Annotated in this window: 39 protein-coding genes and 2 pseudogenes; 19 read left to right on the forward strand and 22 right to left on the reverse strand. The window is 59.9% G+C overall.

The window, feature by feature from the left end; genetic code table 11:
- Positions 1-150: 150 nt before the first annotated feature.
- The 6 genes from ACNA0I_RS17545 to ACNA0I_RS17570 form a co-directional block, all read right to left on the reverse strand.
- Positions 151-1881, reverse strand: a complete 1731-nt coding sequence (locus ACNA0I_RS17545; RefSeq protein WP_415807292.1) for an ABC transporter substrate-binding protein — start codon at positions 1879-1881, stop codon at positions 151-153.
- Positions 1882-1970: 89 nt separating this feature from the next.
- Complete coding sequence (locus tag ACNA0I_RS17550) at positions 1971-2279, reverse strand: DUF2160 domain-containing protein (protein ID WP_415807293.1); 309 nt, start codon at positions 2277-2279, stop codon at positions 1971-1973.
- A gap of 13 nt (positions 2280-2292) precedes the next feature.
- Positions 2293-3105 (reverse strand): carbohydrate ABC transporter permease, encoded by an 813-nt coding sequence (locus ACNA0I_RS17555; RefSeq protein ID WP_415807294.1) that lies wholly within the window; start codon positions 3103-3105, stop codon positions 2293-2295.
- Positions 3098-3979 (reverse strand): carbohydrate ABC transporter permease, encoded by an 882-nt coding sequence (locus tag ACNA0I_RS17560; RefSeq protein WP_415807295.1) that lies wholly within the window; start codon positions 3977-3979, stop codon positions 3098-3100. Before ACNA0I_RS17560 ends, ACNA0I_RS17555 begins: the two co-directional genes overlap by 8 nt.
- Positions 3976-5073 (reverse strand): ABC transporter ATP-binding protein, encoded by a 1098-nt coding sequence (locus ACNA0I_RS17565; protein ID WP_415807296.1) that lies wholly within the window; start codon positions 5071-5073, stop codon positions 3976-3978. Before ACNA0I_RS17565 ends, ACNA0I_RS17560 begins: the two co-directional genes overlap by 4 nt.
- Complete coding sequence (locus ACNA0I_RS17570; protein WP_415807297.1) at positions 5073-6272, reverse strand: ABC transporter ATP-binding protein; 1200 nt, start codon at positions 6270-6272, stop codon at positions 5073-5075. Before ACNA0I_RS17570 ends, ACNA0I_RS17565 begins: the two co-directional genes overlap by 1 nt.
- Before the next feature lie 134 nt (positions 6273-6406).
- Here ACNA0I_RS17570 and ACNA0I_RS17575 point away from each other — a divergent pair.
- Both ACNA0I_RS17575 and ACNA0I_RS17580 read left to right on the forward strand, forming a co-directional pair.
- Positions 6407-7192, forward strand: a pseudogene (locus tag ACNA0I_RS17575) (DeoR/GlpR family DNA-binding transcription regulator); the annotation flags it as partial.
- A 236-nt stretch (positions 7193-7428) separates the two neighbouring features.
- Complete coding sequence (locus ACNA0I_RS17580; protein ID WP_415807299.1) at positions 7429-9147, forward strand: glycerol-3-phosphate dehydrogenase/oxidase; 1719 nt, start codon at positions 7429-7431, stop codon at positions 9145-9147.
- 168 nt (positions 9148-9315) lie between these two features.
- On the opposite strand, the gene ACNA0I_RS17585 is transcribed toward ACNA0I_RS17580, so the two are convergent.
- A partial coding sequence (locus ACNA0I_RS17585) for an isocitrate lyase/PEP mutase family protein (protein WP_415807300.1) occupies positions 9316-10043 on the reverse strand: 728 nt, incomplete at its 5' end.
- A gap of 1 nt (position 10044) precedes the next feature.
- Positions 10045-10167: pseudogene (locus ACNA0I_RS17590) on the reverse strand (isocitrate lyase); the annotation flags it as partial.
- A 149-nt stretch (positions 10168-10316) separates the two neighbouring features.
- Here ACNA0I_RS17590 and ACNA0I_RS17595 point away from each other — a divergent pair.
- The 3 genes from ACNA0I_RS17595 to ACNA0I_RS17605 are packed head-to-tail and all read left to right on the forward strand — an operon-like array spanning position 10317 to position 12574.
- Positions 10317-11237, forward strand: a complete 921-nt coding sequence (locus ACNA0I_RS17595) for a LysR family transcriptional regulator (protein WP_415807301.1) — start codon at positions 10317-10319, stop codon at positions 11235-11237.
- Positions 11238-11282: 45 nt separating this feature from the next.
- Positions 11283-11765 carry a YbaK/prolyl-tRNA synthetase associated domain-containing protein gene (locus ACNA0I_RS17600; protein ID WP_415807302.1) on the forward strand — a complete coding sequence of 161 codons (483 nt, stop codon included), beginning with the start codon at positions 11283-11285 and terminating at the stop codon, positions 11763-11765.
- A gap of 38 nt (positions 11766-11803) precedes the next feature.
- A complete protein-coding gene (locus ACNA0I_RS17605) occupies positions 11804-12574 on the forward strand; it encodes an NRDE family protein (RefSeq protein WP_415807303.1) in 771 nt (256 codons plus the stop codon).
- A 14-nt stretch (positions 12575-12588) separates the two neighbouring features.
- Here the strand turns inward: ACNA0I_RS17605 and arfB are convergent, their stop codons facing one another.
- The 4 genes from arfB to ACNA0I_RS17625 form a co-directional block, all read right to left on the reverse strand.
- Positions 12589-13005: an alternative ribosome rescue aminoacyl-tRNA hydrolase ArfB gene (gene arfB, locus ACNA0I_RS17610; RefSeq protein WP_415807304.1), complete on the reverse strand. Its 417-nt coding sequence runs from the start codon at positions 13003-13005 to the stop codon at positions 12589-12591.
- Between the two features lie 150 nt (positions 13006-13155).
- Entirely contained in the window at positions 13156-14916 is a 1761-nt protein-coding gene (locus ACNA0I_RS17615) for an IlvD/Edd family dehydratase (RefSeq protein WP_415807305.1), read from the reverse strand.
- Between the two features lie 31 nt (positions 14917-14947).
- A complete protein-coding gene (locus tag ACNA0I_RS17620; protein WP_415807306.1) occupies positions 14948-15748 on the reverse strand; it encodes an HpcH/HpaI aldolase family protein in 801 nt (266 codons plus the stop codon).
- Between the two features lie 15 nt (positions 15749-15763).
- Positions 15764-16738 carry a Bug family tripartite tricarboxylate transporter substrate binding protein gene (locus ACNA0I_RS17625; RefSeq protein WP_415807307.1) on the reverse strand — a complete coding sequence of 325 codons (975 nt, stop codon included), beginning with the start codon at positions 16736-16738 and terminating at the stop codon, positions 15764-15766.
- Positions 16739-16864: 126 nt separating this feature from the next.
- Between ACNA0I_RS17625 and ACNA0I_RS17630 the strand changes: the two genes are divergently transcribed.
- The 3 genes from ACNA0I_RS17630 to queD are packed head-to-tail and all read left to right on the forward strand — an operon-like array spanning position 16865 to position 19129.
- Positions 16865-17983, forward strand: coding sequence for a LacI family DNA-binding transcriptional regulator (locus ACNA0I_RS17630; RefSeq protein WP_415807308.1), 1119 nt, complete (start codon positions 16865-16867; stop codon positions 17981-17983).
- A gap of 38 nt (positions 17984-18021) precedes the next feature.
- The gene (gene queE / locus ACNA0I_RS17635; RefSeq protein ID WP_415807309.1) at positions 18022-18654 is read left to right on the forward strand and encodes a 7-carboxy-7-deazaguanine synthase; all 633 of its coding nucleotides are present in this window, start codon (positions 18022-18024) and stop codon (positions 18652-18654) included.
- 31 nt (positions 18655-18685) lie between these two features.
- The gene (gene queD, locus ACNA0I_RS17640) at positions 18686-19129 is read left to right on the forward strand and encodes a 6-carboxytetrahydropterin synthase QueD (RefSeq protein WP_415807310.1); all 444 of its coding nucleotides are present in this window, start codon (positions 18686-18688) and stop codon (positions 19127-19129) included.
- Positions 19130-19139: 10 nt separating this feature from the next.
- Here queD and ACNA0I_RS17645 read toward each other — a convergent pair whose 3' ends face one another.
- Together ACNA0I_RS17645 and ACNA0I_RS17650 are read right to left on the reverse strand one after the other, a co-directional pair.
- Entirely contained in the window at positions 19140-20225 is a 1086-nt protein-coding gene (locus tag ACNA0I_RS17645) for a TRAP transporter substrate-binding protein (protein ID WP_415807311.1), read from the reverse strand.
- A gap of 13 nt (positions 20226-20238) precedes the next feature.
- On the reverse strand, positions 20239-21027 hold the full coding sequence (locus tag ACNA0I_RS17650; RefSeq protein WP_415807312.1) for an aldolase: 789 nt from the start codon (positions 21025-21027) through the stop codon (positions 20239-20241).
- 195 nt (positions 21028-21222) lie between these two features.
- On the opposite strand from ACNA0I_RS17650, the gene ACNA0I_RS17655 reads away from it, so the two are divergent.
- Positions 21223-21819 (forward strand): helix-turn-helix domain-containing protein, encoded by a 597-nt coding sequence (locus tag ACNA0I_RS17655; protein ID WP_415807313.1) that lies wholly within the window; start codon positions 21223-21225, stop codon positions 21817-21819.
- Positions 21820-21911: 92 nt separating this feature from the next.
- Here ACNA0I_RS17655 and ACNA0I_RS17660 read toward each other — a convergent pair whose 3' ends face one another.
- Positions 21912-22232, reverse strand: coding sequence for a 4a-hydroxytetrahydrobiopterin dehydratase (locus ACNA0I_RS17660; protein WP_415807314.1), 321 nt, complete (start codon positions 22230-22232; stop codon positions 21912-21914).
- Positions 22233-22340: 108 nt separating this feature from the next.
- Between ACNA0I_RS17660 and ACNA0I_RS17665 the strand changes: the two genes are divergently transcribed.
- The 5 genes from ACNA0I_RS17665 to ACNA0I_RS17685 are packed head-to-tail and all read left to right on the forward strand — an operon-like array spanning position 22341 to position 27372.
- Positions 22341-22790: a MarR family winged helix-turn-helix transcriptional regulator gene (locus tag ACNA0I_RS17665; RefSeq protein WP_415807315.1), complete on the forward strand. Its 450-nt coding sequence runs from the start codon at positions 22341-22343 to the stop codon at positions 22788-22790.
- Complete coding sequence (locus ACNA0I_RS17670) at positions 22787-24841, forward strand: FUSC family protein (protein WP_415807316.1); 2055 nt, start codon at positions 22787-22789, stop codon at positions 24839-24841. The genes ACNA0I_RS17665 and ACNA0I_RS17670 overlap by 4 nt, the downstream gene beginning before the upstream one ends.
- Positions 24838-25050: a DUF1656 domain-containing protein gene (locus ACNA0I_RS17675; protein WP_415807317.1), complete on the forward strand. Its 213-nt coding sequence runs from the start codon at positions 24838-24840 to the stop codon at positions 25048-25050. Before ACNA0I_RS17670 ends, ACNA0I_RS17675 begins: the two co-directional genes overlap by 4 nt.
- Positions 25051-25054: 4 nt before the next feature.
- Positions 25055-25933, forward strand: coding sequence for an efflux RND transporter periplasmic adaptor subunit (locus ACNA0I_RS17680; protein WP_415807318.1), 879 nt, complete (start codon positions 25055-25057; stop codon positions 25931-25933).
- Positions 25933-27372, forward strand: a complete 1440-nt coding sequence (locus ACNA0I_RS17685) for an efflux transporter outer membrane subunit (protein ID WP_415807335.1) — start codon at positions 25933-25935, stop codon at positions 27370-27372. The genes ACNA0I_RS17680 and ACNA0I_RS17685 overlap by 1 nt, the downstream gene beginning before the upstream one ends.
- Positions 27373-27377: 5 nt before the next feature.
- On the opposite strand, the gene ACNA0I_RS17690 is transcribed toward ACNA0I_RS17685, so the two are convergent.
- Genes ACNA0I_RS17690 through ACNA0I_RS17700 form a run of 3 tightly spaced genes read right to left on the reverse strand, consistent with a single transcriptional unit; the run spans position 27378 to position 30042 of the window.
- Entirely contained in the window at positions 27378-28229 is an 852-nt protein-coding gene (locus ACNA0I_RS17690; protein WP_415807319.1) for an amidohydrolase family protein, read from the reverse strand.
- 23 nt (positions 28230-28252) lie between these two features.
- Positions 28253-29077, reverse strand: a complete 825-nt coding sequence (locus tag ACNA0I_RS17695; protein ID WP_415807320.1) for an alpha/beta fold hydrolase — start codon at positions 29075-29077, stop codon at positions 28253-28255.
- Positions 29074-30042: a Bug family tripartite tricarboxylate transporter substrate binding protein gene (locus tag ACNA0I_RS17700; RefSeq protein WP_415807321.1), complete on the reverse strand. Its 969-nt coding sequence runs from the start codon at positions 30040-30042 to the stop codon at positions 29074-29076. The genes ACNA0I_RS17695 and ACNA0I_RS17700 overlap by 4 nt, the downstream gene beginning before the upstream one ends.
- Positions 30043-30191: 149 nt before the next feature.
- Between ACNA0I_RS17700 and ACNA0I_RS17705 the strand changes: the two genes are divergently transcribed.
- Both ACNA0I_RS17705 and ACNA0I_RS17710 read left to right on the forward strand, forming a co-directional pair.
- On the forward strand, positions 30192-30908 hold the full coding sequence (locus tag ACNA0I_RS17705; RefSeq protein WP_415807322.1) for a GntR family transcriptional regulator: 717 nt from the start codon (positions 30192-30194) through the stop codon (positions 30906-30908).
- A 76-nt stretch (positions 30909-30984) separates the two neighbouring features.
- Positions 30985-32223 (forward strand): PrpF domain-containing protein, encoded by a 1239-nt coding sequence (locus tag ACNA0I_RS17710; RefSeq protein WP_415807323.1) that lies wholly within the window; start codon positions 30985-30987, stop codon positions 32221-32223.
- Positions 32224-32490: 267 nt separating this feature from the next.
- Here ACNA0I_RS17710 and ypfH read toward each other — a convergent pair whose 3' ends face one another.
- Positions 32491-33195, reverse strand: coding sequence for an esterase (ypfH, locus tag ACNA0I_RS17715; RefSeq protein ID WP_415807325.1), 705 nt, complete (start codon positions 33193-33195; stop codon positions 32491-32493).
- Between the two features lie 94 nt (positions 33196-33289).
- Between ypfH and imuA the strand changes: the two genes are divergently transcribed.
- From imuA to ACNA0I_RS17730, 3 genes are read left to right on the forward strand one after another with little or no spacing between them, the layout of a single operon-like run.
- The gene (gene imuA / locus ACNA0I_RS17720) at positions 33290-34111 is read left to right on the forward strand and encodes a translesion DNA synthesis-associated protein ImuA (RefSeq protein WP_415807326.1); all 822 of its coding nucleotides are present in this window, start codon (positions 33290-33292) and stop codon (positions 34109-34111) included.
- The gene (locus tag ACNA0I_RS17725) at positions 34041-35549 is read left to right on the forward strand and encodes a Y-family DNA polymerase (RefSeq protein WP_415807327.1); all 1509 of its coding nucleotides are present in this window, start codon (positions 34041-34043) and stop codon (positions 35547-35549) included. Before imuA ends, ACNA0I_RS17725 begins: the two co-directional genes overlap by 71 nt.
- The gene (locus tag ACNA0I_RS17730) at positions 35533-38880 is read left to right on the forward strand and encodes an error-prone DNA polymerase (RefSeq protein ID WP_415807328.1); all 3348 of its coding nucleotides are present in this window, start codon (positions 35533-35535) and stop codon (positions 38878-38880) included. Before ACNA0I_RS17725 ends, ACNA0I_RS17730 begins: the two co-directional genes overlap by 17 nt.
- Before the next feature lie 87 nt (positions 38881-38967).
- Here ACNA0I_RS17730 and ACNA0I_RS17735 read toward each other — a convergent pair whose 3' ends face one another.
- The 3 genes from ACNA0I_RS17735 to hmpA form a co-directional block, all read right to left on the reverse strand.
- Positions 38968-40215, reverse strand: coding sequence for a D-amino acid dehydrogenase (locus tag ACNA0I_RS17735; RefSeq protein ID WP_415807329.1), 1248 nt, complete (start codon positions 40213-40215; stop codon positions 38968-38970).
- 115 nt (positions 40216-40330) lie between these two features.
- Positions 40331-40768, reverse strand: coding sequence for an RrF2 family transcriptional regulator (locus tag ACNA0I_RS17740; RefSeq protein ID WP_415807330.1), 438 nt, complete (start codon positions 40766-40768; stop codon positions 40331-40333).
- A gap of 18 nt (positions 40769-40786) precedes the next feature.
- Positions 40787-42007: an NO-inducible flavohemoprotein gene (hmpA, locus tag ACNA0I_RS17745; RefSeq protein WP_415807331.1), complete on the reverse strand. Its 1221-nt coding sequence runs from the start codon at positions 42005-42007 to the stop codon at positions 40787-40789.
- Positions 42008-42155 lie beyond the last annotated feature (148 nt).

Genomic DNA, 42155 nt, shown 5'->3' on the forward strand with positions numbered 1-42155 from the left:
GCCCCTGGTCATGGGCCGAGTCNNTGCGATAGGCCCGGCGGGGCTTTTACACGCCGANCTCCTGCGTCAAAAGAACGCCACACTACGCATGCCACAGCCAGCAACCGCGGCGGAAAAAATGTCCCACCGCGGCTTCCTGCCTCAGTCAACTCAACGTACCTTGCCTTCTTTCCAGGCTTGCAGCAGTTGATCGTACGGAATGGTCTGGCCTTGTGGTTTTTCGTTGGCCAGCTTCTTCCAAGGCGCATGTTCGTCCGACAGCCACTTGGACGGATCGCTCTTCTTGTTGAGTTTCGGTGCGCACTGCGCCATCCCCGCGCGTTCCAGACGCGCCATCACCTTGTCCATCTCGTCTGCCAGGTTGTCCATGGCTTTTTGCGGTGTCTGCTCGCCCGTGACGGCCGTGGCGACGTTCTTCCACCACAGTTGAGCCAGCTTGGGATAGTCGGGTACGTTGTTGCCGGTAGGCGTCCATGCCACCCGTGCCGGGCTGCGATAGAACTCGATCAGACCGCCATAGTTGGCCGCATTTTTCGTGAAGTAATCGCTGTGTATATCGCTGTCACGCGTAAAGGTCAGCCCGGTGATGGACTTTTTCAACGATACGGTCTTGGCGTTCACGAACTGCGCATAGAGCCATGCGGCAGCCAGGCGATTCGGATCGGTGGACTTGAAGAACGTCCACGAGCCCACGTCCTGATAGCCGTTTTGCATGCCATCTTTCCAATACGGGCCATACGGCGATGGCGCCATGCGCCATTTCGGCGTGCCATCCTCGTTCACCACAGGCAGGCCCTTCTTGGTCATATCCGCGGTAAAGGCCGTGTACCAGAAGATCTGCTGTGCAATATGTCCCTGCGCCGGGACGGGCCCCGATTCAGAGAACGTCATGCCCATCGCCTGCGGCGGCGCGTATTTTTTCATCCAATCGATGTATTTGGTCAGCGCATAGACCGCGGCCGGGCTATTAGTCGCCCCGCCCCGCTCGACCGACGCGCCCACCGGCGTGCATTTATCGTCAGCGACGCGAATGCCCCACTCATCTACCGGCATTCCGTTTGGCAGCCCCTTGTCAGCGGCGCCCGCCATCGACAGCCACGCATCGGTAAAGCGCCAGCCCAGCGACGGGTCTTTTTTACCGTAGTCCATGTGGCCATAGACCTTCTTGCCGTCGAGTTCTTTCACATCATTGGTAAAGAAATCGGCTATATCCTCATAGGCCGACCAGTTTGTGGGCACGCCCAAGTCGTAGCCGTATTTGGCTTTGAATTTCTCGCGCAGGTCTGGCCGCGCAAACCAATCCGCACGGAACCAATACACGTTGGCAAACTGCTGATCGGGCAATTGATAGAGTTTGCCGTCAGGCGCAGTCGTAAAACTCGTGCCGATAAAATCCTTGATATCCAGATCGGGATTGGTCCATTCCTTGCCGTCCCCGCTCATATAGTCGGACAGCGGCAGAATCGCACCATAGCGATAATGCGTGCCGATCAAATCGGAATCGGAAATCCAGCCGTCGTAAATAGACTTGCCCGACTGCATCGAGGTCTGCAGTTTCTCGACCACGTCGCCTTCCTGGATCAGATCGTGATTGACCTTGATGCCGGTGATTTCCGTAAAGGCGCGCGCCAGCGTTTTCGACTCATATTCGTGGGTCGTGATCGTCTCGGACACCACGTTGATTTCGTTGACGCCCTTGGCCTTGAGTTTGGCTGCCGCGTCGATGAACCACTGCATTTCAGCCATTTGCTTGTCCTTGGACAAGGTCGATGGCTGGAATTCTGAATTCACCCACTTTTCTGCCTCGGGAGCGCCGGCCCAGGCCGTCGTGCTCCCGATCAACGCGATGGCCACGGCCATCGTCCGCATACGCAATTTCATGCCCCATCTCCTCGAAATAACTTCCCGTTATGCTGCGGACCTGGGCCTGGGAAGAATTCGGCCGACGGTCGGTTCCCTGCTGTTTTTATTCAACCCTTGCGCATGATCCAGGCCAGCGCCACAAGCGAGATTGCGAAACTGATCCACAATGTCGGCGGATCATCCAACTCGAACCATTCCATGAAATGTTCGCCAAAACCGACATAGGCCAGATTGATCCAGGCCATCACCATCAGACCGATAAAAAGCCGATCGCCGCGCGTCGTGGCCATAGGCAAAAAGCCTTTACGCAATCGCGTCGGCGATTTCAATTCCCATACCGTCATACCGGCCAGCATGAGCACGATGCAAATGAAGAACACCGCAACCGGCGTAGTCCATACCATCCACTGAAACATGGTGCGCGCTCCTTTAGACCCGGCCCATCGCAAAGCCCTTTGCGATGTAATGCCGCACGAACCAGATCACAATGCCGCCGGGCACGATGGTCAACACGCCTGCGGCGGCCAACACCCCCCAGTCCATGCCGGATGCCGACACCGTCCGCGTCATCGTCGCCACAATGGGTTTGGCATTGACCGACGTCAGCGTGCGCGCCAGCAGCAGCTCTACCCAGCTGAACATAAAGCAGAAGAACGCGGCCACCCCGACGCCCGATTTGATCAGCGGCAAGAAAATCGTCAGGAAAAACCGAGGGAACGAATAACCGTCGACATAGGCCGTTTCATCGATCTCGCGCGGCACGCCGGACATGAAGCCCTCCAGGATCCACACGGCCAGCGGGACGTTGAACACCAGATGCGCCAACGCGACCGCCAGATGCGTGTCCATCAACCCCAGCGAGCTATACAGTTGAAAGAACGGCAACAGAAACACCGCCGGCGGCGTCATGCGATTGGTCAGCAGCCAGAAAAACACATGCTTGTCGCCGATGAAGCGATAACGAGAAAACGCGTAGGCGGCGGGCAACGCCACTGCCAACGAGATCAAGGTATTGATCACCACATAAATCAGGGAATTGATATAGCCTGAATACCAGGCCGAGTCCGTGAAAATGGTGAGATAGTGTTCAAAGGTGAAATCACGCGGCCATAGGGTCAGGGCCCCGACGATTTCGGTATTGGTCTTGAACGACATGTTCAACATCCAATACAGCGGCAGGATGGCGAACACCAGATACAGCAACAGAAAGCCTGTACGCCAGGCTCGGCCTCGGTTATCCATGAACGTCCTCCTGCGTGGCCGTGCCAGCGCGCTGCATCCAGTTATACAGGACGAAGCACAGCAGCAAAATAATCAGGAAATACACGATAGAAAATGCCGCCGCCGGCCCCAGGTCAAATTGGCCCACCGCTTTCTGTGTCAGGTATTGCGACAGGAACGTCGTGGCGTTGCCTGGCCCGCCACCGGTCAAGACAAAGGGCTCGGTGTAAATCATGAAGCTATCCATGAAACGCAACAGCACCGCGATCATCAGCACGCCGCGCAGTTTGGGCAACTGGATATAGCGAAACACCGCCCACCGCGTGGCGCCGTCGATGCGGGCAGCCTGGTAGTACGCCTCGGGAATCGCACGCAGCCCGGCATAGCACAGCAACGCCACCAACGGCGTCCAATGCCACACATCCATGACCAGCACCGTCAGCCAGGCATCCAGCGGATCACCCGTGTATTGATACTGCACGCCCAACCACGTCAGCGCGGCGCCCATCAGGCCGATATCGGTGCGCCCGAATACCTGCCAGATCGTGCCGACCACGTTCCATGGGATCAACAACGACAGTGCAATGATCACCAGCACCGCAGATGCGCGCCACCCCGTGGCTGGCATGCATAGGGCCAACAGAATGCCCAACGGAATTTCGATGGCCAGCACCGCCAGGGAAAAACCGATCTGCCGCAGCAAGGCACTGTGCAACTCCTCGTCCTGCAGCACCGCCGCATACCACTCCGTGCCGACAAACACGCGCCGGTCCGGCGACAGAATGTCTTGCACCGAATAATTGACGATCGTCATCAGCGGCAGAATCGCCGAGAACGCCACGCATATCACCACCGGCAACACCAATAGCCAGGCACGCTGATTAATCGGTTTCATGTCAGCAGCTCCTCGTTCCGGTAGAAGCACGTGTGCGTATTCAGCAAAGGCAGCCACACCGTATCGCCCACCGCGACCGCACTGCCGGCACGCGCACGAGCGCGCAACAGGGTGCCCTCGAACTCGCCGCTCAGCAGCAGATAGGTCCCCAGGTCCTGCACTCGCGAGACCCGTACAGGCACGGCCCCGGGTGTACTGGCCGCGCAAGGGTGCAAATATTCTGGCCGCACGCCCAATCGGACCTCGCCAGCGTCTGCCAGTCGTGCTGCCCTGTCTGGTGCCCAACCGACATGGCCGTCCCATAGGCGACTGGTCCCGACCGTCAAGACACCGTCTCGCCATTGCGCCGGCAAAAAATTCATTCCCGGTGAGCCAATAAAATTCCCCACAAACGTATGCGCGGGACGCTCGAACAGATCCTCAGGTGTGCCGATCTGCACGGCCTTGCCGCGCGACATGACAACGACCTGTTCAGCAAACGTCAGCGCCTCGGTCTGATCGTGCGTGACGTAGATCAGCGTCAGATTCAGTTCTTGATGAATCTCTTTGAGCTTGCGCCGCAGTTGCCATTTCAGATGCGGGTCGATGACGGTCAAGGGCTCGTCGAACAACACCGCGGATACATCGCTACGCACGAGTCCCCTGCCCAGGGAGATTTTTTGCTTGGCATCGGCGCTCAGTCCACTCGCGCGACGATTCAATTGCGCGGACATGTCCAGCATCTCGGCAATGCGGCCGACGCGTTCCCGGATATGGGCCTCGGGCATACCGCGATTGCGCAGCGGAAAAGCCAGATTGTCCGCTACGGTCATCGTGTCGTACACCACTGGAAACTGAAACACCTGAGCGATATTCCGCTGCTGCGGCGTCATCCCCGTCACGTCGCGGCCGTCGAACAAAATGCGGCCCTGCGACGGTTTCAACAGACCGGAAATGCAATTGAGCAGCGTCGTCTTGCCGCAACCCGATGGCCCGAGCAAGGCATAGGCGCCGCCGTCGCGAAACGTAAAACGCAAGGGCAATAACGCGTAATCGTCATCCGATTGGGGATGACTGACATACGCATGAGCCAAATCCAGTTCGATCGCGGCCATCAGGCAGCCCCCGCCGGATTACCGGCCGCCAGCAACCGGCCCGCCGCGTCGAAGGTGTACAAACTCGCAGGATCGAAATACAGGGTCAACGAATCCTCCAACTGATAGCGGTGTACGCCTGCCAACTGCGCGACCACGGGCCCCGCCGCCGTCTGGGCATGCACATAGGTATCCGACCCGGAAATCTCCGCGAGCTTTACTGTGCCCTGCAACGCCACCCGGCCCGCGACCGGCTCGACACTGAAGGCGCCTGCCCGCAGTCCTGCCGTCATTTCGGATTGGCCCGTGCCGGCATGCGGCTGCGCGGCTGTCGCAGGTCGGCCAGCACCGGGGTTCTGGCCCGGCACGAAATCACGCGCGCCGGCGCCTGCGTCAGCCGGCGAGCCTGCGGCAAGCGCAGCCTGCCCCCTGCTGTCCGGCACACGCTCCGCCACCACTATGCCCCCCTGCAACACGATGCCGCCGTCCTGCCGCTGTGCAGCAAATAAATTCATTGGCGGGTCGCTGAACACCTGCGCCACCCGCAAAGACGCCGGCTTGTGAAACACCTCTGCCGCAGGGCCGTATTGCAGCAACTCGCCCGCATCCATCACCGCCGTATAGCCGCCCAGCAACAAGGCCTCGGCCGGCTCGGTCGTGGCGTACACCACGGTCGACTCCCCTTCGGCAAAGAGACTGCCGAGCTCGTCGCGCAACTCTTCGCGCAGCTTGTAGTCCAGGTTGACCAGCGGCTCGTCCAGCAAAATCAGCGGCGCCTGCTTGGCCAGCGCCCGCGCCAACGCCACACGCTGCTGTTGACCACCCGACAATTCGGCCGGATAGCGTTGCAGCAAATGTTCGATATGCAAGCGCTCGGCCATCGCATGAACCCGGGCCCGGATGTCTGCCGCGCCTCGCAGCTTCAGCGGCGAGGCGATGTTGTCGTACACCGACATCGACGGATAGTTGATGAATTGCTGGTACACCATGGCCACGTTGCGGCGGCGTACCGGCACCCCGGTGACATCCACCCCGTCGACCAGCACCCGCCCCGAGGTCGGCCGGTCCAGCCCGGCCATGAGGCGCATCAGCGAGGTCTTGCCGGCCAGGGTCACCCCCAGCAATACGGTCATTGCCCCGGGAATTGGCGCCAAACTCATCGGATACAGATGCGTTTGCGCCCCCTCCTGCAGAGCGACCTGGTCCAGCGTCAACTGCATTGCTCTCCTCCGGATCACGGATTCGCTGCGTTTTCGTTGTATTTTTGCTTTTTTGCGTTTTACCTAACAAACGAAAGAAAAACAATCTTGCAGTGCGTCATTATTTTTCGCTTTTGTTGTTTTAATATACAGAAATGATCCTGAATCCTCGCCAAAGCGCACTGGTAGAACTCGTCCGTTCCCACGGGTCGGCCAGCATCGAGTCCCTGGCTCGGCATTTTGACGTCACACTGCAGACCGTGCGGCGCGATGTCAATCTGCTGGCTGAGGCCGGCCTCCTGTCACGTTTTCATGGTGGCGTACGCATCGAGTCGTCCACCATCGAAAACATCGCCTACCGCAAGCGCCAGGGCCTGCATGCCGAGGCCAAGCAGCGCATCGCCCAGGCCGTCGCGAAAGCCGTCCCGGATGGCTGTTCGCTGATTCTGAACATAGGCACCACGACCGAGGCCATCGCCCGCGCGCTGTTGCATCACCGGGGCCTGCGCGTCATCACCAACAACCTGCACGTGGCCGATATCCTGTCCGACAACCCCGACTGCGAAATCATCATCGCGGGCGGCGTTGTGCGTCCGCGCGACCGGGGCATTGTCGGTGAAGCCACCATCGACTTCATCCGCCAGTTCAAGGTCGATATCGGCCTCATCGGCATTTCCGGCATCGAGGCCGACGGTACGCTGCGCGATTACGATTTTCGCGAAGTGCGCGTTGCGCGCAGCATCATCGATCAGTCGCGCGAGGTCTGGCTGGCGGCCGACAGCAGCAAATTCCAACGGCAAGCCATGGTCGAGCTGGCGCATATTTCGCAGATCGACAGGTTCTTTACAGACGCCTATCCCCAGCCACCCCTGGCACAGGTACTGCAGGAATCCGGCGTGCGCTGCGTGATCGCCGAAGCGGACGCAAATGCTTTGGACGCAGATCCCTCGAATACGGGCAGCATGAGCGCTGCTGAGGCGAGCCCCTCAGGCAGGGACACTGACGTCCGCGACTCAGGCACGAACGCACATGACGGCGTCCAGATGGCGACGGGATTTTCTGAGCCCTCTCAACATCGTGCAGCCGCCGATGCCCCCACAGCCCCTCGCTCCCACCGCGGGCGGCCATAGCGCTTTATGCACCATTTCCCCTCTTTGCCCAAACCGATAAAAACACCATGAACACCGCCCCCGTTCCCAAAGCCATTCCCCGTCGCGATGCCCTATTGGGCGCCCTGAATGACAACGCGACCTGGGATGTGGTCGTGATCGGCGGGGGTGCCACCGGGCTGGGGACTGCGGTTGATGCCGCATCACGCGGCTACCGCACGTTACTGGTCGAAGGTCAGGATTTCGCCAAAGGGACATCCAGCAAGGCCACCAAACTCGTACACGGCGGTGTGCGTTACCTGGCACAAGGCAATATCAGCCTGGTGCGCGAGGCCCTGCACGAACGCGGGCTGCTTAATCGCAACGCACCGCACTTGGTGTGGCCCCTGGGGTTTGTCGTGCCGGCCTACGGTTTATTCGATCAGCCATTCTATGGCGTCGGGCTCAAGATGTATGACATGCTGGCCGGCAAACTCAATTTGGCGCCCAGCCGTTGGCTCTCAAAAAAAGAGACCCTGGCCGCGGCCAGCACCATTGCCCCGGACGTGAGCGGCCGCAGTCTGCGAGGCGGCGTGCTGTATTACGACGGCCAATTCGATGACGCTCGATTGGCGATAGCGTTAATGCGCACCTTGTTCGATCTGGGTGGCACCGCGATCAATTACGTACGTGCCGCGGGCCTGCTGCGCGGCAGCGATGTCCGTGAGAGTAAAGGCGCCATCGAAGGCGTGATCGTGCAGGACGTTTTCAGCGGTACGGAATACACCGTGCGTGCGCGCTGTGTGGTGAACGCTACCGGCGTATGGGTCGATAGCGTACGCCGCATGGATGACCCGCAGGCTCAGACCATGGTGGCGCCCAGCCAAGGCGTGCATCTGACGCTGCCGCGCGACTTTCTGCCGGGAGACAAAGCCATCCTCATTCCCAAGACCGACGATGGCCGCGTGCTTTTTGTCGTTCCATGGAATGGCCATACCATCGTCGGCACCACCGATGCGCCGCGCGACGATCTGCCGTTGGACCCCGTCGCGTCGAACGCCGACATCGATTTCATTCTGCAAACGGCGGCCCGTTATCTCAGCCGCAAACCCACGCGCGCGGATGTGACGAGCGTGTGGGCAGGCCTGCGTCCGCTGGTCAAGGCGACCGGCGAGACCGCGACAAAAACGCTGTCGCGCGAACACACGATCCTGGTGTCGCGCAACGGCCTGGTCACCGTCACTGGCGGCAAATGGACGACGTACCGCCGGATGGCTCAGGACGTCATCGACACCGCCATTCAACATCAGCTGTTGCCTCAGGCGCATTGCCGAACCGCGGATTTACCCCTGCATGGCGCAAACCCGGTGGGAGCACAACCTGGCCGGGCCAGTACGGGGGCAACATTGTCTGCGGGCTCGAGCACCGGCTCCCATGCCGACGCAACGCGCAACACCACGGCCTCGCCGTCCGCGCATCAACCGGCCCATGGCACGCCCGACAGCTACTACGGCACGGATCTGCCGCTGCTGCGTGCCCTGCCCGGCATCGATCATGTGCTGGTCGGCGCCAGCGGCCTGACAGAGGCTCACGTGCGCTTTGCTGCGCGACACGAGCTGGCGCGCACCGCCGAAGACGTCCTCGCTCGGCGCAACCGCGCCTTGTTCCTCGATAGCGAAGCCGCCGTCCTCGCAGCCCCCGAAGTCGCGCGCATTCTGGCGGAAGAACTGGGCCATGACGCCGCCTGGCAACGCGCGACATTAGAGGCTTTCATGCACACGGCGGCGCATTATCGTCTCGACAAATAACACCTACTCGTAGATCCTCCGCGTACGAGCGGTGAAATACGGAAGATGAGATACGACGATGACAAACGGCGCCGTTTCCCGCGCCGTTTGTCAGTACATCTCAATGTAGCCGAGGCCAGCCTCCCGCATGAGCGATGCTCATCGTGAACTCGCCCTCGGGTCTACAACTTACAGCTTGTCCAGATCGAGATACCGGCTGGTTTGAACGATCTGCTCGCGCTCCTTGAAACTGGTCAGTTGCGCAGCCAACGCGCTGCTATCACCACTGCGCTTGATTTCCTGCAAGGTGGTCTGCATGGCGTAGATGGCAGCACGCTGCAAATCGGATGGAATGATGGCGATCTGATAGCCCAGGGCCGACAATTCATCGACAGGCACCAACGGCGTCTTGCCGCCGTAAAACATATTGATCAGCTTGGGGCCCGGAATCCGGCGCGCGATCTCGCGGATCTGCTCGATGGTCTCTGGGGCCTCGACAAACAACATGTCTGCGCCAGCAGCAGCGTACTGCTCGGCGCGCACCAGTGCGGATTCAAAGCCTTCGACGGCGATGGCGTCAGTGCGTGCGATCACCAGGCAATCCGGATCAGTGAGAGTCTGCCGGGCGATCTTGATCTTGCGCACCATTTCGTCTGTGTCGACCAGACTCTTGTCGTCCAGATGGCCGCAACGTTTGGGAAATGACTGATCCTCCAGATGGAAAGCCGCCACGCCGGCACGTTCCATGACGCGCACAGTACGCTCGACGTTGGCCGATCCGCCAAAACCCGTATCGGCATCGGCGATCACCGGTAAGCCGCTGGCCTCGACGATTTTCTCGACCCTGTCCATCACCTCGGTAAAACTCAGCAGCCCGAGATCGGGCACCCCGGCGGCGCGGGCGATCGCCCCGCCGCNGGCATAGACAGCATCAAAACCCGCCATCGCGACCAAACGCGCCGAAAGCCCGTCAAACGCGCCCGGCGCTACCAAGGTCTTGCCCGTCGTCAATGCCTGCCGCAACTGCTGCGTCGCTTTCATTTTCTATTCCTCGTCATTTAAGTCTGAATGGCCAACCCGACGCTATCCCGCACAACGGGCCATCTCGATCACGGCGCAAATTATGGCGCGGCCGAATCATTACGTCTAATATATTGAAAACTGATAATTCATACTTTATAAGTACCAATATGGAACTACGCCATCTGCGTTACTTCGTTGCCACCGCGCAGGCGGAACATTTCACCCGCGCCGCGCAGCAACTGGGTATTGCTCAACCTCCCCTGAGCCAGCAGATACGCGAGCTGGAAAAGGAAATAGGCGCCCCACTGTTCGACCGCGTCGGGCGTGGCGTAGTGCTCAACAGCGTCGGCAAAGTGTTCCTGGAACGCGCCCTCGATATCTTGTCGCGCGTGGATGATGCTCTGCACACGGCACAGCGTGCCGCGCGTGGCGAGGCCGGCGTGCTGCGCATCGGTTTCACCGAGTCCGCGTCCTTTAACGATCTGGTGACGCACACCATCAGTCTGTACCAACATCGGCATCCCGAGGTCGAAGTCAGCCTGGAGGAAAGCGATAGCGAGTCACTGATCGCCTCTCTCGGTGACAAGACGATCGACGCCGTGTTTGTACGGCCGCCTTTTTCCGTGGCCCGCGGCATTCATTTTGTAAAGCTTGCCGAGGAATCGCTCGTGGTTGTTCTGCCAGACAACCATCCCCTCGCCGCCCACACCAGCCTGCAACTGCGGGATCTGCACGCAGAACGCTTCATCATCTATGCCCGCAAATCGGGCTATGGCCTGAGCGCCGACATCATTTCCGCCTGCCGCCAAAACGGGTTCAACCCCAGCATCGGACAGCGCGCACCGCAGTTGTCGTCCGCTGTCAATCTGGTCGCCGCCGGCATGGGCATCGCCGTTATTCCAGCCTCCATGCGCTGCATGCAACCAACGGGTGTCACCTATCGCCCTCTGGACTCATCCTGGCCCAGAGCCGTACTTGGTTTAGCCACGCGCCGCGACGAAACGTCCCGTGTGGTATCGAATCTGCTGCAACTGATGAGCGAGATCAACGCTGCCCTACCCGGCCCGCTCGATAGCCCGCCCCATTGAGAGGGCGTATTATCTCGGGGTCGACTATCGCACCGCTCACCTGCCATGGATGTATTTCAGCAACTGCAAACTCTGCTGACCGATCACCAGATTTCCTATCGCCTCTTGCGCCATGAGCCCGCAGGCAAATCCGAAGAGGTCGCCGTCATCCGCGGCACGGCCGTCAGCCAAGGCGCCAAGGCGCTGGTGTGCCGCGTCAAGATCACGTCTAACCAGCGCAAAAATGTCCTGGCGGTTTTTCCGGCCGATAAACAGGCCGATCTGGCCGCGATTGCGTTAGCCGCTGGCGGTAAAAAGGCCTCGCTGGCCTCGCAAGACCTCGCGCGCGAACTCACGGGCTGCGAGATCGGCGCCATTCCTCCGTTCTCGTTCAACGAGGAACTATCGCTATTGGTAGACCCTTCGCTGCGCGAACGGCATGACGAAATTGTCTTCAATGCGGGGCGATTGGACGCATCCATCGTCATGCGCACAGAAGATTATTTTCTTCTGGCTCAGCCGGTACAGGCGACTTTTGTGCATGCTTGACGTGGCATGCTGACTCCTTCATCTCACTGAATCATTCCATGTGTCTCGCTGTCCTCGCCCTGCATCATCTCACCGGCATTCCCGTCCTCATTGCCGCCAATCGCGATGAGTTTCACGAACGCCCGACGCAAGCGGCATCAATGTGGCCGGGCGAGCCTCGCATCTATGCGGGTCGCGATCTGCGCGCAGGAGGCACCTGGATGGGCGTGAACGAACACGGCCGCTACGCCATCGTCACCAATTTTCGCGACCCGCAACACCTGCTGAACGACGCCCCGTCCCGTGGCGCATTGGTCGAAGACTTTCTACGCAGCGATGCGCGTCCGGCAGACTATCTCGCCGCGGTGCATGAGCGCGATGCCCACTACAACGGATTCAACCTGATCGTAGGCGATATCGCCGGCGCCTGTTATCTCAGCAATCGCGACGGCGCACCGCGTGCGCTGCCACCGGGGATCTACGCCCTCTCGAATCATCTGCTGGATACGCCCTGGCCTAAACTCACGCGCACCAGGATCGGCTTTGAACGCATATTGCAGGCCACGCCGCAACCCGACGTCGCCGCACTCTACGCCAATCTCTTTGACCGCACGCCCGCTGACGACGCGGACCTGCCTGCGACCGGTATTCCGTTGGACCGCGAACGCCTGCTCAGCAGCCCCTTTATCGTCAGTCCCAACTACGGCACCCGCGCCTCGACTGTGCTGGCCCTGCACGCGGATGGCCGCGGTGAACTGCACGAACGCCGCTACAGTCCGGACGGCGAGCCGGTCGGCGATAGCGATTTGACGTTCAGTTGGCAGGCATAAACCGCAGCTGCAGCTTAGTCTCCCGCCACTCTTCCGCGCAGGCGCTTGATTTCGCCGTGTAATACCTTGCGCTGCACCCTGCGCTGCTGCGACGCGCGTGTCGGTCGCGTTGGCCGCCGGGCTTTTACTGGCCGAGCCACCGCACGCACCATCTCTGCCAGACGCTCCAGCGCCTCGGCGCGGTTCTTTTCCTGGCTGCGATAAGCCTGCGCCTTGATGACGATGATGCCTTCTTTCGACACGCGCCGATCCGGCAATTCGCACAGCGCATCCTTGATGTGATCGGGCAGACTCGATGCCCGCACATCAAACCGCAGATGCACTGCGCTGGAGACCTTGTTGACGTTCTGGCCGCCCGCTCCCTGAGCGCGGATCATGCCGAACTCGATATCGCGCTCGTCGAGGTATAGGTCGTCTTGAATGTGATACATGAATAGAAAATCGGCGCGGCGCTAGAGGAATCCATCGCCGCTCTCGATCAAAATGAGAACTACAGATCACATTTCATCGTTATTTTCTGTTTTTGTGAAGTATCGATCACATTCTGATGCTTATCGGATCAAGTGCAATACCTGAACGCATCAATGGATGGGGGGCTCCGGCGTGGGGTCATTACCTGACAGACTGACGAAGTCGCAACCCAGATGGGCCTGCGTCACCTCGTTTTGATAGATACGCGTAAAGCCACGCGTATATGGTTGAGTCGGCGGCGACCATTGGCGACGGCGTTCAGCCAGCTCCTCATCGGACACCAGCATATCCAGGCTGCGTGCGCCGATGTCCAATCGGACCATATCGCCTGTACGCAACAACGCCAGCGGCCCGCCGATGGCCGATTCGGGCGACACATGCAATACGCATGTGCCATAGTGCGTGCCGCTCATGCGGGAATCGGAAATGCGCAGCATGTCGCGCACGCCCTTTTGCAGCAGCTTTTTAGGAATCGGCAGATTGCCCCATTCCGGCATCCCAGGCCCGCCAATAGGTCCGCCGTTACGTAGCACCAAGACCGTGTTTTCGTCCACATCCAGATCAGGGTCTGCCATGGCCTCGAACATTTCCGCGTTCGAATCGAATACCAGCGCAGGGCCTGTATGGCGCAGCAGATGCGGGCTCGCCGCCGATGGCTTGATGACGGCGCCGTTGGGCGCCAGGTTGCCGCGCACCACCGCCATCGCGAGACCGGCCTCGGCACAATCTCCCACGCCCTGTTTCAGCGGAGCGGCCGGATCCAGGATCGTGCCGTCCTCCTCGACCTCCGGCCAGTCCGCCAGGTTTTCTCCCAAGGTACGGCCCGTACAGGTCAGCGTGGACAGATCCAGATGAGCCGCGACCTTGCGCAATACCGTCGGCAAACCGCCCGCGTAGAAAAAATCCTCCATCAAACGCGTACCCGATGGGTAAAGATTGGCGATCACCGGAACGTCTCGCGCAATCGCATCAATCTCGTCCAGACTCAACGCAATCCCAGCCCTGCCCGCCATGGCGGGTAAATGCACTGCGGCGTTGGTAGAACCGCCCAGCGCGACATACGTCACCACGGCATTGCGAAATGCCGCAGCCGTGCAAATCCGCGAGGGTTTCAAGTCCTCCCACACCATTTCAACCGCGCGATGGCCGCACTGCCATGCCATGCGCGTATGTGCAGCATCCACCGCCGGAATCGCCATCGAGCCCGGCAGCGATAGTCCCAGGGCCTCGACGATGGCGGTCATGGTGCTGGCCGTCCCCATGGTGTTGCAGGTCCCCACGCTGCGCGTCATACGCGATTCCATGGCTACCCATTGCGATTTGTCGATGGCGCCAATGGTGTACTCGGCAAAGAACTTTTTAGTATGCGTGCCGGCCCCAACGGCTTCGCCGCGATAGCGGTCATTCAGCATCGGACCCGCCGGCATGAAAATGACGGGCAAGTCCATCGACAACGCGCCCATCACCAGGGCAGGCGGCGTCTTGTCGCAGCCTCCCATCAGCACCGCGCCGTCTATGGGCAGACTGCGCAGCAACTCCTCGCACTCTACCGACAGCAGGTTGCGGTACAGCATGGTGGTGGGCTTGACCATGACTTCGCCCAGACTCAGTGCGGGCAGTTCCAGCGGATAGCCGCCCGCCTGCAATACACCGCGCTTGACCGCCTCGGCGCGTTCGCGCAAATGCGCGTGGCACGGCGATAAATCGCTCCAGGTGTTGATGATGCCGATCACTGGCCGTCCCATGAATTCCTCACGGTTCAGGCCCTGCTGTTGCATGCGCTGGCGGTGCGCGAAGCCGCGGATGTCATCGCTGGCAAACCAACGGTGGCTGCGCAGCGTCTCTGGTGTCTTGCGTTTGGGTATGGTCATGAGGACGGTCAGATGATTGAGGTCGAACAGGTCAATAGGTGGCAGGCGTCACATCGGCGCCGCGTTTCGCGAACCGGGCAGCCGTCTCATCGCAGGCTTTGCGCAGCAGCACCTGATCCGTCGCCACGGCGACAAACAAGGCGCCCAGATCCAGGCACTCGCGCGCCCGAGGCTCGTCCAGCATCAATATACCGGGCGCCTTTCCGCAAGCGAGAATGCGGGGGATAGCGCTATCAATCGCTGCCCGCACCTTGGGATGATGCAACTCTCCAGGAACGCCCATACTGGCTGACAAATCCGCGGGACCAATGAACACGCCATCGATGCCATCAACCGAAGCGATCTGCTCCAATTGATCCAACGCCTCCATGGTCTCGATCTGCACCAACACGCAAAGCTCGCGTTCGGCCTCTTGCACGTAATTCGTGTCGCGGCCGAAACGCGAACCTCGCATGGATCCTCCCATCCCGCGCACGCCTCGCGGCGGATAACGCGTCGCCGCCACCGCCGCCTCGGCCTCATCGCGGTTCTGCACAAAAGGCAGCAACAGCGACTGCGCCCCCACATCCAGGTGCCGCTTGATCAGCACCGTGTCATTCCACGCGGGCCGCACGACGGCGGATGCAGGCCGATCATGTTCCGCGGCCACGGCCTGCAATAGCTGCTGAACCACAATGGGATCACTGGGCGTGTGCTCGGTATCAATCAGCAGCCAATCAAAACCCGCACCCGCGATGAGCTCGGACACCATGGGAAAAGGCAGCGTCGACCACAGGCCGATCTGTGATTGCCGCGCCTGCAAGGCACGTTTGAAAAGATTAGGACTAGGCATAGGAAAATAGAAACTTCAATCGATGTGGACGTTGCCGGCCTTGATGACCTCGGCCATGCGTTGGGAATCGGCTTTCAGACGCGCCTCGAACTCCTGCGGTGTGGACGACAGAATCTCACTGCCTTGCGCCTCTTGCGGTTTGCGAAACTCCGGCGTGGCGAGAATGGCGGCCATTTCCTTGTGCAGCCGATCGACGATGGGCGCCGGCGTACCGCTGCGAACCAACATGCCGCTCCACGCGATCTGTACGGTGCCAGGCGCGCCGGCCTCTGCCATCGTCGGTACGTCGGGCGCCAGCGGCGAACGTTTTTCGTCGGCCACCGCCAGAATACGCACTTTGCCCGCTTGCGCCACCGGCAACACCGCCGACAGATTATGGAACATCATGGGGATCTGCCCACCCATGACATCGGTCAGGGCCGCGGGTCCGCCCTTGTACGGCACATGCACCAGTTTGGTTCCGGTACTCGCCTCGAATTGCAGGCCGGTCAGATGCATGGTGTTGCCGTTACCTGCAGAACCAAACGCCAGTTGACCAGGTTCGGCTTTTGCAGCCTTGACCACATCGGCCACGGATTTGTAAGGCGTCTGCGCACCGACCACCAATACGTTCGGCGTCTGGTTCGTCAGCGTGATGGGCTGAAAATCCTTGAACGGATCAAACCCCGGAGATTTGTAGAGATGCGGATTGACCGCCAGCGTACTGATGGAACCATAGAAAATGGTGTAGCCATCAGCAGGACGCTGCGCCACATAGGCTGCAGCGATGTTGCCGTTGGCCCCTGCCCGATTTTCGACCACGACGGGCTGACCCAGGCGGGCGGCCAGGGCCTGCGCGAATGGGCGCGCAACGGCATCGGCAGCGCCGCCCGGCGGTTGCGGCACCACCAAGGTGACGGGCTTCTGGGGATAGTCGGCCGCGTGGGCGAGCGACGCGGCGGCTAACGCCATCGCGGAAAAAACAGCGCGGCCTAGACGCGAAATCATCATGGTTTGTCTCCTGTCTGGGGGATCAGCGGGTTGTCGTTTTATCTGCTGGCCCGGTCAAATGATACCGGTTTCATTTTATATGGTACCGGTATCATTTTGCACATGCAAGAGGTATAGTTCGATCCTATGACGCACGTACCCCCGCCCCCTTTGGACGCTGACCACGCGGCCGACCCCTCTGCTGAATCTCAGCCACGGTCCCGCACCCGCCCCAAACTCGGCCATTACACGATTCATGACGTGGCCGCGCTGGCAGGCGTGTCGTCTGTCACCGCGTCCCGCTATTTCAATGCGCCGCATAAAGTCTCGCAAAAACTGCGCGAGCGCATCGATGCCGTCATCGCCCAGACCGGCTATGCCCCCAATCAGATCGCGCGGCGGCTCGCCTCGACTCACGGTGGCCCTGTCGGTGCGATCATGCAGAACGTCAGCAGCCCTACGTTCGCCCAAATGGTGCGTGGGATGACCGATGCGCTCGAGGCGCAAGGCCTGCAATTGCTATTGGCCAATACCGAATACTCGGTGGACACCGAATCGCGCGCGATACGTGCCTTTGTGGGATGGCATCCCAGCGGCCTCATATTGACCCGTGGCGATCACTCCCCTGCCATCGACAGCCTGATGCAGACCTTGCAGATCCCTATCGTAGAGGCCTGGGAAATCCTGGAAGGCCGCCCGTATCACCAAGTCGGTTTTTCTCAGCACGATGTGGGGCTGATGCTGGCTGAGCACTTTCTGCAGCAAGGCGCGCGGCGCGTTCGCTTTGCCATGGCGCAGGGAGCGCACGGCGCGCAGGACACACGCGCCGAGCGGCGGGCGCAAGGCTATTCACAGGCCATGCGGCAGGCGGGACTCAGCAGCGACATCGTGCGCGTCGCTGCCGACGATGACTACGCGGCGGGCTTGGCTCACGTGACCCGATTGGCCCAGGAACCCGCAGAACAACGCCCCCAGGCCGTCATCTTTGCGCACGATCATCTGGCGCTCACAGCACTCTTGCGCGCGCCGACATTGGGTCTATCCATCCCGCGCGACTGCGCAATCGCGGGCTTTGGCGACGTCCCGCTGGCCAGCATTGTCGAACCCGGCCTGACCACTGTACGCACGCAGCCGTACAAAATCGGTAAACAAGCCGCTGCCACGCTGGTGGCTGCTCTGCAAAATTCAGCCAAGGAAATCACGGCACCCACCATCCATCACGTGCCATGCGAGCTGGTCGTGCGCGACAGCAGCCGGCTCCGGTAAAATACTGGATTACCCTAGATCGGCACCGCCGTTCTCGCATGACTTATTCCGCCAAAGAAATCTTCAAAACCCTGCAAGGCGAAGGCGCCCAAGCGGGGCGTGCCGCCGTGTTCTGCCGATTCGCCGGATGCAATCTGTGGTCTGGCCGCGAGGCCGACCGGGCCAGTGCCGCCTGTACGTTCTGTGACACGGATTTTGTCGGCACCAATGGCGAGGGCGGCGGCAAATTCGCCACGGCCGCCCTGCTCGCCGATACCATCGCGGCGACATGGGGCCCGGATACCCAGGACCGCTATGTCGTCTTCACCGGCGGCGAACCACTGTTGCAGCTCGACGAGGCCTTGCTCGAGGCCGTGCACGCGCACGGCTTTACCGTCGCCATCGAAACCAACGGCACGCTGCCGCCGCCCCCAGGCATCGACTGGATCTGCGTCAGCCCGAAAGGCACCGCGCCCGTCGTGATCGAACGCGGCCACGAACTGAAGCTGGTCTACCCGCAAGCCAATGCATTGCCCGAAACCTACGCCCACCTGGATTTCGAGCATTTTTTCCTGCAGCCCATGGATGGGCCGGCGCGCGTCGCGAACACCGAACAGGCCGTTCAATACTGTCTGCAGCACCCGCAATGGCGGCTCAGCCTGCAAACCCATAAATACATAGGCATTCCTTAATGACGACCCCTCACGCCCAGCGAGGCTTGCGATGATCTCAGTGACTCGCAAGCTGGAATTCGATGCCGGGCATCGCATCCCCGATCATCGCAGCCAATGCCGCAACCTGCATGGCCATCGCTATGTCCTCGAGGTCACGCTCACCGGCGATATCGTCGACGCGCCGGGGGAATCCGACAACGGCATGGTGATGGATTTCTCAGAAATCAAATCCATCGCCAAGCAGCATATCGTCGACCCCTGGGATCATGCCTTTCTGGTGTATCGCGGCGACGAGACGGTGCGCGGCTTTCTGGACACGCTGCCGGGCCACAAGACCGTGGTGCTCGACTGCATCCCTACGGTCGAAAACCTGGCCAGCATTGTTTTTCGCACCCTGGCGCCGCACTACCATGGGCACTATGGCGCACAACTGCGCCTCACCCGTGTCCGCCTGTACGAGACGCCCAATTGCTGGGCGGATTGCGAGGCCTGAAGCGCCCTCGTCACAGGCCCTTCTCTCGCGTTGCCATCAGATAGTTTTCCGCCGCGCCATCGTTCACGCTGTTCCACAGCAGTTGATCCGCCCGAAACTCTCGCCACGAGGCAAAGACCTTGGCGAACTGCGGACTCTTTGCCGCATAGTCGTCCAAGACCTGCTTGGTCGCGCTTTGCATTGCTTGCATGACCTCGCGCGGCCACGCCTTTAGTTTGACGCCCTGCCCCACCAGGCGCTTGAGCGCCACGATATTGTTGGCGTCATACTTGGCCAGCAAATCGTCGGCCGCCATCGCGCTAGCGGCACGCAATGCCTCTTGATAGCGAGGCGGCAGCTTGGCCCAGCTGTCGCGATTGATCGCCAGGCACAGATTGGCCCCCAGCTCCATGACGCCGGGGCCATAGTAGTAGCTCGCGACCTTGGCAAAGCCCAGTTTCTCGTCGTCGTACGGCCCGACAAACTCGACCGCGTCCAGCGCCCCTTTTTCCATCGCGGGATAAATATCGCTGCCCGCCACCTGTTGCGGAATGGCGCCGAGTTTTTCGTACACCATGCTCAGCATGCCAGGCGTACGTATCCGCAGTCCCTTCAGATCGTCGACTGTCTTGATCTCTTTGCGAAACCAGCCGCCCATCTGCGCGCCCGTATTACCGCAAGGAATCGCCAAGGCATTGAAGCGGGCGTACAACTCGTCCATCAATGCACCGCCGCCGCCATGCAATAGCCATGCCGTCTGCTGGCGCGGTGTCAGTCCGAACGGCACGCCTGTATCAAATGACAAGGCAGGCTCTTTGCCCAGGTAATAAAAACCTGCGGTGTGCCCGCACTCGGTCGTACCGTTCTGCACGGCGTCCAGCACCTGCAACGGCGGCACGATCTCGCCCGCGGAAAATCCCCGGATAGTGAATTTCCCATCCGTCAGATCGGAGACCCGCTTCGTCAGGTATTCCGCAGCCCCCCATACGGTATCCAGAGACCGTGGGAAACTACTCGGCATACGCCAGTTGATGGTGGGGGCCTCTTGCGCCACGACTGGCGCAGACAACAGGGCCCCACCCGCCCCTGCCAAAGTTAGGAAACGGCGGCGTTGCATGGCAAAGCTCCTCTTAATCGAGACAGTCAGGCGCCTCGCGCAACGCGCGACGAGCGAAATAGGCAAAGGTCAGTTCCAGTATCTTGGGCTTGACCAGAAAATCGTGGGATTCGCGTGCGCGGTCAGCAGGCACGGGATTGACCGGCCCGATCGCCCGCGCGCGCAATTGCAGCGCGGCGACTTGTTCCAGCCAGATCGCCATCACCGTGGCTTCCTCGACCGATTTGCCGGCGGTGAGCAAACCGTGATTCGCCAACAGGATGGCGCGCTTGTTACCCAATGCCTTGGAGATGATTTCGCCTTCGTCGTCGCCGATGGGCAAACCGGGCCACTCGGGCAGATAGGCGCAATCATCAAAGAATGGCGTGGCATCCATGTGCGCCACCACCAGCGGCTCGCCCACCATCGACAAGGCCGACACGGACGGAGGATGCGTATGCACGATGCACTGGACCTCTGGGCGATGCCGGTAAATCCAGGCGTGGAAACGATTGGCCGGGTTCGGCAGCGATTTACCGTCCAGGGGATTGATGTCTTCGTCGATCAGAATCAGCTCGCTGGCACGCGCCTCGTCGGCGCCGATCCCGAAAGGCAAGGTCCAGATCGTGCCAGGCTCATCGCCCCGCGAAGTGATCTGACCAGCCAGGCCGCCATGCCAATGACCTTGCGCTGCCAGCATCCGGCAAGCCAGGGCCATTTTTTGCGCCGAGGTCCAATGCGCCGAAGGTGTCGCACGCGATTCGATCTCGCGATCGACACGGCTGCGCAGGGCATCTTTATCTTGAAAAGCGTAATCCGACATCTTGATATCCGTTCATTCCAGGGAGAGACAACGCGTACCGGCCATCTCGTCTGCTTTGCCTTGTAGGCAACATGTTGCCCAAAGTACAAATTATTGCCCACATAAACAACAAGGGGAAACCCTCAAGTCCGCGCTGTGCGCAGCGCCCAAAAGTGGCATCATCGCGTTTTCGCCCGAGATAGTTGCCGCCTTTCCATGCCGCCCAAACGTCTGCCTCTAGCCGCCCCGCCCCCCGATGCTCAGCAAGTGGGGCTACGTATCCGGGCAACACGACGCCAGCGCAAATTGACGCTGACCGCACTGGCGGAGCAAACCGGCCTGGACAAGGGATTTCTGTCGCGCCTGGAACGTGGCGAAAAATTCGGGTCGGTCGGCACGCTGCACACGGTGGCGACTGTATTGGGGACGCCACTATCCGCTCTGCTCGGCGAGGCCGATCCCAAAGACGAAATCCATATCGTGCGCGCAAGCGAACGGCACCGATTGAGCTCGTCAGGCACAGAGCCGGGCGAACACACTTATGAAGCCATCACGATGGGGGCCAGCAACAGCGGCCTCTCCGTCATGGTCGTAGAGGTCGGCACGCATGGCGAGCGCACGGTGGCCCACCATGGCGGCGATGAATTGATCTTTGTGTTGGAAGGCCGCGTCCGCGTGCATTTCGGGGAACACACGGTGCTGCTGGAGCGTGACGATAGCGTGCGTTTTCCCGGCTATCTGCCACACAGCCTGTGTGCCGAAGGCCGCAAGACCGCACGGGCACTCATCATTATCGCCAGCGATCAGGCCTGATAGCGCCTTGCCTGACCGGCGCCCCGCCATCACATGACAACCGCTCCGGTCCCGCGCAATGAAGAGCGAGGCGCGCCGCAGTAGAGAGGCCTTCAGCCAGCCACGGCAGCCGCTCCCATGGATATCGCCGTCTCGTCCATGAAACGGGCCATGCGCACATCCAACTCGGTCACGCCATCAGCCGAATGGGTGGACAGCACCACGTCGACGCGGTTGTACACGTTGAACCATTCCGGGTGGTGATCGAGCTTCTCGGCATACATGGCCACGCGCGCCATGAAACCAAAGGCGGCGTTGAAGTCTTTGAACTGAAAGCTTTTCTGGATAGCGTCACGCTCGGCATGCGCCCGCCAGCCGGCAAGGCCGGACAGTACGCTCTGCGCGCCGAGCCGGGGTAAGGATGGTTTGTTCACAATAGCGCTCCTGTACGGTCCGAATCATTTCGCTCAAATATATTGATAGGATGCTAATAAATAGCATACAATACAAATATGCCGAATCCACACACCGACTCCTGCCTCATGGCCACCACCGCCAGCCTGATGGTGTTATCGCGTGCTTATCGCAGCGTAGCTGATAACGCCCTGTCTGAATACGGCCTGTCACAGGCGACCGCCTGGCCCGTTATCCTGACGGGCCGGCTGGGCGATGGCGTACGCCAGGGCGCGCTGGCCGAGGCCCTTGGCGTCGAGGGTCCTTCGCTGGTCCGTGTGCTGGACCAGTTGGTTTCCTCAGGCCTGATCGAACGCCGCGAGGACCCCAACGACCGCCGTGCCCGTACCATCCATCTGACTCCCGATGGCCATGCCCTGCGCGAGCAAGTCGAGGGAGTCCTGGTCAAGCTGCGCCGCGAAATTTTCAGGGATGTCAGTCATGATGATCTGCAGGCGTGCCTGCGGGTGTTCGACACGTTAAAAACAGCGCTAGGCCGCGACGATGCCGTTCCTGCACTAAAGGAACAGCGGCCATGAAACTGCCCGATGGAAACGAGCTGCTGTTCTCGGTCAAGTGCTACATAGGCGCCATCACGGCGCTTTATCTGTCGTACACGATCGGGCTGCCGCGTCCATTCTGGGCAATGACGACGGCCTATGTCGTAGCGCAGCCTTGGGCCGGCGCCGTCCGCTCAAAGGCTGTTTTCCGGCTTGGTGGGACGTTCTTTGGCAGCGCCGTCGTTGTCTATCTGGTCCCTCGCCTGTCCAACCAGCCCCTGCTGATGGTGCTGGTCATGTCGCTGTGGATCGGTCTGTGCCTGTATATCTCGGTGCTCGACCGCACACCACGCTCGTACCTGTTCATGTTGGCGGGCTACACCGCCGCCATGATCGGCTTTCCCAGCGTCACCGATCCCTTGACGGTATTCGATACAGCGCTCGCCCGGGTCGAGGAAATCTGTCTGGGCATCGTATGTGCAACGCTGGCCCATAGCTTGATTTTCCCGCGCGGCATCGCCGGCCCGTTGATGGCCCGGCTGGACGCCACCGTACGAGATGCGCGCAACTGGGTTCATGACATCCTGACCAATCGCGAAACCGTGCAGCGTGGCAAAGAGCGCCGCGTCCTGGCCGAAGACCTGTCGCAACTGCGCATGCTGTCTACCCACGTCCCGTTCGATACCGGCAATATCCGCTGGACGGCAGGTGCGGTGCGCGCCATGCAGGATCAGATCGCTGCGCTGACGCCCTTGGTGTCAGCCGTCGACGATCGCTTGCACGCTTTGCAAAAGGATGGGCAGCCGCTACCCGAGGCGGTCAACGCGATCCTGCAGGACATTGCCGCTTGGGTCGATGCAGGCCCCAAAGCCGATCGCTCGCAAGCACATACGCTGCGTACCGCGCTGACAGCGCTCAGCCCCGAGATCGGCCCTGCCTCCAATTGGCACGACGTACTGATGGTCAGTCTGGTCAATCGACTGCGTGAACTAGTCGACGGCTATGATCGCTGCCTGGCACTGCGACACGACATTCGTGACGGCCTGGCCGGTGTCCCCCGCCAGTCGGGCCGCCAGGCCCGCTTTGGCAGCGGCTCGGCCATGCACCGCGACCATGGCCTGGCCTTCCTGTCGGCGCTGGCTGCTGGTTTGGCCGTGTCGGTATGCTGCATTTTCTGGATCCAGACGTCATGGACCAACGGATCCACTGCCGTCATGATGGCTGCGATTTTCAGCTGCTTTTTCGCCGCGCAGGACAACCCCGTGCCGGGCATCATGCAGTTCCTCGTCTACACCATTTACTCGATCCCCATCTCGGCGCTGTATCTGTTGGGAATTTTGCCGGCAGTCCATTCATTCGAAATGCTGGCGCTGGTAATGGCGCCTGTGGCATTGGCGCTGGGTGTACTGCTGCCCCGTCCGGCCTACACCGGCAAAATCATGGCATTGCTGTTCGGTTTTCTGGGCACGCTTGCGTTGCACGATACGAACACGGCCGACCTGGTGTCGTTTGTCGATACGACGACGGCACAAATCATCGGTGTCGCGACCGCAGCCATCATCGCCGCGATTTTCCGTACCATCAGTGCCGATCGCGGCGCACGCCGCATCCAGATCGCCAACTGGAGAGAACTGGTGGCATTGGCCAGCGCCAACCAGGTGCCCTCGCGCTCGGCCTACGCCGCGCGGATGCTGGACCGGATCGGCATGCTGCAGCCGCGATTGTCCTTGGCCAAGCGCGCAGACGATCTCCTGGCCGACGATGCCTTGAAAGATTTACGTGTGGGCAATGATATTGCGGAACTGCAGCGCGCCCGCCGTATCCTGCCGGCTATTGACCCCAGTGTTCGACCAGTATTGAAAGGCTTGGCCGATTTTTTCCGTCAACGTTCAACCCATCATCGCAAGGCCTCTGATTTCCCGAACTTGCTCGACAACATCGACCGCGCATTGGCGCGTGTCACGGCGTCCCCGGGCGCGCTGGTCGCGCGCGAGCGTGCCGTCGTGGCCCTGGTCGGGGTTCGCCGGGCCTTGTTTCCCGAGGCCCCCGACTATCAATCCGGCATTCTGCAGCCGGCCCGCGCATCATGATCGGCGAGTTTAATTTTTACGGCATTTATTTTCCCTGGCCATTAGTGCTGGGGCTGATCACGCTGGGCGTGTCCTGGGCTGTGCGCCGGGTATTGGCGCGTGTCGGCTTTTATCGACTGGTATGGCATCCGGCCTTGTTCGATGTCGCGCTGTATGTGGTCTTGCTCTATGGCGTGTATTTGATTTCACCTTATATATTCAAGCAGTAGTTCCATGAAAATCCTCAATTCGCCGCGTTTTCGCCGTCTAGGAAAATTCTTCGTGACGGCAGTGACCGTCTGCGTGGCGGTCTATGCTGGCTGGCAATTATGGGTGCATTATGAAATGGACCCCTGGACACGCGATGGCCGCGTCAAGGCCTACGTCGTGCAGGTCGCCCCTGATGTATCCGGCCTGGTGACCGCCGTCCCCGTGCACGACAACCAGGACATCAAAAAAGGCGATGTCCTCTTTGAGATCGATCGCGCCCGTTTCCAATTGGCGCTGAATCAAGCCGAGGCGGCCTTGCGTTCACAGCAAGTTGCGCGCGATCAAGCCGCACGGGACGTCAAGCGCAATCGCTCGCTAGGCTCCTTGGTCTCGACCGAAGACGTCGAACAAAGCCAGGCCAAGCTGCAGCAAGCCGAGGCCGCACTGGCCGAGGCGCACGTTCAACTCGATACTGCCAAACTGAATCTGGATCGCAGCCGCGTGGTCTCCATGGTCGATGGCCGCGTGACCAATCTGGATCTGCGCGTCGGCTCCTATGTCACGGCGGGCCGAGGCGTCATGGCCATGGTCGATGCGAACTCGTTCTACGTCGAAGGCTATTTCGAGGAAACCAAACTGGTTCACATCCGCGAGGGCGACGCCGCCACAGTCACGCTGATGGGCGAATCGCGCCAGATCCAGGGCCATGTCGAAAGCATCTCGATGGGCATCGCGGATCGCGATCGCAGCACGAGCGCCAACCTGCTGCCCAACGTGAACCCCAATTTCAACTGGGTCCGCCTGGCACAGCGTATCCCCGTGCGCATCCACATCGATCAAGTCCCCGAGGGCGTGCGTCTGGTGGCCGGGCAAACTGCAACGGTGGAGGTCAACCCACAATGATCTTCTCTCGTGCGTTAACGCCATTGGCACTGGCCATCACCCTGGCAATAGCGGGTTGCGCCGCAGTCGGCCCCGACTACAAAGTCCCCGAGGATGCTGCCGTGAATCGCCCCGCCGCGGCTGGCGAATTTCAGCAATCTCACGAAGCCGTCTTTCAGCAGAACGCAGTGCCAGGCACATGGTGGCGTTTATACCAGGACCCGACGCTGGACCAGTTGATCGGCCAGGCGCTGCAAGCCAATACCAGTTTGCGCATGGCTGCGGCGAATCTGGAACGCACGCAGGCCGTGACCGAAGAAGCCCGCGGCGCGCAACAGCCCACCCTAGGTGTGAACGCCTCCCCCGCCACGTACGGACATTCGTCGGGAGTATCGGTGCTGGCGCCGGACACGCGTCCCAAGAATCGCTGGTCGTATTCGGGTGGCATCAGTATTGGCTACCAGATCGATCTCGCCGGCAGAATCCGCCGCACCATCGAAGCCGCCGAAGGCGATGAAGCCGCCGCGCAGGCTGCCTACGATGCCGCGCGCGTGACCGTTGTCGCGGAAACGGCGCGCGCTTATGCCGATATCTGCGCCAGCGGTATGCAGCTCGCCTCGGCCCAGCATTCCGTCGCCGTGCAACGCGATTCGCTCAATGCGGTACAACGCCTGCAACAGGCCGGCCGCGGCACCGCATTGGATGTCACTCGTGCGCGCAGCCAGTTAGAGCAATTACAAGCCAATCTGCCGCCCTTTCAGGCCAGCCAACGCCAGGCGCTCTATCGCCTGGCCGCCCTGACCGGCCGTACGCCGGCCGAAATGCCGACTGCACTATTGGAATGCCATACGCCGCCGCGCCTGACGCAAGCGATTCCGGTCGGAGACGGCGCTGCCCTGCTGCGCCGCCGCCCCGACGTCCGCGAAGCCGAACGCAAGCTCGCTGCTGCTACCGCACGCATCGGCGTGGCTACGGCGTCGTTATATCCGACGATTTCATTGGGGCTGTCTGGTTCGTCCGCGGCTCCCATGACGATGATAGGCGAACGCGGCACGTATAGCTGGAGCGTGGGCCCGCTGATTTCCTGGACCATCCCCAACACCGGGATTGCTCAGGCACAAATCGCCCAGGCTAAGGCGGTCGCGAGTTCGGCATTGGCCAATTTCGACGACACGGTATTGGGTGCATTGCGTGAAACCGAGAGCGCGCTGGTCGCCTATGCCCGGCAACTCGATAGACACGCCGCACTGCAAGAGGCGCGCAATCAAAGCGCCATCGCAGCCAAGCAAGCCGAGCAGTTATTCCATGCGGGGAAAACCGATTATCTGAACGTGCTGGATGCGCAGCGTACTCTGGCGACGGACGAAAGCGCGCTCGCGGCTTCGCAGGCTACGCTGAGCGGGGACCAGATTGATGTGTTCCTAGCGTTGGGGGGTGGATGGCAGGATACGCCGATTTGACGATACTACCGGGCTCCAGGCCAATATAGCGCGTAGGCGTTATCCCATAACGCCTTGCGGGCGTTTTCTTTTCCCAGGACACGGGCAACAAGATCGAGATCAGCGGGGTTGAAAGGTCGCTTCGCTCGGGTCGACGGCAGGTCTGTCCCAAACATCAACGCATTCGGATTACGCTGTGCAATGCGTTCGAGGGCCATCGGCACATTCATGCTGACACGGCCAAACCCCGTCGCCTTGACTTTGGCGCCTGCGTCGACCAGATCGAGCAAGACCGGGACGCCCTCCTCCGTCATGCCCAAATGGTCGATGACGATTTGCGGCAGTTTCGCCAGTTGCGACAAATGGGATCGCATCTTAGCGGCGTCCAGATATAACTCAGCATGCCATCCAGCCAGGTCGTAGACGCGCTGTGCAAAGGTGGCCACTTCGCTCATGCTATCGACCTTTCCCCGATATAAATTGAATCGTACCGCACGCACTCCAGCGTCCCGCAGGCGTCGAATTTCCGCATCGGAAATATCCGGCGGTACTTGTGCAACGCCTACCCAGTCCGGCCCGAGCTCCTTTAAGGTGGAGACCAGATAGGTCTGATCGAACCCCTGAAACGAGCCCGACACCACAGCGCCTGCGACGACATTCAGCGACGCCACATCGGCGCGATACTGAGGGATGGTGTAATGCGGCGGAACGTAGCCCTGATTGGGTACAAGGGGAAACCGAGGGTCGATGATGTGGCAATGCGCATCAAAAACCCGTTGCTTTTCATTTGATACATGCACGCATCCGAGCAGCGTACCGCCAGCCGCTGCTGCACCGAGGCCGGCAACGGCGGTCAAGAATCCTCGACGGTCAATCATGTGGTCTCCTCCTGGTTTGTTTCTTAGCCACGCAGTATGGTGGCGTCTATTGCCACAGCGACTTCGCCTGGGCATTCGATCGGTGTGTAATGACGGCGCTTGGGCAGGATGGTCAATTTGGCTTGCGCTAAAAGACTGACCAGTTCCCTGGCCATCGCCACCGGAGTGGCATAGTCTTCCTCGCCCACGACGACCGAAACAGGTCCGGTATACCGTGACAGGCGATGCCGCTCATCCGCGCAGCCCAACATACGGCAGGTCGCAGCATAGGCATCGGCTTCGTTCGCCAAAAAAACCTTCACGGCTTCCTGGACGAGGGCTGGTTCTTGCTCGGCAAACTCCGGCGAAAACCAGCGGCTGACTTGAAACGGCACCATGGCCTGGAAGCCTTCCTGCCGAGGCCGCAACGCCCGCTCATCCCAGGAAATATGGGCGTCTTCGCCATAGCAGGCCGTCGAATCGATAATCGTCATACTGGCAACCCGCTCGGTGTACCGTCCCGCAAACGCCAATGCGACCGTCCCACCCATCGAGCATCCCACTAGATGCACTTGCCTCGTATTCAAATGGTCCAGCACATCACTAATGTCTTTCGCAAAGCGCTCAGTGGTATAGGGGCCTGCCGCACGGTCTGATTCCCCATGGCCTCGACAATCGATCGCATAAAGCGGTGCATCCACATTCAGTTTCTGTGCAACGCGGCGCCACATTTCTCCGTTCATGGCAAGGGCGTGTACAAACAGTACGGGGATCGGCGCACTGCCGGTGCGCAGGGTACGTATGGCAATCCTGCAACCGTCCTCCACAACGACTCGCTCCACCGTATCATCCAACAGAGGGGGAATCATTCTGCACGTGCCCCCGATTTCGTGACCTGCTCCTTCCAGAAGGCCAGATCTTTGGCCATCTTCTGCTCCAGTTCGGCCGGTGTGCTTGTGCGGACCAGGAAGCCTCCTTCTGCGAGTTGCTTCTTCAGTTGGGGTGAGGCGAGTATCTGTTCGATGTCCGAGGCGATCTTTGTACGAATATCCAGGGGCGTGCCTTGCGGAGCCATCATGCCAAACCAGGTGTCGACCTCATAGCCTTTGATCGTCTCGCCAACGGTTGGCACGTCGGGGAGGATCTCAAGCCGCTCTTTTGATGTCACGGCAATAGGATGCACTTTGCCACTGCGTATGAACGGCAGCGTCGCAGGCAGGCCGGTCGACACCAGCTGTATCTGATTACCCAATAGATCTGTCAATGCCGGGCCACCGCCGCGATACGGAATATGCGCCAGTTGATCAGCCCCCTCTCGCCGCATCAATTCCGCCGCCAGATGTCCCGGCGTTCCGTTGCCCGCCGTACCGTAGTTCAACGGTTGCGTCGAATGGATCACGTCAGACATCGTTTTGACTGGCGACTGGGTATTGCTCACCAGCACCTGTGGCGTTGTCGCCACCAAGGTTACGCCAGCAATATCGCGAATCGCATCGAATGGGGGATCGGCATAGAGCAAGGGATTGGTCAATACGCCATCCCCCCAGAACAGCAAGGTATAGCCATCGGGTTTGGCCTTGATCACCGCCTGCGCCCCAAGGTTGCCGCCAGCACCCGAGCGATTGTCGATCACAACGGGCTGCTGCCAGACTTTGCCCAACTCGACGGCGAGCTGGCGCGCAATGACATCGAAGCTGCCTCCGGGTGCAAAGGGAACGACGATCGTCACGGTCTTTTCCGGAAAACCGGATTGAGCCTGCGCCGGTAGCGCCGTAAAAAACGAGGCGCAAGCCAGTGCCCCGAGAATGGTTCGCCGTTTAACGCTGTCAATCATTGCTGTTCCTGTATGGGTAATGGGTAAAATCGTCATCGCCAAATCAACACCTATACAGGAGTATATATATACATAACTATTGGGTCATAGGTGTGTTACAATTTTTTCGGACACAGACTTCCGTGTTTTCTCCATTGAGAAATGGCTCCATGATCGATCCTCGCCTTCCCCTGCATATCCAGATCCGAGACAAGCTGATGGGCCGTATCGCCGATCGCGTATGGAAATCAGGAGAAGCGCTACCCGGCGAAGACCGGCTCGCAGAGGAGTTTTCCGTCTCGGTCGGCACCATGCGCAAAGTCATTCAAGGACTGGTGCATGAAGGCGTTCTTGAACGAAAGCAAGGCAAAGGGACTTTCATCACCAGCGCCTATGAGCGCAATTCGATGCTGCGCTTTGTGCGATTCACGAATCCTAGCCAGAGCCGGATACCGCGCGCCAAAATCCTGACGTTGACGGTTCAGGAGGCCGATGCACGGATTGCCGAAAAACTGGATATCAAGGCCGGAGCAAAGGTTATTTACATGCACCGGATACGGCTGGATGGAGAAGATGTGATTCTGGCGGAACATATATGGCTTTCCCATAAACTGTTCTCCAAACTCGTCGCACATCTTCAGAAAGAGTCGCCTCCCCTGCTCTATCCCGTCTATGACGAGATCTGCGGCGTTCGCGCGGTCCGCGCTTTAGATGAGCTCGAAATGGACCACATGCCCGAGACCGACGCGACGCTGTTCAATGTTCCTGCCGGTTCTGCATGTATGCGCATTCAACGCGCCATGCGCGATCTCAACGGCGACGTGATCGAATGGCGCATCTCTTATGTGCCCAGTGACCGGTTCCATTACACGGCCGAGATCCGCTGAGCCATTCATATTCGAGCGCCTCGGCAAACATTTTTCGCTCGATGCACTCTTCCCTCATTACGCGCAGGTTATTGAAATGACAACTGATCCGATCCTTTTGCTCGATAGGCCTCGGCTCCAGGCTGCTAGCGGCATTGTCGAGTTCCCGGTGCATCATATGCGGGGCGGAACCTCCACCGGTCTGGTTATCTGGGAAGCCTTTGCGCCAAAGGATGAAGCACTGCGCGAGGAACTGCTCAAGCACCTCATGGGGGTGCCTTTATCAGGATCCTTGGCCGCCAATCGACAGATTACGGGCCTCGGACGAGGCCCAGCAACCAGCAACAAAGTATTCTTCGTCAGCCTCGAGCGGGCCAACGGCCGCCAACGGCTGGTGAGTACGTTGGCGCAGTTGGCAGCCACCCATTCGCGGATCGACTGGAGCGTCAATTGCGGCAATATGAGTTCAGCATTGCCGTTATGGCTGCTGGACAGCGGCCTGGTCGCACTTGCCGATGTCGATGACGAACTGGAGATCCGCAATACGAATACCGGCGTGATCTCTACGGGACGACTGCTGAGAGATGAACGCGGAGCACTCGTCCATAACGAAATCCCAGGGGTATATGGGCAATATCCGTCTGTCGACTTGTTCCTGCATGATCCCGTCGGATCGAAAACAGGCAAACTATTGCCGACTGGCAGCCCCGTCGATGTCATAGATGGTATTCCAGTCTCGTGCGTCGATGTTGCGGTACCCATGGTCATCATCAAGGCAAGCGATCTGGGAAAAACGGCACACGAATCCATTGACGAACTGGAAAGCGATCCCGCTTTCATGACGCGACTGCGGCATGTCTGGATTCAAGCAGGCATGCTGATGCAGTTGCGCCGCCGCGACGGCACCTTGATGAGTGAGACAGACATCGCAACCAGCGAAACCATTCCCAAAGTCTGCATCGTCGGATCAGCAACGAATGGCGGCACCTTGTCGACGAGGTACTTCACCCCACAGACGGGACATGCTTCGATGGCCGTATCAGGGGGCTGTTGCCTGGCCGCGGCCTGCTTGATCAAAGGCAGCGTGGCCGCCGACGTCGCAACAGGCTTGCCAACGGTGGCGGATCAAACTTGCAATGTCGTGGTCAGCATCGAAAATCCTGCTGGCACGCTCGATGCCACCGTTGTCGCACGACGTGATGGTAAAACGCTAAAGATTTCGAAGGTCGCATACAGGAGGTCGGCACAAGTCCTGCTCAAAGGACATGTCCCTCTCTATCGCGCAACCAACGCGTTGAGCGATGCATTGCTTCAACCTACAGCTTGTCAAACGTAACTCCCGTCTCAGCGACAACGCTCTTCCATTGTTTCACCTCAACCTCCAGAAAACGCTTGAACGCGTCCGGCCCTGGCGGCATGGGATCCAGAAATGCTTGTCCTTATGCCGGGACCCTGAAAAGCCAGGGGGTCTTTTATGTGCTCTATCGGGAGACCGGCCGTCACTCAGGCCAAATCCAGGCATTTTTGAAATGGATCCGTCATCAGGAAGATGACTCAATGCCCCTGCCGGCCACACATTAATGCCTGGCTTTAATACTACGGATCAATGCAGCGTCTCGCCCTTTGACGGCGCCTGATCCAGCCCCAGCGCGGCTTCCCAACTGCGCAGCGGGACGCAGGTCTGCAGGCGCTCGATTCCGCGTTGAATCAAGGCCGGATGCAGTTCGTGGCCGACGCGGCTGGCCACGTCGATGGTGCAATCACCGTGCAGAGAATCCAGCCATGCCTGCGCCGTTTGGGCATACGACACGTTCATCACGTGATCATCGGCCCCGTGCAATAAATGGATCGTGGTGTATTGCGGCGGGACTTTAGGCAACTGGGCATAGCGGCCGGAAAACGCCAGCACGCGCCCTGCCAGACCATCATGTGCCTGCACGGCCTCGAGCGACATGATTGCCCCCTGCGAAAAACCGGCCAGCGCGGTATCGGACTGCAATAGGCCAAATCGGGCCTGTGCGGCGCGGACGTAATCCACCAACGGCGGCAAAGCGCGAGCCACGCGTTCCGCACGATTGTCCTCGTCGACCCCGCGCACCGAAAACCATTGACGCCCCTCGCCCCCACCGTCATAGGGCTCAAACCCTGCCGGCGCCAAAATCGCTGCCGCCGGAAATGCCGTGCGTACAGCCTGAATCAAGGCCGCCAGGCTGTGCGGCGTACTGCCCACGCCGTGCAGCAGGATAAAGAGTTGTTTGATCTCGGTATCGGCGTCAGGCAGGAATTCGAGGGTGGCGGGCTCTGTCATGGGGTGCTCCAAGGGGCATCGACCTGGCCCCAATAAGCCATTGTAAATCTCCTCGCAAAATACTGTATATTTGTACAGCAAAACGAGATTTATCATGCCGTCCCCAGAACATATCCATCCTGCTTTATGGCGTGCTACTCAATTGGCGCATAGCGCCAATCGTGGCATTTCCACCGGCTACGCGGCGCTGTCGGCCCAGTTGCCTGGCGGCGGCTGGCCGGTGGGCGCCTTGATCGAGCTCCTGACGCCACACGCCGGCATCGGCGAAATCCGCCTGCTGCAGCCCGCGCTGGCGCAACTCGACCGCCGGCATCCGATTGCCTTGGTGCAGCCGCCTCATGTGCCACATCTGGCTTGCTGGCAAGGCTGGCGTCTGAATCCTGCGCAATTACTCTGGGTCGCTCCCGAACGCCCGCTGGATGCGCTCTGGGCAGCCGAACAGATTCTGAAACACGGCAGTTGCGGCGCGCTGCTGTGTTGGTTGCCGCGTGTGCGGCCGGAATCCTTGCGCCGCCTGCATCTGGCAGCGCAGATGGCCGAAACGCTGTGCTTTGTGTTGCGTCCGGCCACCGCTGCGCAACAGGCGTCACCCGCGCCATTACGACTGGCCCTGGCCCCCACCTCCGGCGGGCTATCTGTGCATATTCTGAAACGCCGCGGCCCGAGTTGCGCAGAGCCGCTGTCGTTGATGTTCGAATCTCCGGCGAATACCGGGGTGGATACCGATGCAGGTGCAGTGCCATCGGTCCTGCCCTCCGTGGAATCGACCGAGGATACGGTCGCGACACCCATTCTCACATCAGGAACCCTGCTTCCTGACGCGTTAAAAAGCTTGTCTTCTGATCATGTCTCTTTGGATCGCCACCTTTCTGCGCAGCCTGCCGCTCGACGCCGTTCATCCACGATGGTCTCCTGAATCGGCGTTTGCGGTGTTGGAGCAAGCTCGTGTTGCGGCGCTGACGCCAGCGGCTGCGGCGATGGGCATCCATACCGGCATGCGTCGCGCTGGCGCCGCTGCGATCGCGCCGGACGTTCCGCTCTTGACGCGTGATCCCTTGGCTGAACAGCACTTGCTGCACGAAACCGCGCTCGCTTTGCTGCAATACACGCCCGACCTTGCCATCGCAGCGCCGGATACGTTGCTCTTACAAGTCAGCGCCAGCCTGATGTATTTTGGCGGCCCTCGCCGCCTGCATCAACGCATCGCCACCACATTGCAGGGCATGAGTCTGCACACGTCTTTAGGCATGGCTCCCACGGCACAAGGCGCATGGTTGTTAGCGCATCAATCCTCGATCCGAACACCGAGACGTACGCTGCAAATTCACACCTTGGCGCGTCGGCTCGATACCTTGTCCCATACGTTATTGTCTAGTGCGGAGCCTCGCCGGGAATGGTTGCACAGCATCGGCTGTCGCACCCTCGGCGATCTGCGTCGATTACCTCGTGCCGGACTGCAACGTCGTTGCGGCACCGAGTTGCTCCATACGTTGGATGCGGCTTATGGCGACGCGCCCGAGTGCCACGTCTGGATACAGCCACCCGCCCGATTTTTTCAACGTCTGGAATTACCCGATTACGTCGAGCATGCCGAGGCAGTTTTGTCCTGGGCGCAACGGCTCATCGAGCCGCTCTGTGGCTGGCTCGTCGCTCGACGCCGTGCGGTTCAGCATTTGACGCTGGCGCTGGAGCACGAGCGCGGCCGACATGCTCGCCCGCCAACCACATTGCCGATCAGTCTGGCGCAGCCCGCGTGGCAGGCCTCGCATCTGCGAAATCTGCTGCGTGAAAAGCTTGGGCGTTTACCGCTGGAGGCACCTGCCATCGCATTGAGCCTGCGTGTAGATGACACCGTAGAACAACCTGCCGCCAGCACATGCCTGTTTCCCGAGCCCGGTGGCTCGCCGGCGGAGCACGCCCGTTTGCTGGACCTGCTCAGCGCACGTCTGGGACGCGAACGCGTGTTGCAGGCGCAACCGGTTGCGGACCACCGTCCCGAGACAGCGAATCGCTGGTGTGCGGCTCAAGACGCCAAAAAGAGCCCTGACTCTGTCCAGCACGCATCGAGCCACACCGATCCGCTATCACGGCCCCCGTTCGCCTTCATGGATCGTCCCTTTTGGTTGCTCGACCCTCCGATTCCGTTGCAGGTCCAGCAACACCGTCCAGTCTATTCCGGCCAACCGTTGCGGCTCGTGCGTGGACCCGAGCGTATCGAAAGCGGCTGGTGGGATGCTGCGTTGACGGTGCGCGACTACTTTGTCGCCGAGGACGCAGCGTCCGCACGCTATTGGATTTACCGCGAGCGCGATACCGAACACGCACGGTGGTTTTTACATGGACGGTATGCCTGATATGCCAGCCCTGCCAGGCTTGCCCGCTTATGCGGAATTGCAATGCCTGTCGAATTTCTCGTTCCTACAAGGCGCCTCGCATCCCGAGGAGCTGGTCGAGCAAGCCGCGCAATTGGGATACAGCGCGATTGCCATCACGGATGAGTGTTCGTTGGCCGGTGTGGTGCGCGCACTGGCCGAGGTGGAAAAACTGGCTAAAGAGGAACAACGAAAGATTCACCTCATTATCGGCAGTACGCTGCGACTGCATGCCGCTCCTTCATCGCCACAGACACCCCCTCTGTCACTCGTGCTGCTGGCACAGACGCGCGAAGGCTATGGCAATCTGTCCGAGTTGATTACGCTGGGTCGGTCACGCGCTGAAAAAGGCGCGTATCAACTTTATCTGGATGACGTTTCTGCCCCCACACCCGCGTATACGCACCTGCGTCATATGCCCGAGTGTCTGGCGATTTTGTCACCCCCCCAGGGCACGCCAGCAGAGACCATCGCAAAACAGGCACAATGGCTGGCACGCACCTTTCCTGGCCGGGCCTGGATCGGTATGACATTACTGCATCATGCACGCGACGATATACATCGCAACGCCATCCAACATGCCGCGCGTGTCACTGGGCTGCCCGTCACCGCGCTCGGGGATGTGCATATGCATGTGCGCTCGCGCAAACCTCTGCATGACACGTTGACGGCCATCCGCAGCAAGCGCACTGTCTCGCAGTGTGGCTACGATTTGCAATCCAACGCTGAACAGCATCTACGCAGCCGCCTGCGTCTGTCATCGCTCTATCCAGCCGAAATATTGGCTGAAACCGTAGCCATCGCACAGCGTTGCACGTTTTCGCTGCGGACCTTGCGTTATGAATATCCCGATGAGATCGTGCCCGAGGGGGAAACGCCCACCAGTTATTTGAGACGAGAGGTCTATGCAGGTGCGGCAAAGCGCTTTGCCGCAGGCATTCCTACGTCTGTTCGCGATACCATCGAAAAAGAACTTTCGCTCATCGCCGAGTTGAAATACGAACCGTATTTCCTGACGGTCTACGACATTGTGCAACAGGCAGACCGCCTAAAGATTCTCTGCCAAGGGCGAGGATCTGCCGCTAACTCTGTCGTGTGCTATTGCCTGGGTATTACTGCCGTCGATCCTCAATGCAGTCAGGCACTATTCGAACGCTTTATCAGTAAAGAACGTGGCGAACCGCCCGACATCGATGTCGATTTCGAACATCAACGTCGCGAAGAAATCATCCAGTACATCTATAAAAAATATAGCCGACGTCGCGCGGCGCTGACTGGCGTTGTCATTTCCTATCGGCCCCGCAGTGTGTTGCGTGATACTGGCCGCGCGCTGGGCATCGACCCAGGAGTCATTGATGCGGTGGCTCGTGCGCATCAATGGTGGGACGGTAAACGCGCCATGTTGCGTACATTAGGTGGCTGTGGTTTGGATCCCAACTCGACCGTCGCCAAACACTGGGCCATTCTGGCCGAAACCTTGATCAATTTTCCGCGCCACTTGTCTCAGCATCCTGGCGGATTTGTTATTTCACGGGGCAATCTGGCCCGTCTGGTGCCCATCGAAAACGCAGCCATGCCGGATCGTAGCGTTGTGCAATGGGACAAAGATGATCTCGATACATTGGGCCTATTAAAGGTCGATGTGTTGGCGCTGGGTATGTTGTCTGTTCTGCGTCGGGCATTGAATTTTGTCAACCAACGACGAGGGGTATCGTGGGCTTTGCACGATATTCCCAAAGAGGAACCCAAAACCTACGACATGATCTGCAAGGCCGACACGATAGGCGTATTCCAGATCGAATCTCGCGCGCAGATGAGCATGTTGCCTCGTCTACGGCCTCGCGAATATTACGATCTGGTCGTGCAAGTCGCCATCGTGCGACCCGGCCCCATTCAGGGCGGGATGGTGCATCCGTACTTGAAACGGCGACAGGGTTTAGAGCCCGAAACCTATCCCAGCGAAGATGTACGAGGCGTATTAAAACGCACCATGGGTGTGCCGATTTTCCAAGAACAAGTCATGCAAATCGCCATGGTCGCGGCGGGCTTTAGCGCTGACGAAGCCGATCAACTGCGACGCTCCATGGCCGCTTGGAAACGCAAAGGCGGCATCGACAAATTCAATGACAAACTCGTCACAGGTTTACTTGACAACGGCTATACCGAGGAATTCGCCGCCGCCATCATCCGGCAGATCGAAGGCTTTGGCGAATATGGTTTTCCGGAAAGCCATGCCGCCAGCTTTGCCCTGCTGGCCTACGCGAGCGCTTGGATAAAGTGCAATGAACCCGAGGCCTTTCTGGCAGCGCTATTGAATTCCCAGCCCATGGGCTTTTATGCCCCCGCGCAATTGATCCAAGACGCGCAACGCCATGGCGTACGCGTGTTACCGACCGATGTCACTATCAGCAATTGGGAAGCCACATTGGAACCCTTGGCAATAGAAACCTTGCCTGAGGGAACATCGCCTATCGCTACACCACTGCCCTCGTTGACGCCGCATCAAGCGGCATCAGACAGTGCACATTGCGACACATCGCCTCTCGCAAACGCCATTGACGCGCATCGCACGTCACTGCTGGACGATCCATACGCTCAGCCACGTCCTGCCGTCCGCCTGGGCCTGAACCAAATCCAAGGCCTCTCAGAAGCCGCCGCACTGCGCATCGAACATGCTCGCGCCATACAGCCTTTCACTCACATCCAGGACCTCGCCCGCCGCGCTGAACTCACGCGCCACGACCTCGATGTGCTGGCCGCAGCCGATGCGCTGCACAGCTTGGCCGGCCATCGCAGGCTGGCCAGTTGGGAGGCCAGCGCCAGCGTAGCCAGCCGCGATCTGCTGCGACACGCCGATATCATAGACAGCGAAACACCGTCCTTGCCCACCCAAACAGAAGGCCAGGCGATCATCGATGACTACCGCAGCTTGCGCATGACCTTGCGGCGCCATCCGCTGGCGTTGCTGCGCACGCATCTGCAAAGCCTGCGCTTTGAGTCCGCCGAGATACTCAACACCTATCCTGACCGGCGCCTGGCGCGCGCCTGCGGTCTCGTCACCATGCGCCAACGCCCCCAAACTGCCAAAGGCGTCATCTTCCTCACCCTCGAGGACGAAACCGGCTCTGTAAACGTCGTCGTACGTCCCGAACTCATGGAGCGTCAACGCCGGGAGCTTCTCGGGTCCACGTTGCTAGGGGTTTATGGCACGTGGCAAAGCGTCCAGGGCATCCGCCATCTCATTGCGAAACGGTTGGTCGATCTATCGTCATTGCTGGGCGGACTGGCGGCACGGAGCCGGGATTTTCATTAAGGCACGCCGACTATCGCCGCCAAACATGCGCTATAGAAAAGTCCACTACGAGTACCGGATATCGACGATCAGCCATCAGCACACATATCAAGGTCGAAACGGCATCGCGTCAATCGGCAATTCCAATCCCGACATCTGCGCCGTCAATAACGCCGCACTGCCGCAGGCCAAGGTAAAGCCCAACGCGCCCTGCCCCAGGTTCAACCACAGGTTATCAGCGACGCGGCTCTCGCCAATCAAGGGCTTGCCGGTGGGCGTCGCCGGGCGCTGCCCTGCCCACGGTACGGCTTGGGTCAGATCCAGCTGGGGAAAGGCCTCGCGCACTTGCCGTTTCAGCAATGCAATACGCGCCGGGTCAATATCGGCATTCGGGCTGCCGATATCCACCATGGCCGCAATGCGCAATACGCGTCCGATGCGCGCATACACAATGCGCCGCTCGTAATCCGTCACACTGATTTCGGGCGCCGTGTCATTGCCGGGCTCCATTGGCACACTCAGGCTATAGCCTTTCAACGGATACAGCGGCAAATCCCGGCCCAACGGTTTGATCAGGCTACGCGATGCGACGCCCGCCGCCAACACCACCGCATCGACCGGTATATCCCCATTCGCGGTTTCAACCGCCACAACCTTGCGGCCCTCGCGACGCAACGATTGCACGGGTGTTGCCATGCGGCATTCGACATTGCCCAGGTCTTTCAGACGCCGGAACAAACCCTCGGTGAATTGACGGCAATCGCCCGCCTCTTCGCTGGGGGTGTAGACGGCGCCCGCGAGATTTGCGCCCAGCCCAGACAAGGCAGGTTCCAATGCAACCGTTTCGGCCGCGCTCAAGACCCGCTGCTCAGCCCCCAACGCTGCCTGATAGTCCACCAATCGGCGCGCTTTCTCCAACAATTCAGGGCTGCGATAGGCAATCAGTTTGCCGTTGCGGACATGACCGAAATCGAGGTTTTCTTCTTCGAGCAGGCGGTGCAATACATCCCGGCTCAGATACGACAAAGACTGCAATTGTGCGGTCGACGCCTGGGCCACCGACGCGCGGCAAGCCAATGCGAATTGCAGGCACCAAAACCATTGATGCGGGTCCAGACGTGGCCGGAACCGCAATGGCGAATCGGACCGCAACAGCCAACCCGGCACACTGGGCAACACGCCCGGCCCTGCCAACGGAGCCACATAGCTATAGCTCAGTTGCCCGCCATTGGCGTAACTGGACACCGTCGCAGGACGCGCGCGGCTATCCACCAGCACGACGTCATGGCCTTGGCGCGCCAGAAAATAAGCCGACGTCACGCCGGTGACGCCGGCACCAATTACACAAACTTTCATCGCAACCCTGGCTGATAAGAGACATTTACGCTGTTTCCTATTCTGCGAGTTTGGCCCCGGTCCTGCCAATGCCAATCTGACGGGTAGTCATAACCTAAGGTTTACCCTTAGCCCGTCACGCCACCAATTGCAGCCTCACAATCGCCTCGCCCGTCGGGGCTCGCACCAGATCGGCCAAGGTATGGCGATTCAACTCGTCGTAAAAGGTCTTCAGGCTGTCTGCCAGTACGCCCGACAGCAGGCAAACCCCCTGCAGTGCGCAAACAGGCTCCCCGCAATTCACCAAAGCTTTCTGGTTTTCCAGGGCATACACCAGGTCACCCAACCGGTATTCGGCTGGCGCTCGTGCCAGCCGCAAGCCACCGCCCTTGCCCCGGGCGGTAGTCACCCAGCCCTGCTGGGCCAGGAAATGCGCGACCTTGACCAAATGATTGCGCGACACGTCGAACCGTTCGGCGATCTCGGGGATCGTCACCGGCGTTCCACGGCCATTGCCCTGCGTCAGGTACATCATGACGCGCAGGCCGAAATCAGTGTATTTGGTCAGTTGCATGCGGTCGCACTATACCGGTTAAGCGCCCGGCCCGCCCGTGCCGAACAACTCGGCATGGATACGCTCCGGCGCCACGCCCAACGAGGTCAACGCTTGACGCTGCGCACTCATAAAGGGCAAAGGACCGCACAAGTAGTAATCCGCGTCCGGCAGCACGGCAACATCGCGGATTGCCTCCAGATTCATACGGCCTGCGTAGTCATAATCCTGGCCCTGCTGATCGTCCGGCGAGACGGTTTCGTAATAGACCACTTTACGCACATTGGGCCGCGAATTCGCAATGTCATTCACATGCGATTTCATGGCATGCACCGAACGGTCGCGGCAAGCGTGTACGAATCGAATCTCACGGCCATCGTCGCGTGCCACCAGGTGATTCAACATCGACATCATGGGCGTCAACCCGACGCCGCCGCTCAACAGCACGACTGGTGCGGCGCCTTGATCGTTCAAGGTGAACTCACCTTGCGGGGGAGCCAGATCCACCACGTCGCCTTCTTTTACGTTGGCGTGCAATACATTGGACACGCTGCCCGCCGGCGTATTGCCGGTGCCATCCTCGCGTTTGACCGAAATGCGCAGACGGCCTTTGCCCGGCGCATCCGACAAGCTGTACTGACGTGGCTGCATGATGCCTAATTGAGGCACATAGACGCGCAGGGAAATGTATTGCCCGGGCAGATAATCCGGCACAGAGCCGCCATCTGCTGGGACCAGATAGAACGACGTGATTTCGGCGCTTTCCGGGACTTTGCTATCGACGCGGAAACCACGCCAGCCGGTCCAACCGCCGTCCTTGCCGGCGGATTGTGCGTACAGTTTGGCTTCCTCGGCGATGAGCAGGTCGGCCAGCTGACCATAGGCCGCAGCCCAGGCTGCAATCAACTCATCGGTCGCGGCCTCTGCGCCCAGGACCTCTCTGATCGAGGCCAGCAAATGCTTGCCGACAATCGCGTAATGCTCAGGCCGTATCCCCAAACTGACGTGCTTGTGCACGATGCGGGTCACTACCGGCATCAACACCGAAGGATCATCAATATGCTCCGCATACGCGGCAACGGCCGCAGCCAAGGCCTGCTGCTGTTGTCCGCCATCCTGGTGGCCTTGATTGAACACCTGCTTCAGTTCCGGGTTGTGGCGGAACATGCGGGCATAAAAGTGACAGGTGAGCGTTTCACCGTGGACCTTCAATACCGGCGCAGTGGCTTTTACCAGATCGCGGACTTCCTGGCTCAACATGATGCTAGCTCCTTCGGCTACTAGAAAACTTTAAACATGTATTTATTATACATATTTAAGGTGCGCGTGGAGTTGTGAAGTGAGGTAGGGGTTCTATTGGTCGTCGAGCCGAGGCAATCGGCCCGGCCGGGCTTCACAAAGTCGGTCC

Origin of the sequence: Bordetella muralis (assembly GCF_965139205.1) — a bacterium.
Taxonomy (GTDB): Bacteria; Pseudomonadota; Gammaproteobacteria; order Burkholderiales; family Burkholderiaceae_B; genus Bordetella_A; species Bordetella_A muralis.

Bases quoted from the DNA above. Each gene is read 5' to 3' on its own strand.
- ACNA0I_RS17545 (WP_415807292.1), bottom strand. From the start codon at position 1,881: ATGAAATTGCGTATGCGGACGATGGCCGTGGCCATCGCGTTGATCGGG.
- ACNA0I_RS17550 (WP_415807293.1), bottom strand. From the start codon at position 2,279: ATGTTTCAGTGGATGGTATGGACTACGCCGGTTGCGGTGTTCTTCATT.
- ACNA0I_RS17555 (WP_415807294.1), bottom strand. From the start codon at position 3,105: ATGGATAACCGAGGCCGAGCCTGGCGTACAGGCTTTCTGTTGCTGTAT.
- ACNA0I_RS17560 (WP_415807295.1), bottom strand. From the start codon at position 3,979: ATGAAACCGATTAATCAGCGTGCCTGGCTATTGGTGTTGCCGGTGGTG.
- ACNA0I_RS17565 (WP_415807296.1), bottom strand. From the start codon at position 5,073: ATGGCCGCGATCGAACTGGATTTGGCTCATGCGTATGTCAGTCATCCC.
- ACNA0I_RS17570 (WP_415807297.1), bottom strand. From the start codon at position 6,272: ATGCAGTTGACGCTGGACCAGGTCGCTCTGCAGGAGGGGGCGCAAACG.
- ACNA0I_RS17580 (WP_415807299.1), top strand. From the start codon at position 7,429: ATGAACACCGCCCCCGTTCCCAAAGCCATTCCCCGTCGCGATGCCCTA.
- ACNA0I_RS17595 (WP_415807301.1), top strand. From the start codon at position 10,317: ATGGAACTACGCCATCTGCGTTACTTCGTTGCCACCGCGCAGGCGGAA.
- ACNA0I_RS17600 (WP_415807302.1), top strand. From the start codon at position 11,283: ATGGATGTATTTCAGCAACTGCAAACTCTGCTGACCGATCACCAGATT.
- ACNA0I_RS17605 (WP_415807303.1), top strand. From the start codon at position 11,804: ATGTGTCTCGCTGTCCTCGCCCTGCATCATCTCACCGGCATTCCCGTC.
- arfB (WP_415807304.1), bottom strand. From the start codon at position 13,005: ATGTATCACATTCAAGACGACCTATACCTCGACGAGCGCGATATCGAG.
- ACNA0I_RS17615 (WP_415807305.1), bottom strand. From the start codon at position 14,916: ATGACCATACCCAAACGCAAGACACCAGAGACGCTGCGCAGCCACCGT.
- ACNA0I_RS17620 (WP_415807306.1), bottom strand. From the start codon at position 15,748: ATGCCTAGTCCTAATCTTTTCAAACGTGCCTTGCAGGCGCGGCAATCA.
- ACNA0I_RS17625 (WP_415807307.1), bottom strand. From the start codon at position 16,738: ATGATGATTTCGCGTCTAGGCCGCGCTGTTTTTTCCGCGATGGCGTTA.
- ACNA0I_RS17630 (WP_415807308.1), top strand. From the start codon at position 16,865: ATGACGCACGTACCCCCGCCCCCTTTGGACGCTGACCACGCGGCCGAC.
- queE (WP_415807309.1), top strand. From the start codon at position 18,022: ATGACTTATTCCGCCAAAGAAATCTTCAAAACCCTGCAAGGCGAAGGC.
- queD (WP_415807310.1), top strand. From the start codon at position 18,686: ATGATCTCAGTGACTCGCAAGCTGGAATTCGATGCCGGGCATCGCATC.
- ACNA0I_RS17645 (WP_415807311.1), bottom strand. From the start codon at position 20,225: ATGCAACGCCGCCGTTTCCTAACTTTGGCAGGGGCGGGTGGGGCCCTG.
- ACNA0I_RS17650 (WP_415807312.1), bottom strand. From the start codon at position 21,027: ATGTCGGATTACGCTTTTCAAGATAAAGATGCCCTGCGCAGCCGTGTC.
- ACNA0I_RS17655 (WP_415807313.1), top strand. From the start codon at position 21,223: ATGCCGCCCAAACGTCTGCCTCTAGCCGCCCCGCCCCCCGATGCTCAG.
- ACNA0I_RS17665 (WP_415807315.1), top strand. From the start codon at position 22,341: ATGGCCACCACCGCCAGCCTGATGGTGTTATCGCGTGCTTATCGCAGC.
- ACNA0I_RS17670 (WP_415807316.1), top strand. From the start codon at position 22,787: ATGAAACTGCCCGATGGAAACGAGCTGCTGTTCTCGGTCAAGTGCTAC.
- ACNA0I_RS17675 (WP_415807317.1), top strand. From the start codon at position 24,838: ATGATCGGCGAGTTTAATTTTTACGGCATTTATTTTCCCTGGCCATTA.
- ACNA0I_RS17680 (WP_415807318.1), top strand. From the start codon at position 25,055: ATGAAAATCCTCAATTCGCCGCGTTTTCGCCGTCTAGGAAAATTCTTC.
- ACNA0I_RS17690 (WP_415807319.1), bottom strand. From the start codon at position 28,229: ATGATTGACCGTCGAGGATTCTTGACCGCCGTTGCCGGCCTCGGTGCA.
- ACNA0I_RS17695 (WP_415807320.1), bottom strand. From the start codon at position 29,077: ATGATTCCCCCTCTGTTGGATGATACGGTGGAGCGAGTCGTTGTGGAG.
- ACNA0I_RS17700 (WP_415807321.1), bottom strand. From the start codon at position 30,042: ATGATTGACAGCGTTAAACGGCGAACCATTCTCGGGGCACTGGCTTGC.
- ACNA0I_RS17705 (WP_415807322.1), top strand. From the start codon at position 30,192: ATGATCGATCCTCGCCTTCCCCTGCATATCCAGATCCGAGACAAGCTG.
- ACNA0I_RS17710 (WP_415807323.1), top strand. From the start codon at position 30,985: ATGACAACTGATCCGATCCTTTTGCTCGATAGGCCTCGGCTCCAGGCT.
- ypfH (WP_415807325.1), bottom strand. From the start codon at position 33,195: ATGACAGAGCCCGCCACCCTCGAATTCCTGCCTGACGCCGATACCGAG.
- imuA (WP_415807326.1), top strand. From the start codon at position 33,290: ATGCCGTCCCCAGAACATATCCATCCTGCTTTATGGCGTGCTACTCAA.
- ACNA0I_RS17725 (WP_415807327.1), top strand. From the start codon at position 34,041: ATGTCTCTTTGGATCGCCACCTTTCTGCGCAGCCTGCCGCTCGACGCC.
- ACNA0I_RS17730 (WP_415807328.1), top strand. From the start codon at position 35,533: ATGGACGGTATGCCTGATATGCCAGCCCTGCCAGGCTTGCCCGCTTAT.
- ACNA0I_RS17735 (WP_415807329.1), bottom strand. From the start codon at position 40,215: ATGAAAGTTTGTGTAATTGGTGCCGGCGTCACCGGCGTGACGTCGGCT.
- ACNA0I_RS17740 (WP_415807330.1), bottom strand. From the start codon at position 40,768: ATGCAACTGACCAAATACACTGATTTCGGCCTGCGCGTCATGATGTAC.
- hmpA (WP_415807331.1), bottom strand. From the start codon at position 42,007: ATGTTGAGCCAGGAAGTCCGCGATCTGGTAAAAGCCACTGCGCCGGTA.